Genomic DNA, 55,492 nt, shown 5'->3' with positions numbered 1-55,492 from the left:
TGTTCACCTGGTTCATCGAAGCCGCCGATCTGTCGGCACGACCTAACTTGTCCGTTCTCTAGTTTTTCGCATTTATCGTGAAACGCTTTCGCGTTTTTAGTACGCCGCTTCATCAGGTGATCGATAAATTCCTGATCATCGTTTTCGACATAAGCCTTTTTCTTGCCGCAAATGATCGGATAAGTGTTCGGAATAGGCCGGGTAATTTCGATCAGCTTCCTGACAATGTCCTGATCCATCGCCTGAACGTGAATTTCTTCATCCTGAAACACGACGTAACTGCCATTTTCCGCAGCGAAAATTACTTCGTCTTTAACCTTTTCAAGCGCTTTCGCGAGATTGAAATACTGGCGTCCGCTGGCTGCCACAAAAATGACGCCGTGATCTTTTAGTTTTCGGAAAACGGGATAGAAGGATTCATTAATCTCATGTTTGGAATTTAAAAGCGTCCCGTCCATGTCCGTCGCCACCAGCCTGATATCGGAAAAAGTCATAAATTTTTTAAAATGTTCTTGCCTTAATCAAGCGAAATATATCTGCTTAAGGTTCCGATAATTTGCATTATTAAAGCATAAAAAGCTGAAAATCCAACGAATTACAATGTCTTCGAACCTGACAAAAGATTTTGCTGTTCCTTAAAAACATCATATTCACGCCTGATAGAAATACTATACCAGCTCCATGAAATTTTCGAAATACTATTTAGCAGCGTTCATTTCTTTTGTAATCTGGGGTTTTTTTAGTCTGGCTTTGAAGCCTTTGAAAGACTATGCTTCACTGGACATTCTGTTTTACCGCGTCTTCCTGTGTGCCGTGATCATGGCCGTGATCAGTCTTTTTGTCCGCATTAACGTGTTAAAAGACAACATTCGCCGCTTCCGCCAATTGCCAGCAAAAGAGAAAAGACGGGTTGGTAACGCTCACCATTTCGGGTGGTTTTTTACTGACGGCTAACTGGTTTTTCTTCATTTACGTCATGAATCACATCAGTGTGAAAGCGGCATCATTCGCATATCTGGTTTGCCCGATCATGACCACGGTGATTGCTTATTTCGTACTCGATGAGAAGTTGAGCAAATGGCAATGGGCCGCAGTTCTTTTGAGTGTATTAAGTTGTATGTTGCTGTCGTTCAGTAACATTGCGGACATTGCTTACAGTTTGATCGTAGCAGCTTCCTATGCATTCTATTTGGTTAGCCAGCGAAAAAATACGGGTTTCGACAAATTCGTCGTGCTTACTGTTCAAATCCTCTTTTCTGCACTGCTGCTGGCTCCGTTCTATCCGGTTTACAGCGAAGCGATCCCTACCGAATTTTCCTTTTACGCATTGATTTTCCTGATTGCCGTGCTGTTCACCATTGTGCCGCTTTACATGAATTTGTATGCATTGCAAGGCGTCACGTCGTCGACGATGGGAATTCTGTTGTATATCAATCCGCTGATGAATTTCGCGATTGCACTGCTCTATTTTCACGAGCCCATTAATGCGATTCAGGCGATTGCTTATTCCCTGATTTTGCTCTCAATCGTGATTTTTAATGAGCGTTTCATTTTCAGGAAGCGCGCCGCAATGGTATGATTTTCCGATAACCAAAAGACTGGATAAACCCGTGAAAGTGGAGGCTCCGTTAATAATGGAGCGTATCCGGCATTTTGAAAAAGCGGCCCCATATCCGGCAGTTTTCTGGCTTCAACATTGCATAGTGTTGCGAAAAACCAATACATGCTTTTTAACAGCATTTTCTGCCAAACGCCTTTCAGTTTCTTTTCAATGTGAAAGTCTACGAAAAGCCAGTTTCCGCCGGGCATAAGCATTGTGTCAAGTTTTGAGAAAACCGCTTCCGCTCTTTCCTGATTAAAGTTGTCAAACAAAAACGGTGTCATTATCGCATCAAATTGCTCATCAGACACGAAGTCTTCAATCGCTGAATGAACAAAAGAAACGCGATTTTTGCCGGTGTCCCGGTTCCTGGCCAGTGCGATCATTTTCTCCGAAATCTCGACATAAGTAATGCGTAATCCCATCGGATGAGCCTGGGCAAGCTCTTCCAGTATCCAGCCCGTGCCGCCGCCCACAATAAGGAGTTTGCAAGGCACTCGAAGCAACGGAAGCAAAGCTTTTTGGGAACGGACAATGGACTTTTGAAACACCAGCCGGCTGAGCACATCATAATTTCCTGCAATCCGGTCGTAGTTGTTTTTCATAAGAAAAGTTAAGCATGATGCGACTGCTCAAAAAGGATGCCCGTGATCCCGCAAATCGCTTTGACCAACAATAATCCATCAATTACAATGAGATAATAAAGGATTTTGCGGGGCTTATGCAATGAAAAAGCCACGACAAGCAGACAAATAAACGGGATCAGATTCAGCAAAACGGTAACCGGACTGAAATTGCGGTAAACAGCAAAAGTCAAAAAGGATAAAAGGCCGATCAGCAGCAGCGGAACAAGCACGTAATAAATTGTGCGCTGCAATCCGAACCGCACTGCAAATGTTTTAAGCTCAATGTTGGCGTCATCCTCATAATCTTTCATGTCAAACATGATCGCGTTTACCGTGCAAAACATCCAGTTTTTGATAAAAAGCCAAAGCATTAAGATAGGCTCAGTAACGGTAATCCCATGCTCGATCCGCAGCATCGTGATAGGGAAAAGATTAACACAACCCGCCCATACAAAGCCGATTACGAACGCTTTAAACCAACCCGTGCGCCTTAAATTGAATGAAATGATGGACTTGGGCAGCAGGCCATAATATAAAACAGCAGCCAAAGGAACGCTGGAAAGTGCAAGCCAGTAATAAAGCGGCAATTGCAGGATTTTGGAAAAATCTTTTACCAAAAACCACGATTCCAATGCAACACAAATGGCAAGAAAAAACCACTGACTGCCTTGTTCAAAGCGATAATGCTGCCTATACCACTCTGTGCGCGGATTTGGCGACGCAACATTGCTTACCGGGACGGAATATGCCTTGGTGTAGTAAAAGACAGTTGCGCTGAAAAGCAAAATATAATATGCTGGCGAATTGAGTGGCAAGTTGAGTTGAAATGCAGTTTCCAACGACAACGCAACGGCCAGCAGGCCCACGAAGTAATTGGCAAAAAACACAAATGACACCACCTTATTTACCATAAAACGCTTCGAAATCAGCTATCCTGCCTCAGATTACGTGCAATGAGACAATTGAAATATCAATTTAGAATTTTTCAAGACCGTATTTAAAGCCTCGTGGCTATTTCCTACATTAGGAAACAGATCAATTTCTAAACCGAACACTTACATGAAAAGAATCTCCTCACTTTTACTATTGTTATTTGCTATACAAATTCAAATAGCATTTGGCCAAAGCAAAGATCCGGTTGTTGAAAACATTGTTAAAGAAGCAACGGAAAACTCACAACTGGAAAAACTGGCGCATGAATTAATGGATGTCATCGGTCCAAGACTGGTTGGCTCGCCACAAATGATGCAGGCGCATGAATGGGCCGTTACAAAATACAAAGGCTGGAATATCACGGCCAAAAATGAAAAATGGGGTGAGTGGCGCGGATGGGAACGCGGCGTTTCACACATTGATATGGTCGCGCCGAGGGTGAAATCTTTGGAAGGAATGCAGCTTGCGTGGAGCCCGGGAACTGGCGGAAAAACTGTTACAGCTGACGTAATTATCCTTCCTGATGTTGCAGATTCTGTCGCTTTTCAAAAGTGGCTTCCGAGTGCAAAAGGCAAATTTGTAATGATCAGCATGAACCAGCCAACGGGCCGCCCGGATTATAACTGGCAGGAGTTTGGTACGAAAAGAGTCTTTTGAGAAAATGAAAAAAGACCGCGATGCACAGACCGAAGCATGGACTAACCGCGTGAAAAAAACAGGTTATACAGCACGAACGTTGCCTGTTGCATTGGAAAAAGCGGGCGCGGCAGGTGTGGTAATGTCTTATTGGTCAAAAGGTTTTGGAGCAAATAAGATTTTTGGCGCTTACACGAAAACCGTTCCCACAGTCGATATTTCGTTGGAAGATTACGGCTTGCTATATCGCTTGTCAGAATCAGGGCACACGCCGAAAATCAGCGTGCGTGCGGATGCGAAGGAAACGGGCATTAGCCAGACATTCAACACAATAGGTGAGATCAAAGGCTCGGAAAAGCCTAATGAATATGTGATTCTTTCAGCGCATTTTGATTCCTGGGACGGCGGAACCGGTGCAACAGATAACGGAACGGGGACCATTGTGATGATGGAAGCCATGCGGATCCTCAAAAAAGTTTATCCAAATCCGAAAAGAACGATTCTTGTCGGACATTGGGGAAGCGAGGAGCAAGGACTGAACGGTTCACGCTCATTTGTAGAAGACCATCCTGAAATCGTGCAGAAACATTCAGGCCCTTTTTAATCAGGATAATGGAACGGGAAGGGTGATCAATCTCTCAGGACAAGGCTTTTTGAATTCTTACGAATATCTGAGCCGCTGGCTTTCCAAAGTGCCGGAAACAATCAAAGCGCCTATCGAATCCAAATTTCCGGGAACGCCGGGTGCAGGCGGTTCTGATTTCGCTTCGTTTGTGGCGGCAGGTGCGCCGGCCTTTTCACTAAGCTCGCTGAACTGGTCTTACGGAACATATACGTGGCACACCAATCGCGACACTTATGACAATAATTGTCTTCGACGATGTGCGCAGCAATGCCATTCTCGCAGCAATTATGGCTTATCAGGCCAGTGAAGACCCCGACAAAACTTCCCGCGAAAAAAGCATCTTGCCGCTTAATGCAAAAGGCGAACCGACAGCCTGGCCGGAACCCAGAAAGGCAACGCGACGCGGCGGGCTGGACTGATTTTTATCATCGCATTTTTATTCAAAGCAAAGACCTATATTGTCTTTGCTTTTTTATTTTACTCTAAAAAACAATGTTAGTAAAACAAATCTGGGAGCCACAGAAAGATGTTTTGACCATCCGTCCATTTGAGGATGGCGCACAACCCGATAGCGAAGGAATGTTCGATGCGGAAAAGGGCGAAATGTGGTGGCCAACAACGAAAGAGCTTTGGATCGGCTTGGGTAAATCACCTAAACTGCCGTCGATTATCAAGATTTTTCGCTCGGTTTTTTTTAAACGTAAACACCGTTGGCCTAATGACATTGTCCTGGACGCGAGAGGCCGGGGAAACGAATGGATTGAGAATGCTGTAAATGGTATCATTCTGGGTGGTTATAACATTCAGCTTTACAAAACCGAATCACAGCCTTTCAGCACATTCTTTGAGAACGGAACGCTGTCGGTTTTAACAGAAAAGCATTCACCGGAAACAGACCGGTCGCTGGAAGTTGCGCAGAAAACTGCATGGGTGCAGATCCGTGTCATGAACCTCATGAATGCGCCTGCCAACTTTAAAAATCCGGCAATGCTGGGCGAATGGGCAAAGGATTCGGGAGCAGAAAACGGCTATAAGGTCACAACATTTGATAAAAACGATCTGGAAACGATGGGCATGCATGCTTTGCTGGCTGTCAGCAAGGGAAGTGAAGCGCCTCCGGTTATGATCGTGACAGAATATGTGCCGGAGCATTATACCAAAACGGTTGCGCTGGTCGGCAAAGGTGTAACATTCGATACGGGCGGAATTTCGATCAAAACTTCCGCGAATATGCATTTGATGAAGAGTGATATGGGCGGCGCTGCTGCGGTTTTGGGTGCTGTGGAGCTTGCAGCGCAATTGAAACTGCCGGTCCGGGTCATCGGTGTAATTCCTTCAACTGAAAATAGCGTCGACGGACTTTCCATGAAGCCCGGCGATGTGATTGGTTCGTATTCCGGTAAGAACATTGAGGTGATCGATACGGATGCGGAAGGAAGGCTTATTCTCGCGGACGGGCTCAGTTATGCGGTTCGGGAATTTAAGCCCGATGTGGTCGTTGACCTCGCGACGCTCACCGGCAGCATTATCCAGACGCTCGGCTACGACGCCGCAGGCCTTTTTACACCCAATGACGAGCTGGCCGCTGCTTTGGCGCAAGCTGGCGAACAAACAGGTGAGAGGTTATGGCGCCTGCCGATCTGGGATTCATACAAAGAGGAGATCGCTTCCGACATTGCGGACCTGAAAAATTACCACGGAAAGCCCTTAGCCGGTGCCATTGTAGCAGCAAAATTCCTTGAAGTGTTTACGGACGAGCATCAGGCTTGGGCGCATCTGGACATTGCTGGAACGGCATTCGGGGACACGGAATTTGCGCCCGGAAGGGCCGGCACAGCTTATGGCGTCCGCCTTTTACGCAATTATTTGACAACGTTAATTTAAATAGTCCTTCCCTTGCCAAATTGGTTCTTTTTGCTAGATTTGGAAAAGCAAGTTTTGTGGTTATCGTTCAAAATTTGTGTCAGCTAGTTCCCACAAAAAGCAAAAATTATGGCCCAAACGCTTACATTTCTTTGCATCTCAACGTATTTCAAGGGTAACGATTTTCTTAGGGCCTGCAAAGACGCTGGTAACACGGTGTTTTTGATCACAGCCAAAAAATTGGAATACAAGCCGTGGGCCAGGGAAGCTGTGGATGAGTCTTTCTACATTCAGGAAGGAGAGGATGGGACATACAACATGAACGAAATCATCAACGGCCTCGCGTATGTGATGCGCAGCCGTCCAATCGACCGCGTGGTGGCACTGGATGATTTTGATGTGGAAAAGGCGGCTCATATCCGCGAATATTTCCGGATTCCGGGCATGGGACAAACGACGGGCAGATATTTCCGTGATAAACTCGCCATGCGAACGAAAGCCGCTGAATCGGGCATTTTGGTTCCAGGGTTTTCGTCCTTGTTCAATGATGAAGCAATAAATCAGTTTATAGACAAATATCCTGGTCCCTGGATGATCAAACCGAGGTCGGAGGCTTCAGCGACGGGCATTAAAGAAGATGCATGATGCTGCCGAGTTATGGGAAACCATTCACCAGCTCGGCGACAAGCGCCATGCTTATCTTGTGGAGCAGTACAAGCCCGGGAATGTCTATCACGTGGATTCGATTTCATACAATGGTCGTGTGATATTTTCCTGGAACAGCAAATATCTCGCGCCGCCATTTGATGTAGCGCACGGCGGAGGCATTTTCAGATCGGTTACTGTGCCATTTGACTCAGCCGAGGAACATGCTTTGGAAACATTGGCAATCGATCTTTTGAAAGCATTTGGCTTGAAACACAGTGCTTCACATACGGAAGTGATCCGTTGTCACGACGATGGGAAATATTATTTCCTTGAAACTTCTTCCCGGGTCGGGGGCGCAAACCTGTCCGAAATGGTGGAGGCGGCTTCGGGAATCAATCTTTGGAAGGAATGGGCGCGGATGGAGACTGCGGAGGCAAAAGGTGATAATTACAAGTTGCCGCCGGTGCGTCAGGATTATTCGGGCATTATTATTTCACTGGCGCGCTTCGAGTGGCCTGATTTATCTGTTTTCAATGATCCGGAAATCGTCTGGCGGATGGAGGAGCCTTATCACGTGGGGCTCGTGGTGCGTTCCAAATCCAGGGATCGCGTCATAGAATTACTGAATAAATATGCTGAAATTATTCAGTCAGAATATCACGCGTCGGCGCCTGCGCAGGACAAGCCTACGCATTGAAAAGTAATCTAACCAGCTCACATTATGCACAATTTTACAAAGTCACTATGCATCGTTCTTTTGCTTATCCTGGCATTTGCCGGTTGTAAAGATGACAAGGAAATTGAGCCCAAAAATGCATTAATGCATAATGGAAGAGAGTTTGAGCTTTCAAAAGGGCTGCTGATCGATTTTGGTAAATATCCGAGTGGCGAAAGCAGTCAGACATTGTTTTTATCATCGGAAGGCGTTATAGTCCGCGAAGCGGCCGGTCACATTGATTCAATCTATGGCGTTGGAACAGGCATTTATTTCAAGCTTGTAAGTGCAACGGAAAACGGAATGGACGTAGGCCAATACACATTCGATAATGACTTCACAATAGAAGCAACCACTTTTTTCGATTCCTACGTAGTCTTCAACGGCGACTTCGCCACGGAAGAAGGCGAATATTACGAGCTGAAAGAAGGCAAGCTCACAGCCAAAAAGGAGGGCTCCAACTACATTATCAACATCGACTGCATCGAGCGCAACGGCAAACACGTCACGTGTTACTACAAAGGTCCGCTGACTTTTTACAATGAAAAATAATTTGAAGTTTTTTTGAAAAACCTGTGACCTGATTCTGATCGGGACGTCTAAATGAGAAATGTCAGCTTTATAACCTCATTTTCATTTAGACCTATCATGACAAAACAATCAGAAAGTGCACAGTTATTCTCGTCCGTAAAGCAACTTATTGAACAAAGTAAGCAACAGATTGCTATTTCTGTCAACGCAACGATGAGCACGCTTTATTGGCAAATCGGTAAAAAGATTAATGAAGAGATCCTCCAAAACAGCCGCGCTGAATATGGCAAACAAATTGTCGCTACACTGTCGCGACAATTAACCATTGACTATGGCGATTCGTTTTCAGAAAAGAATTTGAGAAGAATGGTGCAGTTCGCAGAATCGTTTCCAGATCAGGCAAAGGTTGTTAATTTAACGAGGCAGCTGAGTTGGTCTCATATAAAAGAACTAATCCCGATATCAGATCACTTAAAGCGTGAGTTTTATATCCGACTTTGTATCCATGAGCATTGGACTGTCAGAACTTTCCGCGAACGCATCAAATCCATGCTCTACGAGCGGACTGCCATCAGCAAGAAACCTGAGCAAACGATCATTAACGATCTGAATCTGCTTAAAAATGAACAAAAGCTGAATCCCGACCTCGTTTTTCGCGATCCATATTTTCTTGATTTCCTGGGTTTGAAAGATGCTTATTCAGAGAAAGATCTGGAAACATCCATCATTGTTGAGCTGCAAAAATTCATTACAGAAATGGGCACCGACTTCGCTTTTCTAGCCCGGCAGAAAAGGATTACTGTTGATAACAGCGACTACTTCATAGACTTGTTATTCTATCACAGAAGGTTGAAATGTCTTGTCGCCATTGATTTGAAAATGGGCGCTTTTCAGGCGGCATATAAAGGTCAAATGGAGCTGTATTTGCGTTTCCTTCGAAAAATATGAACAAGTGGAAGGCGAGAATGCACCGATTGGCTTGATCCTTTGCACGGGTAAAAATGCCGAGCACGTTGAGCTGATGCAGCTGGATAAGAGCAACATTCGCGTTGCCGATTATCTTACGGAGTTGCCTTCGCAGGCTATTTTGCAAGATAAATTACACCGTGCTGTAGAGATCGCCAAGCAAAAACTTACATCAGCTTAAATGCCTGACGGCCCAGCAAAAGCCATTCTCCTTTAATTTTTTGCCAAACCATGAAGACACCGAGCCTGACAGGAGCGGGGTCTTTACCCTTGTTATGCGTATCGCCGATCAGCTTGTGCCGAACGACTGCCACGTCGCCGGAAATTGTAATGGTTTGTTCGGAAAGATCGATTTTAGTGAAATTCGACTCGTCACTTACCAGCGCGCGTATAAACTCTTTCCTATCTTCAAGCAGGCCGTTTGAATGTCCGTAAGTGAGTGACGGCGAAGTTAGTTTTGTAAGATTTTCTTCGGTAGGCTCCAAGATCGCGGAACGAAGCTTTTCAACGGCAGCCGCCACGGCTTTTTCATCGTTGCTTTGAGCAAATGCGAGCACATTACCAAGCAAAAGGAATGCAGCCAATAAAAGTGTCTTTTTCATTTGTAAAAATTACTGTGTTAAAAGAATGTTGTTACAGCTTTGGCTAAATATCCACCCGATTCATTTTTGGTGCAAACAAGTGCATTACACCCCAGGCAAGCAGATAAGCAAAGCCGCAAATTGTAAAAATGAGATTGTAACCACCGCCAATATTGCCTGCTGCTTTGTAATTATCAAGGATTATCCCAACCAAAAGCGGAAAAAGAATGCCGCCTACTGATCCCGCCATGCCGCCGATCCCCACAACCGAGCTCACCGCTTTCTTAGGAAACATATCGGAAGCAGTTGTGAAAATGTTGGCGCTCCAAGCCTGGTGCGCGGCTGCTGCAAGACTGATCAGGATAACCGCTTGCCAGATATTGGTCGTGTATTGCGCCAGCATAATGGGCGTGACAAGGAATGCGAAAATGAGCATTGATGTTTTACGCGCACGGAAAACGGGCCAGCCTTTTTTGATAAAATAACCTGAAAGATAACCGCCTCCAATGCTTCCAATAGTCGTTGCGGTGTAAACGATCACAAGCTCGGGACTTGGTTTGGAAAGATTCAGTTTGAATGCTTCGGCGAAGTAGGAGGGAAGCCAGTAGAGGAAAAACCACCAAATGGGATCGGTTAGCATTTTGCCAAAAACGAAGGCCCACGTTTGTCTTACCTTGAACAAATCGAGCCATTTAACAGGCGCTTCCTTGCTCGTATCCGGCTCATTATCACTATGAATGTAGTCAAATTCCGACTGGCTGATGCGTTGCTGCTTTGCTGGCACTTCATAATAGCGAAACCAGAAAAACAGCCAGATAAAACCAATTGCTCCGGTGATCAGAAACGCTTCCTGCCAGCCATATGCACCTAAAATCCACGGAACCATGATCGGAGCGACAACCGCGCCAATGTTAGCGCCGGAGTTGAAAATGCCAGTCGCCAATGCACGCTCTTTTTTGGGAAACCACTCAGCCGTTGCCTTGATAGCAACCGGAAAGTTACCCGCTTCGCCCAGGCCGAGCAATGCGCGCATAAGACCAAAACTGAATGTGCCCGTCGCGACGGCATGCAGCATGGCCGCAATGCTCCATACGACAACCGAAATGGTGTAACCCATTTTCGTTCCGATCTTGTCAATGATAGCCCCGAAACCGATCAGCGAAATTGCATAAGCCGTTTGAAAGGCCATTACAATGTGGCTGAAATCAGATTCCGACCATCCAAAATCGGCCTCCAATGTGGGCTTCAAGAGACCCAGGACCTGCCTGTCCAGATAGTTGATCGTTGTTGCGCAAAAAAGCAGGGCGACAACCCGCCACCTGTACTTGGTCATTTGGTTCTCCATGGGAGGATTTTAGATTTAATTTGGCTGCTTTAACGAGATTTTTTAACCATTTAAGCGTATTCCAATTTGCCCAAAAACGCTTTGAGTGTCTCAGACGCGCCGTTTTCTTTCAATGATTCAAGATAGCTGACGACGTTTTTATGGACTTCCTCTGATTTTGAAAGATCTTTTTGCCAGATCGACTGATCTTTGAGTATGGATTTCACCATTTCGGACAAAGAACCCATTTGCCATTTTTGATAGAAATAGGCTGCTTTCTGATCCTGAATGTGATAATGCTGCCCATTTGCGAAGCCATAATATTGATCGCCGTCTTTTCTAACTGCTTTCATGAAAAATACGTAAGCTGCAATGCCAAAAGTGATGCGATCGGGAAATGTCCCTTGCGTTTGCTGATATTTCATAAAAACCGGCATGACTCGGGAAAGCATTTTCGCAGAATAATTTTGACTGATATTGAGCCACTTGTGCTTAATATGCGGATTTTGGAACCGTTCAATAACGTTCTGGCTGAACTTCAAAGCTTTGTCGGACGACACGGGATAGGGAATGGCCGCTGCGATCTCCACTTCCATCAAATTGGTCAGATAAGCATTGAAAAGCTGATTTTGCATGGCTTCAAAAACGGTGCTGAAACCGCACAAATGTGCTAGCCCGCAACCTAATGTATGTGCGCCATTCAGCAGCCTTAGCTTCAATTCCCTGTAAATTTCAATGTCCGGCTCAATGATCAAACCTTTGTCAATTCCATAAAAAGTCAGCTTTTTACGAATGTTCGCGTCGCCTTCAATTGCCCAAAGATGATAATGTTCGGTGGTGATTAGCAGATCGTCCTGGTAACCGAGTTCGGCATTCAATAATTTTAAAGCTGACTCATCCGGTTTTCCGGGCACGATTCTGTCCACCAGTGAGTTACAAAACGAATTGTGGTTTTCCAGCCAATCTATAAATGCTGCTTCCAGGCCATTCCTGTGCGCGAGTTCGAGCACGATTGCTTCCAGTTTTTTCCCATTATCGGTGATCAGCTCGGTCGGGATGACGACCACGCCGTAGTCGGGATTTCCTGCAAATGCAACATAACGGGCATATAAGAACGCAAGTAATTTTCCGGGAAACGAGACGGGCGGCCATTGGTAAATATCATCGACAACCAACTGAATGCCAACCTCCGTTGTGTTTGAAATAACAATGCTGATCGCAGGATTTTTGGCGAGATCAGAGCACGAGCGACCATTGTGTTTTGGCAGACAAAACCCTGCTGATTCCAGAAGAAATGATGTTTTCTTCTGCCACTTTCCCATTCTTACTGCCACGGACGCAGATCGTGTAAAGGTTGTCCTGCCGCTCAAATGCTTTTAAATCGCCGTCTTCCGTAGATTTCACGACTACAATGCGACCGTTGAAAACGCCTTCCCGGTTGGCTTTATCAATAAAATAATCAGCAAGTCCTCTCAAAAAAGCCCCAGTGCCAAATTGCAGCACTTTTTCGGGTAATTGAAAAATGGTATCGTCGGGCACAACCAGCCCCGGCTGATTTCTTAGCTGACCAAGATTTTCACGAAAAAGACGCCCCATAGCATTCGGTTTTACTTTTTGACAACCTGTTTTAACAACCACTCGGCAAGATCTTTTCCGGCTTCAAAATTCTCAAAGCTCGTGTTAATCCTGCGTCCATCCACATATTCATTATAAAGCCACGGATCGCCGACGGCGAACACGGTCCCTTTTCCATATTTGGTTATTCCAAAAATAATGTCTCCCTGATCGGTGAGTGCAGATTTAGCCGAACCCGACAGTAGGAGCGGTGACAGTTCTTTGATATAAATCTTGTTAGCAGTCTTGAAAATGCTTTTGCTTTCTGCGGGAATCATCAATTTGCCTTGCTCGAATTGCGTTCCCTGCACCATATTGCGGTTTTTATTGCTAAACTCTATGCCGAATTTGGCAGCAAGCTCATTGAAATGCTTGATCTCACAGTTCGCAGTGTCATTGGCCATCATGACCAGCACGCCGCCCGCCTTCACCCAACGCTCGATCGCATTAATGTCATTTGGCTGAATAAAATCAGGAGTTGGCGTCTCTTTTTTCGTATCTGGATCAACGATAATGTAGACGTCGATTCCCTTGAGGCTTTCCGCGGTTGGCGCACCATTGATAGCAACCGTCTGAGCGCCCAGTTCGCGAAATGTATTGCCCCAAAGCCAGAATCCTGAATGCAGTTTGTCTTCCCAGGTGTAATGAAAGGGCTCATTGGTGCCGTCCGGCTGCTTTTTGAACTCGTGATTGAAATGATAATCGAGTCCGACTTTCTTATTTTTGCCAACCGCATTCTCCGCCGCAATCTCCATTTCAATGCTCGCAAAAATAAACGGCCCGACTCCTTTCAAGTCATTTTTCCGGATGGGTTCGCTCGAGATAATACGCATAACTTCCGTCCCGGTAAGGTGTTCCGCCCAGCCCGCCAACGCTGACAGTTTTGTTCAGGCTAAGCAGTCCATCGGATTCTTTTTCGACAAATTGCTTCAAGGCTCCTGCATAACCGCGTTTCGCATTGGATGCAAATGATTCGTTAATGTAACCCATTCTGGACGCTTTCGCGAGCGCATATATGAACATGCACGAGGCCGAAGATTCAAAATAATTTCCTTCCCTATTTCCCTGGTCGATCACCTGATACCAAAGCCCGGATTCCTTGTCCTGATATTTGGCCAGCACCGGCGCTAATCTTTGCAGATATTGGATTAGTTCAATTCGTTTAGGATGGTCTTTTGGGAAATACTCAAGCACATCGACCAAAGCAATGGCATACCAGCCAATCGCGCGTGCCCAAAAATTGGGTGAGCGACCTGTTTTCTTGTCCGCCCATTTTTGCTCACGGCTTTCATCATACGCATGATAAATAAGCCCCGTTTTTTCATCAACTGCATACTTTTCAATCAAAGCAAATTGATTAGCGATGTCGTCAAAATGTTCGGGGTGTTTAAAGAGTAAGCTGTATTCCGCAGCGAAAGGTTCGCCCATGAAAAGGCCATCCAGCCACATTTGATATGGATAGCGTTTTTTGTGCCAGTAACCACCTTCTTTGGTGCGTGGCTGCTCAGATAATTGCTTCCAGAGCAGATCTGCCGCCTTTTTGTATTTTTCCTTATCTGGTAATGTTTGTTGATGAAGTGTAAGAAGTGCTCTTCCGGGTGGAATGTTGTCAATGTTGAAATCTTCAAATTTGTAAGTTCTGATGTTGCCGTCTTTGTCAACATACTGATCAATGTCTTTTTTGATATAGTCAAAATACTTTCCTTCGCCCGTCCTTAGCCAGACTTTTTCAATGGCTTTCAGCATGAGTCCCTGCTCATAATCCCAGCGTGTAAATTTGTTTTTACCAACTAAAATAGAGTCCTTATGTCGTGCCATAAAGGAATCCGTCATCTGCCGGGAAAGGGGAATGTCTTGTGCCAGCGCGCGCACGCCAGCAAGCAGCGCGACGAAGAAAAATACAATGTGTTTAATACGCATCAGCGATCTTTGATCAGTAGAAATAAAGCATTGCAACGTCGGTCATTTCACGAAATCCGCCCGCATAGGATTGAAAATATCAACCAAAAGACCAGCTTCCAGGCATAATGCGCCATGCACTACATCCGGCGGAATGTAGTACGCGTCGCCGCCTTTCAAAATCCCCTTCTTTTCACCAATTGTAATTTCAAATTCCCCGCTTTCGACATAACTCATTTGGGTATGAAAATGGCTGTGCAATGCACCAATGCCGCCTTTTTCGAAAGCGACTTTCACCATCATCAGCTTATCATCATAAGCCATGATCTTGCGTTTCAGCCCGCCGCCAAGCTCCTCCCAAGGAATTTCCGCATCGTCGATAAACTGCTTTTCTTTTACGTCTGTCATGGTTGCTATTTTAAGTCGCTGATCGCAACGGGGTCCATATCTGTGTAATCGCTGTTTTCACCGGCCATGCCCCAGATGAATGAATAACTCGAAGTGCCGCAGCCGGAGTGGATCGACCAGGGCGGTGAAATGATCGCCTGTCGGTTCGAAAGCCAGAGGTGACGTGTTTCTGATGGCTCGCCCATTAAATGCAAAACACGCTGATTTTCAGGAACGTCGAAGTAGCAATAAGCCTCCATTCGTCTGTCGTGAACGTGTGCGGGCATCGTGTTCCACACGCTTCCTGTGTTCAAAACAGTGAGTCCCATGACGAGTTGCGCACTTTGGATTCCGCTTGCGTGAATGTATTTGTAAATCGTCCTGTGATTAGAAGTTTCCATGCTGCCCATGGTTGTTGGTGCAGCGTCTTCTTTTGTAAACAGCCTGGCAGGAAATGAGGCGTGTGCGGGAGAAGATAAAAGGTAAAGAACGGCCGGATCAGCGGCATTATTACTCGCGAAAGTGACTTCTTTCGTTCCTTTGCCAATGTAAACGCAGCCCAGCTTGCTGATTTCAAAGCTGTCATTTTCTGTTTTGACCACGCCTTTTCCACCAATATTAATGATGCCGATTTCCCTTCTTTCCAAAAAGTAGGACGCTTTCAGCGAATCATATGTTTCCAGTTTCAGCTCATTATTCACCGGAATTGCCCCGCCTATCATCACACGGTCGTAATGCGAGTAGACGAAGCTTACTTTATCGTTTTCAAAAATATTTTCAATCAAAAAATTAGCTCGCAAATCTGCTGTATTCATTTGCGACACTTCCTTGCGGCTACTTTCAAATCTTATTTCCATGAATTGATTATTAGCTTGTTAATGACGATTTTGGATGGCCTATCTGCCCATCCATCCGCCGTCGACTGTTAAAATTGTGCCATTTACATAGCTCGAAGCGTCCGAAGCGAGGAACACGGCCGGGCCTTTAAAATCTTCGGGCATGCCCCATCTTCCTGCCGGAATTCGGTCTAAAATGGACTTGCTTCTGACAGGGTCATTACGCAACGCCTCCGTGTTGTCCGTGTTGATGTAACCTGGCGCAGATTCCGTTTACATTGACGCCTTTTCCAGCCCATTCGTTTGCCAATGCTTTTACCAGACCGCCTATGGCACTTTTGGAAGCCGTGTAACCGGGCACATTGATGCCGCCTTGGAAAGTGAGGAGCGAAGCCGTGAAAATGATCTTGCCATATCCTCTTTCAATCATTTCTTTACCAAATTCCCTTGATAAAATATATGGGGCGTCAAGGTTAATATTGAGCACTTTATCCCAATATTCATCCGAATGCGTCGCTGCCGGCTCGCGCAAGATAACGCCCGCATTATTGATTAGAATGTCGACCTGCTGATACGCTGATTTTACTTCTGCAATAAAAGCATACAAACTTTCCCGGTCGCCGAGGTTCGCTTGAAAGGCACGGAATTTGCTTCCTGCCGCCTCAACTGATTTTTGAATGTCGCTGTTTTTCCGGAATCGGGGAGGAAGAAACGCCGATAATGTCCGCGCCGGCTTCGGCAAGCGCCTCGGCCATGGCCTTTCCGATGCCGCGATTGTAGCCGGTGATCAATGCGGTTTTACCGGTCAGGTCAAATAATTTAATTGTACTCATTAACAGATTGGCAAATTGTGTTATTCGGGGTATACCCTAAAAAAAGCGTCGATCTTTATGGACCTTGGCTGACGGCAGTTTAGGTTGAATAACTAGAACTATCAAATAATAGATTGTCTTTTTTTGTGCAATCGTTATCGGGAACGTTATCAGTTGAAGGGCGGCGGTAAACAAATGTTGATCTGTTTCAATATTCGTGTCTATTTTAGTACATTGACCTGATGTTGGATAAAGTATATTTAATCAAACATTAAGTTGGAATAAACCAATTTTTCTTTGGAGACTATCACAATCAAGGACATTGCAAAAGCGCTGGGTCTTTCCACTTCTACGGTTTCCCGGGCGTTGCGCAATAGCTATGAGATTAATCCGGAAACCAAGAAATTGGTGATGGAATATGCGGAGCGAATGAATTACCGGCCCAATCCCATTGCGCTGAGTTTGCGGGACAGTAAAAGCAAGTCCATTGGTGTCATTATTCCAGAAATTGCCAACCATTTTTTCTCCCAATTGATCAATGGCATTGAGTCAATTGCCTATAATCTGGGTTATCACGTGGTGGTTTTTCAAAGTCACGAATCGTACGAGCGCGAGGTTGCGAACACCAACTATTTGGTTTCCAGAAAAGTAGACGGTTTGATCATTTCTTTATCCAGCCTTACCACCAATCTTTTTCATTTCCAGGATTTGATGGAGCGGGGTCTGCCCATTGTCTTTCTGGATCGCGTGCCCAACGAAATTGAAACGCATAAAGTCGTTGTCGACAATTTTTCGGGCAGTTATCAGGCGACTGAGCATTTGATCAAATTGGGAAAAAAGCGCATTGCGCATCTTACAAGCCCTATTTATTTATCGATCACAACTGAGCGGCTTGCGGGTTATAAGCAGGCATTGGAAGACAACGGCATTGCTTTCGACGAATCGTACGTCAAATATTGTTATCATGGCGGTAAAGTTGTGAGTGAAAACGAGGCTGCGGTGCAGGAAATGCTTGAACTTCCGGAGCCGCCGGATGCCATTTTCACAGCGAGCGACCGCCTTACTACGGGTTGTATGGCCGTTTTACAAAAAAATAAAATCAAAATCCCTGAACAGATTGCGATCGTCGGATTCAGTAATATCAGCGTTGCAGAGCTGCTTAACCCACCGCTTACGGCTGTTGTTCAGCCCGCCATGGAAATGGGGCAGCAGGCTGTGGAACTGTTGATCCGGCTCATCGAACATCCTCAGAAAACGGATGTTTTCGAAACGCGGTCTTTGAAAACGACGCTGATCATCCGCGAATCATCTGTCGGCAAGCAAGAAAGTTAATGTTCGTTTAAATCTACATTGAGATGATCAGTCTCGCCATTGATGGTGCTTTGTTCAATTACCGGGTTGCCGGCGTTGCCGTGTTGGATGGGAAAGTGCTTTTGCACAAAACGCCAGCTGACAATTTTTGGAGCCTTCCCGGTGGTCGCGCGTCCCTTTTTGAGTTCTCAAAAGATACATTAGTAAGGGAAATGATGGAGGAAACGAGCATGCATGTGGAAGTGCAGGATTTGCTTTGGATCTCCGAAAATTTCTTCATTTACAATGGCATTAAGCATCATGAGCTTGGATTTTATTATCGAATGCACATTGCAGATCTGGAAAACCAGGAAGATTTTATTGGTGTAGAAGGCGATAGCGAGCTTCTTTTCAAATGGCACCCGATTTCCGGCCTTAATTCTCTCAAAATTTATCCTGAGTTTCTGACCACTGAACTCGCACAAAATCCGCTTCGCATCAGGCAGTTCACTTCCGATTTTAAAGATCTGGATCGGCTTTAATATTTGGAAAAGGTCGTCAGGGATGTAACAAAGTTTACTTCCTGGTGGTAAAATTCCCGTTCAAATGCATTGCTAACCCGTCTTGATGCGTGTAATCATTATATTTGAAGGTTACGGATCCATTATCCGGCACATTCATATATTTTCTGATCTCTCATGCTTGCAAAGGCTGCTGTTCGCTCCAAACTTCCCCGCGTCGGGACTACGATTTTTACAAAAATGTCAAAGCTGGCCGAAGAACATCAGGCCATCAATTTAGCGCAGGGATTTCCGGAATTCGATTGTGAGCCAGCATTGCAGAAACTGGTCAGTAAATATTTGTCACAAGGCAAAAACCAATATGCACCAATGGCGGGCGTAATGCGTTTGCGCGAGGCCATTTCGCAAAAAACTTTCAATTCAACATTAAAGGAATATCACCCTGAAACCGAAATAACCATCACCAGCGGCGCTACGGAGGCTTTGTACGTGGCAATTACGGCTTGCGTACATCCAGGCGATGAGGTGATTGTGTTTGAACCGGCATATGACAGTTATGTGCCCGCAATCGAGCTGAATGGCGGAACACCTGTTTTTGTGACATTGCATCCGCAATATGAATCCATCGATTGGGACATTGTTCGCTCTAAAATCAGTCCGCGAACAAAGGCCGTGATCATTAATACGCCGCATAACCCGACCGGCAATGTTTGGAAATTGCATGATTTGCAGCAGTTAGCCGCGATTGCAGAAGAATATGATCTGATGGTTATCAGTGATGAAGTTTATGAGCACATTATTTTCGATGGAAGAGAACACATTTCCGCGGCTTCTATTGCTTCACTTGCTGCGCGCACATTTTTGTGCGGCTCATTTGGCAAAACATTTCATACAACCGGCTGGAAAATCGGTTACTGCCTGGCTCCGAAAGAAATGACGGTTGAGTTCAGGAAAATTCATCAGTTTCTGGTTTTCAGTGTGGTTACGCCCATCCAATTTGCGCTGGCCGATTATCTGGAAGATCCGACACATTATCTCAGCCTTTCGGCTTTTTATCAGCAAAAAAGAGATCTTTTTATCAATGCAATTAAGGACGTTGGTTTCACACTGAGGCCTTCTGAGGGGAGTTTTTTCCAAAATGTGACTTATGAGAAATTGACTGAAGAGAATGATCGGCAACTGGCTGAACGACTGACCATTGAAGCTGGCGTGGCCTCTATTCCGGTGTCTGCATTTTATGATCAGATCACGAATTACAAGACATTGCGGTTTTGTTTTGCCAAAAACGATGACACACTTTTGAGAGCGGCCGAGTTGTTGCAAAAAGTGAAATGGTAAGCGGACTTTGCTTAACTATTTTTTGAACAAAAGCGCCCGGATCGGTTGAATTTTGGAAATGATAAGCGTTGGAATCAGCAAGATTAGCCCTGAGATAAGCACGGTGATCATGTTGACCATGATAAAAATCGGCCAATCGAACACAATGGGCACTGTATTCATGTAATAATTTGTAGGATCGAGCGAGATGATGCTGAACTGATGTTGCAGCCAGCAGACAAGCAATCCGACTATATTTCCGATGATCAGCCCGCGCCTGACCATGTAAAGCCCAACTCTCAGAAACACCCGCCTGATTTGTTTGTTCGGGCTGCCCAGCGTTTTCAAAAGTCCTATTAATGGTGTTCTTTCCATGATCATAACCAGCAAAATGGAGATCATATTAAAGCAAGCAACAAACAATATCAAGCTCAGAAAAGCTGCCGTGTTGCGATCCAGAAGCAATAACCAATCGAAAATCTGCGGAAAAATACTCGTTACGCGCTGCAAATAGAATGTAGGCGGAAGTAATCTTCGCAGTTGCGCCGCGACTTCATCTATTTTCTCAAAATCATTTAAATAAACCTCATAAGTGCCGATGGAGTCCTTTCCCCAGCCATTGAGTCGCTGAACGAGCGTGATATCGCCAATGATCAGATTATTGTCAAATTCCTCCATCTGCGTATCGTAAATGCCCGTTACAGTGAGCTTACGCGGCCTGGGCGGATTTTGGAGCGAATACATGATCACATCATCGCCCGCTTTCAGGCGTAATTGCGAAGCGATCTTCCGGCTAATGAGGATTTCGGAGGAGTAGCCGTATTTTATGGAGGTCGAATCTTTTCCGGTAATCAGTTTTCCTGCAACCAGGCTTTTACGAAACGTCGCCCAGTCATAGTCCTTGCCAACGCCTTTGAGCACAATCCCTTTGATTTCATCCGGCGTTTTCAGAATCCCGGATTTGTGCGCCACAGCCTGCCATCTTTTCACCTCAGGTAACGTTGGCAAAATGTCGGAAACAGGGTTTTTGAGACTCAGCGGGCCTTCTTCATAAGTGTTTCCCACCGAAAAAGAAGCGATATTAATGTGTGCGCCAAACAGGAATATCTTTTCACGAATCGTTTGCTTAAACCCAAGTAGGACCGAAAATGCAATGATCCCAACCGCAACCCCAATGGCAATACTGGCAACTCCAATGCGTGAAACTGTGGCAGAAAAAGAACCCGCTTCGTTGTGCCGGATGCGTTTTGCGATGAATGAGGGGAATTGCAAGAGGAATCTGTGGTTTAATTTTTATGTTTGGCAAAAATAGGGAAAAACTTTGCCGGTATGCACACGCATTTTTTTATTAAGTTGCCGGCATAACGTTTGTGTTCAACATTGCTTGCGTTCCATTAATCAGTATCGTTTTTATGCCATTGATCAAAGTAGCTTCCGGAGTTGTAAATCAGACGCCAATGGCGTGGGAAAGCAACACGCGGAACATTATAAATGCAATAAATGAGGCCAAAAAACAGCAGGTAAGCCTCCTTTGCCTGCCGGAGCTGTGTATTTCGGGATATGGCTGCGAGGACTATTTTTTCGCACCTGACCTTGTCGAGCAAGCGCAGCAGTGCCTGCTTGAAATCGTTCAGGAAACGGCTGGAATGATGGTGGCGGTGGGCTTGCCGGTCCGTCATAACGGGAGCATTTATAATGCAGCCTGCCTTATTTCAAACAAGCAGATCCTGGGTTTTTATTGCAAACAAAGTCTTGCAAACAATGGCATTCACTACGAGGCGCGCTGGTTCAGACCGTGGCAGCCGGGCATTGTAGAGAGCTTTGAAGTAAATCAAATGTTGTATCCGATCGGTGATGTTGTTTTTGACATTGCCAGCGGACCGGTTCAGGGTGGATCCAATAATGTTAAAATTGGTTTTGAAATCTGTGAAGACGGCTGGGTTTCCAATCGTCCGGCGCGCCGGCTTTACGATCGCGGCGTGGACATTATATTGAACCCGAGCGCCAGCCACTTCGCCTTTAACAAGTTTTTGACGCGTGAAAAGCTGGTTGTAGACGCTTCCCGTGCGTTTTCATGCAGTTATATTTATACTAATTTGCTTGGTAACGAGGCCGGCAGGGCTATTTATGACGGCGATGCGATGATTGCGTCCAATGGTGATCTCCTTGCTTCCAGTCCGCGGTTCAGCTATGAAGATTATCTGATAACGACAGCAGTCATTGACACGGAATACACGCGCCTGAGTCAGGTTCAAAGTAAAATAGCCCTTGCCACCAAAGACCGCACATGGCGCGTTGCCGGACGGTTTGATTTTCCCGACATTGAGCCTGTTTTAACACAAATTCCTGACATTGAGCCTTTTGAAAAGGGGGGCTCGTTAAAGGAAGAAGAATTTGCAAGAGCCGTTTGTCTTGCCCTATTTGATTATTTAAGGAAAAGCCGTTCAAATGGCTTCACGATCTCACTTTCAGGTGGCGCCGATTCGTGTGCTTGCACTGCATTATGCGGGCTGATGATCAGGCTTGCGGATGAAGAGCATTGGCATGGACCGGTTTAAGGAAAAGCTGTCGTATGTTAAGGATATTCAGTCTGCAAAAACGGAAGAAGATCTTGCATTGGTGCTGATCCATAACATTTATCAAGGCACCGAAAACAGCTCAACCGACACATTGGAATCGGCTCAATCGCTTGCTGAATCTATCGGTTCAACGTTTTATAATGTTAATATCAATGGTTTGGTAGAAACTTATAAAGGGCTTATCGAAGAGCAAATCGGTCGCCAACTTACCTGGGATCAAGACGATATAGCATTGCAAAATATTCAGGCTCGCGTGCGCGCTCCGGGTGTGTGGCTGCTTACAAATCTTGCAAATCACTTGTTACTGGCAACATCAAATCGCTCGGAAGCTGCGGTTGGTTATGCGACAATGGACGGCGACACGGCCGGAAGCATTAGTCCGTTGGCGGGCATTGACAAGCATTATCTGCGTCAATGGCTTCGCTGGCTGGAAACGGCGGGTTGCGAAGTGAAAGGAAAGCACATTAAGATTGAAGGACTCAAAAAAGTGAACAGTTTACAGCCGACTGCCGAACTTCGCCCGCTTGCACAAACGCAGACGGATGAGGCGGATCTGATGCCTTATGAGTTCTTGAATGTGTTGGAAAAACTGGCGATCCGGGATAAAAAATCGCCGCTGGAAGCTTACCGAAACCTCATTGTGCGATATAAAGGCCTTTATACAGCGGAGCAAATTTTAGGCTGGACTGAGCGGTTCTTTAAATTATGGAGCAGAAATCAGTGGAAAAGGGAGCGTTATGCGCCCGCTTTTCATCTTGACGACCTGAATTTGGATCCGAGAACTTGGTGCCGTTTTCCGATTTTGTCGGGTGGTTTTGAGAAAGAATTAAGCGAGTTACGCGAGCACGCGAATGGCGGCATGATGCAGAACGGACGGAAACGGATTGGTTTTTAGTAAGACAAATTGCAGAACCGGATCCCTGCCTGCACGCCGATCCATCCATATTCCCGGCGGGAATCGTCTGGTGTCTTGCCAATCCATATCGGCTTGAAACCGGCCGATTTTTCTGTGTTCATCAGGCCGGAATCGTTTCCGGCCAAGAGGTTTATTGATGGTCCGGCAAATAGTGCGAACTGCTTGCCAAGCTTTTTCTCAACAGCAATGGTCGCTCTAAATAATCCGATGCCAACATCTTCAATCTTTTGATCTTTGAGGATTACTAAATTGGCAGTTAAATCTGCATTCAATCCCCAGCCTTTTCCCAGATTTTGTGCGGTTCCAAAGCCATAACCGATCGTCACGAGCGGTTTGCTGTCCAGTAAACCATTAAAACCGAGGTTGAAGATGTTATAAAACCGGCTCACGCCAGTTTTGAAAGCAGCGCCAAAATAATTGAATTCGTCGGATGAAAATTCGAAGCGCCGGTAACCGTTTAATCGCACATAGCTGAGTAGTCCAAAAGGCGTGGTTGCAGAGGAATCTGCATAATTAACAAACCCGATCTGGTGACCGCTGCGGACGGTGTTTGCGTAATTATAGCCTAATGAAAGCTGATAACCTTCCAAATTTCCGACAATCACATTCCCTACACCTGCAACCTGAAAACCTCTCAGATTGCGGCCGACATAATTGATAACATTGGTGCCCTGAAAACCGTGAACGCTTCCCAAAGTAAGGTTCAGAAAATTGGCATACTGAAACCCGCTTACGTCTTTTCCCACAATATTGCTGACGCCTGCCAACTGAAACCCATTAACATTGCCGCGCACAACATTGATCAAACTCCCGACTTCCAATTTGTTCACACCTAAGGAATATCCGGCGATTAAATTGATCGAATAATCATTGACAATGTTTCCGCTCAGTTCGTGGTTTGTTCCTAAAAACGGCAAAATAGACGCCTGAAAGGGTTTATATAAAGTGTCTTCAATGTTCCGGGTGTGAATGGCCTGCTTTGCAGACGCAAATGCGCTGACAAAACGACTCTGGACTTTGCGGTAAGTGGTTTTGAATTTTTCGGATTCTCTGGCCACATTAAACTCAGGTCTCCTGCCGGTTTCTTTTGTAATGGTGTCTTCCTCAACATCCGCTTCTGCAACGACTTCAAATTGCGGAATAGCGACTTTTTTATGCAGTGAATCCTTCGAAAAAACAGCACGAGCCGCTTTTCCGGAAAGCGGCTTCAATGTGTCCGGACTAAGCTTGATTTGTAAATATTTATCCTCTCTCAACCGCAATTGAAATGGTTTTTCCAATGTAATCTTCTTTTCTGACTTCTAGCCGGACGTTAGGAAGCGAGGCGGGCAGGCGGATTTTGTAATAACCATATTGGTTGCTAACCGTAGAAGCGAGTGTGGCAGCTTCATAAATACTCGCATTAGCAAGTTTTTTCCCCGTTTTGGTGTCGATAATGTAGCCGTTGAGGTTGAAGTTTTCAGGTTTTTCTTCCGCGGGCGGATCAACTTTTTGTAAAATAATATATTTGCGCCGCTCCTTGAATGTGACCTTTTCTTTGAAAATCGAGCTCAAAATTTCCCTGACACTTTGATTATTCGCTTGGATTGAAACCTTGCCTTTAATGTCAATCATATCCGGGCTGTAAGAGAAACTGAACCCACCCAAGTCACCGATCTTTTGAAGCGTTTCGTCCAGCGGTCGATTGGTTACATTAATTGAAATGCGTCTTTCCAGCAAGTCCTGAGCATTTGCAAGGCCCGCAAAGGCAGTGAGCCAAAGCAGCAGAAGTTTGGTTTTGAGCGTGTTATTGACAACCATTTCCGTCCAGCCAATAAACTTTTCCTTCTTTTCTCAAATTAAGATCCAGCGTTTCGGCAATCACAGAAAGCGTGGCATCAACAGGTTCTTTTTCGAAGCGGATTGTCAGCCTGCATTGCGCAATCTGCTGATTGGACAAGCGCACATCCACGTGATAACCGTCCCGAATCGAGGAAATTACTTCGTTTAAATCAGCAGCATTGAAATCGTAAACCTGGGTGTGATAACTCAGCATGTTCATGTTCGCTGCCAGACTTCTGATTGTATCTGCAAGCACTTCGGCACCTTCTCCTTTTGTAAGCTGGATTTTCCTCGAAGCCTTGCTCACCTCAACTTTCCCAGTGGAAACATCCACGCGCACCGGCGATTTTTCATAAGCCTTAACATTGAATGATGTGCCCAAAACGCGGATTTCTGTTCCATTGGCATCAATAACAAAAGGATGGGCAGCATCAGGTTTCACATCAAAAAATGCCTCACCTTGCAAAGAAACGGTTCTCAGATCGCCGTCGAAATTGGCCGGATAATTCAACGAGGAATTGTAGTTCAGGAAAACTTTGGTGCCGTCAGGCAACACGGTTTCACTTGTATTGTTTGCCGTCGCGATCCGTTGCTGCGCATTTAATCCATTTGATTTCAAATAAAACCATCCGAAGGAAAGCATCAGCAATGCGATCACCGCAGCCGCCCAGAGCGTTACAGGCAGTTTTTTAGCTTTTTGTTCTGGAATAAATTCAATTTCCCTCGCCAATGGTGCTTTGTCCTTTTGCTCGGACGCTGGCTGGGCCATTTTTGACTTCATTTTGTTCCAAGCCGCGTCTGTATTGACAGGAAAGCTCGTTTTTGAAGCGCTTCCGGCGTGGTCCCAGATTAATCGATACGTGGCAAGCTCGCGCTGATTTGCAGGCGATTGTGCGAGCCATTGATTTACAAGCTCAACTTCTTTTTCGGACGCGGTTTCTGCCAGATAACGTGCTAACAGCTCCTCCGATATGTTTTCATGAGATGGGTTCATGGTTACGATCTGATTAGCTGTTCAACGATGAAATAAATCGGCCAAAGCATTCCCGGAAGGTAATCAGCCAATTCGATACGCAATATTTTGAGCGCCTTACCAATCTGATTCTCCACCGTTTTGATTGAGATTCCCAGCTGCTCGGCTATTTCGTGATATTTTAATTCTTCAAACCGGCTTAATCTGAAAGCTTTTTGACATTGTTCTGGTAAAGTGCTCACTGCTTTTTCTATTCTTTCCTCCAATTCGTTTGCATGGATCACTTCTGTAACTGATTCGTAAGATTGCGCGCCAAAGTTAAGCGTATGTTCGCGGTGCACCTGTCGCACAGATGCGTGTTTGAAGCGGTTGAGACAATGATTGTGAACCGCCCGGTAAAGATAGGATTTCAGTGAAAGTGTGATTTCAAGATCTTCCCTTTTCTCCCAAATCGTCAGAAAAACCGTCTGTACGACCTCTTCCGACTCTTCTTCGTCTTTCAGCAATGTGCAGGCATAATTGCAAAGGCGCTGATAATAATGTCGGAATGTCTGCTCAAAAGCGGGTTCATCACCGCGCCTTATTGCATTGACGATATCTGGGTCGGAAGCGTACACCGATGTATAATTTTGGTTTTCGGCCAAAAATATAAAATCTCTGTCGATTAACGGTTTCCGATAAAGAAGTGCGGTCGATCCCAAGTTTAGAGCGCTTTTTTATTAAGACAACTGGCCCCCTTGATCCCCCTATGCGTAAAAAAGTTTTTTATTGAATAGGGGGACTAAGGGGGCCAGTTGTCACTAAGCAAAACATTATCGTCTATTAGCCATGAAACAATTACTTTTTTCTTTTTGCCTTGCTGTTTTTGCTTTTGTCTTCCAAGCATGCGTTTATGTAGATTCTCAGGACGACATTCCGCCTCGCGGTCAAAGCACGAGAACTTTTGATTTGCGCAATTTTGATGAACTGGAAATGGGCAATGCCTTTTACGTGAATGTAAGGTCGGGAAGCTCTTTTTCCGTCTCTGCAACAGGTGAACTGAATGATCTTGATGATCTGAATTTATTTGTTCAGGATGGAGAGCTGGTTGCGCGTTACAACGATTCGTGGCGCAACCGTAAAAAAATGACGCTGGATATCACTATGCCCGACATTCAGGCAGTTGATTTCTCAGGCGCTGTAAAAGGCAACATTGAAGGTTTTGAAAATTTGCCTGGACTGGAATTTGAGTTATCTGGTGCATCCAAATGTGACTTTGAAGGCTCTGGGAGAGAATTTAAGTTTGATATTTCTGGTGCTTCCCAACTCGCTTTGTTTGGAGAAAGTAAATATCTGGATGGCGAAATTTCAGGCGCCTCGCAGTTAAATGCATTTGATATGATTGCTCAGAAATCAGACCTGGAAGTTTCAGGAGCGAGCACTGCAAAAGTTTGCGTCTCCGAATTATTGAAAGTTGACGCCAGCGGCGCGAGCAGTGTCCGCTACAAAGGAACTCCGAATGTTGACAAGAAAACGTCCGGTGGAAGCACCGTCAGACAGGATTAAGCATTATTTGATTATGCCATAACGCGCACGTGCCTGACTTTTGGACATGCCGTCAAAATGCCACCATTCGGTTGTATTGGTTGTAAAGCCAGCCTGATTCATGACTTTCCTGAGAATCTTGCGGTTACTGATTTGCTGAGACGTAAGCTTTCCTTTATTAAACATTTCCTGCTCAGAGCGTGGATAGGCGAGGGGGCCAAAGAAGTCATATTTGGTCCCCATATCTAAAGGTTTGCCGTTTCCATCCACAACGGTGAGGTCGACGGCGCAGCCAAAGTTATGATTGGACCCGATCTTCGGATCGGCGACGTACATTTTCTTGTTTTTAGCAGGAATTTTCAAGTTGTCCAATGCATTCCAAAGGTCATACTGAACGGAATTGGGACGAGCTGCATCGTAGACGAGCAATGTATAACCGGGATGTTCCTGTTTTAAAATTGCATTGGCTTTAACTAATCTTTTGGCCATTTCCGGCTGTAAATACGCGCGGTTTAAATCTCCGTAAACGTCTTTACCAATGAAATTATCCGTCGTGGAATATTTAAGCTCCACCTTAATCGTCGGATCCGATTTCTGAATGTCCACCAATCCTTGTGCAATCATTTTCTGCTCTACATCGACAATGGAAGCCTTTTTGTCAAATGTTTTAGCAGGCTGTGAAAAGGAGAAATTGAGAGACAAAAGCAGAAATAAACTCAGGTAAGGAAGCTTTTTGGGCATAAAAAAAATGAATATCCGTTGCGGTAAGCTGCAAAGATATTCATTTCTGTATTCGGGGTGCGTTAGTAACGTTTGATATTGACGCTGGTCAGTCCGCCTTCAAATTTGATGATGATCTTTTTGTCGGCGTTGTCAAAACCTGCTGAGCGATATAATCCATTGCTCACTTTTTCCAGATCGTCCATGTTTTTAGCATTCAAGGCACCGTCCATGCGCATTTCGCAGCCAACCGAACGGGGCAATTCGAGCGTTATAGAAGCAACGCCAGCTTCGATGTCAATGTTGGAAGTGGTCACTTTATCGCCCATTTTGATATCCATATCGGCAACGCCTGTGCTTACTTTCAATTTCTCAACCTTGTAATTACTAAAATCGAAATCACCTTTTCCTGCGCCAATGCCCAGATCAATGTTCCATATCGGCCTGTCGTTCAGTTGAATTTTGGCCTGATTTGAAATTTCACCTTCTTTGATTTTTACATTGCCATCTTCCATTTTAAGGTTGACAGTCGCAGAGTTATCCAATTTATTAATTGATGTATTGGACAGAAAGCCGACCATTGTGCTTTTTGTATTTGCTTCAAACAACTTAGGCGTGTTGCCGTTTAACGTGAATGAACCCGCGCCGCCTTCAAGATGAAAATTGGCTTTTTGAATAAAATCCTCCATTTCATACTTGTAATTGCCGTTGATGGGTCTGTTTTCACTCCGGCTGCCGCGTTCGTTTTCGTAGTCTTCGTCTTTATTCTCATCGCCATCATTCTTATTGTCTTCGTCGTGCTCGTCATCATTGTGATAGCCAAAGTGGCGTTCCCCATCGTCGTCGTCATCCCAGTTGAAGTCCCAGTTATCGGCATGTCGATCGAACGCTCGGTCTGTTTTATTCACAATCCCACCGAGAACGGCTAGTGTGATCAGCAACCCAACCAAGCCACCAAATCCTCTGTTTGTATTTCCGGTTGCGAGCAAAAGTCCGCCCGCAACGATCAGTAGGACAGGCCAGTAAGGCAATATTTCTTCCCAATTGACATTGAGGAGGTTCATATTGCGCAGGAGCCAAAGCATCCCGAATACGATTAGCAACCCGCCCCAAACTACACCGCGTGAATTTTTCATGGCTTAAATGTTTGATCGGTTTGAAATATCTGAATTAAGGTAATTGCGCAATAACAGCAGTCCGCCGGTTGTGATCAGGATGATGGGCCAGAAAAAGCGGCCGAAGTCAAATGCGGTAAGTTCTTCGATTAGAAATAAGGATCCGGCGATGATCAGGATCACTCCCCAGAAAATGTTACGAAAGTTCATGGCTATATTAGGTTAATTGTGAAAACTGACGGATTAAACCGCTTTTAGTTTACTTTAATTACTTGATCATCTTCATCGTCCGGCTTTTTTGCTTCCGGGTCTTCAGGAAAATGAGTGGTTGTTGTCGTCGTTCCAGACGGTGTAAATGGCGTATATGGTTGTGGATCCGGCGTGATCGGGTCAACAGGCGGAGGAGGCGTTGTTGGATAAACCGTCGTGTTGCTGCCATGCTGATCTTTATCTCGCTGACGAAGGATAAGGAATGCACCAATTGCGATCAGTACGATAGGCCAGAAGTATTTTTTAAATTGATACCAAACCGGGAAATCGTCAACCAACATGACTGCTCCGAAAAATATCAGAACGCCACCCAGGATCATTACCGTCTGATCCGACCGTTTTTTATCTGATGCCGGATCGAATGGTTTAGATGCATTTGAATCGAACGGTCTTGAAGGGTCGGAGCCAAATGCGGTGTTTGTGGTGTAAACTGTTCCTGCGGGTCCTGTCGGCAACACTGCCCATAAGATAATGTATATAAAAGCGGTCATTCCAAATGTCGGCGGAATCGGCAATAAGAGCATTACAACGAAAAGTACTCTAACGATAACAACGTCAATTTGAAAGTATTGAGCGATTCCGGAAGCAACTCCTCCAAAAACTGCCTGGTCAGGTATGCGATGCAATTTCTTTTCCATGATTAGCTTAGCGTTTATTTGTAATCAAAAAGGTAGTAGGTAATGCAAGATACTGCAATTCGGAAAATTATTATCGGTAGGAGGGCGTGTTGAGCGGAATTATTTGAGGAGAACTACGATGAATGCGTATTTAGAAGGCGATTTAAGAGGGATTATTGCTCTTCTAATGCTTCGAGAATGTCCATCATACTGCCAAAATCCTTAAATCCCGGCCTGATTTCTTCACTTCCCCGCAATGCTATGCCGATGTTCGGGAAGAGTTCGGTGAGTGCGCTTACTGTAAATTCATTGTCCAGGCCGAAACCGATGAGGATCGGATATTCTTCGCCCAAATTACCAAGAACCTGCATCCAGTTTTCTGTCAGCTGAGCATCATTATCGCTTTCAAGCAAGAAATGAGACACTTCCCCTTCATAGCGGCTCAGTATATAGCTGATTTCGTCTGCTTCGTAAAGATCAACGCTTACCCGCAGGATTAATGGAAGATTCAGCTCGCTTTTAAGATAATTTAAAAGTCCGGATGCCTCCACTTGCACTGAATGGACCGGATAGCTGGTCAATGTTTGAATAATTTTTTCCGGATCTGTCTCGGAAGTTTCAGCAACAAGATTTACACCAGCAAGCCAGGAACAAATGTCTTCAAACTTTTTGGGTGAAATATAATTCGGGGAATTCTCGTCAATCGAAAAACCAAGCATTTCAACCCCCATCCCCGCACAATAACGCGCATCGGACAAATTAGTAACATTGCTGATTTTTACTGTTCTGGTAAGCATTGGAAATGAAATTGATGAAGTCGTTATTAATTAAGCCGCTACAAGCTTGATGGTTTCTTCAACTAAAAAGCCTCTGAGACTGATATCGGCGTCCAGGTCTGGCCAATGGATGCCGTATTCGGAAATCTGATATTGGTATAAATGATAATCTTCGGCTTTTTCCAAGTCTGGAAACGAAGATAATGGCCTTTGAATAAGGCGCTTGTTATTTAAAATGAAAACGGCCAAATCCAGATCACGGAAGAAAATGAAATGTTGAAACCTCAAATTGCTGGTTTCAATGATTTTATCAAAATCATCGGAAGCTTTCACGACAAATTCATCCTCCGGACTAGCTAGAAGGTCCATTAACTCCTTACTCATTAAAGGTTGAGTTCCAGGCTGCAATAATGGTTTCATAGTTATCTATTATAATTTCAATGATGGCCCGCAATTCGTTCTTTTTAAAACCTCTGCAATAAGAAACATCTATCATTGGCACAAGAACGATCCTTGCCTCGCTATCGCCTCTTTGAACGTGAACATGAATCGGTTCGTGCTCGTTCAAATAAAAGAAAAAACGAAAACCATTGATAAATAATACGGTTGGCATGGGCAAAAATAGTAAAAATAAGAACTTATGAAAAAGCGAATCGCCTAAGGGTTTGATCTCCTTAGACGATTCGCTTTTCAAAAAGTATCCTAATTACTTAGCCGAAAACCGATATTTGGTTGTGGACTTGTAAGTGTCCCCGGGCTTCAACACGGTCGATGGGAATTGGGGTTGATTGGGGGAATCTGGGTAATGTTCTGTTTCGAGGCAAAATCCGAAGCGCTTCACGTAAGTTGCGTTTTTGCCTTTCAGTGATCCGTCCAGGAAGTTTCCGCTGTAAAACTGCACTGCGGGCTCAGTTGTGAACGCTTCCAGCACTCTTCCGCTTTCGGGGTCTTTCGCAGTTGCAAACAACATTAACCCCGGTTCTGTGCGCTTGATCACCCAGCAATGGTCGTAACCGCCGCCATTTTTGATTTGCTCATCTTCTGTTTTATTAATGCCGGCAGCTATTTTCGTCGATTTTCTGAAATCAAATGGTGTGCCTTCAACAGCGCGAAGTTTTCCGGTCGGAATCAATGTTGCGTCAACAGGAACAATGCTGTCCGACTCAATCGTGATTTCATGATCCAGAATATCTCTTTTCAAGCCGGTAAGGTTGAAATAAGAGTGATTAGTAAGGTTCAAAACCGTCGCTTTGTCTGTCGTAGCCGTGTAATCAATGCTCAATGCATTATCGTTATCCAATGTATAAACCACTTTTACGGTCAAATTCCCAGGATAACCTTCTTCCATATCTTTGCTGGTGTATTCCAGTTGAAGGCCGACAACGGAGTCTTTGTTGATTTCAGTCGCTTTCCAAAGGACTTTATCAAAACCTTTTTTGCCACCGTGGAGCGAATTAGGGCCGTTATTAATGGCCAAATTGTATTCTTTTCCATCCAGTGTGAATTTTCCCTTCGCAATGCGGTTTCCATAACGACCAACCAAAGCGCCAAAAAATGGATTTTCGGCCAGGTAAGGAGCGAGTGAGTCGAAACCCAGCACTACGTCCGCAAATTCACCTTTTTTGTCAGGAGCGGTCAGTTTAGTGATTATGCCGCCATAATTGGTGATGTTCACCGTCATGCCTTTTGCATTGGTCAATGTATAAAGGTCTGCTTCCTGGCCGTCAGGAAGTTTGCCGAAAGACTCCTTGGAAATCGTACTGATCATCTCTTCTTTGTTTGATTTGGAGCAGCTGAAAAGGTAAAAACTGGTCAGCGCGGTGAGTAAAAGAAATATTTTTTTCATATCAATGCTTAAAGGTTTGTCTAAGAATAGTTACAAGTCCAGTTATCAGATGATTTCCTCGGTTCCGGTTGTAATTTTTACTTTATAACAAGGAAGGTCAATCTGATATGCTTCGAGATAGGCTGCTTTCATTTTTTGTTCAAAACCATCAACAGCGTCTTTTTTTACAAGATTAATGGTGCAGCCACCAAATCCGCCACCCATCATCCTCGCGCCAAGCACAGCCGGGTCGTTATGCGTCTGATCAACCAGAAAATCAAGCTCCGGGCAGCTTACCTCATATTCATGCTGCAAGCCCTCGTGCGTCGCATACATTTTTTGGCCAAATGCAATCAGATCTCCGGCTACCAAAAGGTCGCAGGCATCCTGCACGCGCTGAATTTCTTCTGTGATAAACTTGCACCGGCGATTCACCGGATCACCCAGTTCATCTTTGTGCTTCGCCACCATTTCGGGCGAAACGTCACGAAGGCTTTCAATTTCAGGATAATATTTTTTCAGGATCGAAATCCCCTTTTCACATTCAAGCCTTCTTGTATCATATTCCGAGTCTTGCCAATGAATGTTTCACACTCGTATCGCAAAGCACCAGCAAGTAATCCTGCATCGGGAATGGAAAATATTCGTATTTCCAGTGATCGGCAATCGAGCCTGATAACCGACTCTTCTTTTCCAAATGCGGAAGCAAACTGATCCATAATGCCACATTGAACGCCTACATACTCGTTCTCGGCTTTTTGCGACATTTTTACAATGTTAAATCGGTCAAGATTGAGGTCAAAAACCTCATTAAGCGCAAATAAAAGGCAACATTCCAATGCAGCCGAGGAAGACAATCCTGCGCCAACAGGCACATCTCCACCAAATGTTGTTTGAAAACCGCCTATTTTGAGCCCCTTTTTGTAAATCTGCTCAATGATCCCAAGCTGATAATGTGTCCAAGATCGGTTCGGTTTGGTCAGATCATTGACATTGAAAGAATAAGTCTCATTCAGGTCCGCGGCGTGCAGAATAACCTGGTCATCGTCTCTTGGTTCAATCACAAAATAGACCGCCTTATCAACGCTTGCAGGCAACACGAAACCATTATTGTAGTCGGTGTGCTCGCCGATCAGATTGATCCTGCCTGGCGAACGAAAAGTCCTCACCTTATCCGGATTGGATGTTTCGCCGAATTTCTCAAAATATTTTCCCTTAATCGATTCTATTATATCCGCTTGCATTATGTCTAAATCTTATTTTAATATCCTTTGAGCAAATTCACTTCATTGACAATGTTCCCGCCATTTTCCATTGCAAAAATATTGTTCAGGAAAAGGTCCACTTTGCCTATATGTTCGTTGCTATGCCCGCCGCCGGTGTGTTGCGTCAGTATTACGTTTTCCATTTTCCATAATGGACTGTCAGCAGGCAACGGTTCTACTTCGGTCACATCCAAAACCGCACCTTCCAGCAAACCCGAATTCAGTGCTGCAATGAGCGCCTGTTCGTCCGTCGTGCTTCCTCTTCCAACGCTCGCATAAACGCTGCCCGCTTTCATTTTGGAGAAAAACGTTTCATCAACAAAATGATGCGCCGTGCCCGGAAGTGTGTTGATAACTAAGTCTGCGTGGGGCAATTCATTATAAAGATCTTCTTTGCTGAGCAAATCCGCCTCTGGTGAAGTCCTGGCCATTAAATGCGTAGAACAACCGAAACTTTTGAGAATAATATTTACAGAAAGCCCGATTGTGCCAGCGCCCAGAATGACCACATTTTGTCTGAAAAGGATTTTAAGTTCAGCCCGGAGTTTGGAGCCTACCCATTCTGATTTTTGTTTAAGCAATGTAAGCGTGTCCAACCCACGATAGAGCGCAAGCACGCCGCCTACGATCGATTCCGCGCAAGGCCTGGCAAACCAGTCACCCATGTTGGCAACTTTCACGCTCTCGTCGATTTTTACAACTGAATATTGATCAAAACCAGCAGAATCCAGCTGCCAGAATTTCAGGTTCGGTAATGCATCAGAAAACCATTCAACAGGCGGATTTCCCAAAATATAATCTGCATTTTGAAACGCCAGACCGGCTTTCTTCTTCGCTCGTTGTCTCAGTCCGGAAATGAACGGTATTTTGGGATTGTAATGCCTCGCTAAGTTTATTTCTGAGCGATTCATCCAGCATGGAATAGCAGTAGATGACCATTTGTTGTTTTTGGTTAAAGAAACAAAGTAAAGAGTTTTACCTGTGTCACGGGCGCTTTTGGTTTTTAATCTTAGCCAGAATTTTCTTTCCTCTTGCACGGAAAGCAGGTTTTTCAAAGTCCATCGACTCTTCAATAATTATACCTAACTCGTTTCTGATCTCAGGATAAAGTTTGGATAACTTGTCGAGAATAGTAGTGAGAATGTGCGGATAGCAACGGCAATGTTCCTGTTTTGGATCGATTCAAAACAAACATCCATCACTTTTCCATGCACGGCCGTCGGAATTTCAATTTCCTGTAAAATACGAGCGCTGTTCCGGATCACCGCATCGTGCACGTCTGTCCGGGAAAGCATATCCACGAGCGATCCAATGTGCGGGACAATCATTTCGGGGCAGTCCATTGAAGCAATGCGCACGCTCAGCGCTGCGCGCTGGGCCAGTCTGTAATCCTTTGCAAGGAAGCAGCCGATCAGTTCCTGAAAGTTTGCCGCGTCCTGGCAAGCATAGGCAGCAACTTCTGTCGCCCGCCTTTTTGGACTGCATCGGATCGGCCATCAATGTGCGCTCAATGTTCATAATGGTCACGATATGAAAATCAAATGCTCCGTCGTTTCTGGCGGAGCATTTGATTTAATTAAGCATTGGAAATTACTTGTTGTCGCCAACCATATCCTCCGGTTTCACCCACGCATCAAAATCTTCCGGCGTCACATAACCCAGCGCAACTGCCGTTTCTTTTAATGTTGACCCATTTTTATGCGCTGTCTGAGCGATCTCCGCAGCTTTATAATAACCGATTTTTGTATTCAAAGCCGTAACCAGCATTAATGAGTTGTTTACGTGCTTCTTGATATTTTCATGCAACGGCTCAATGCCCACAGCGCAATTGTCATTGAAGGAAACGCAAACGTCGCCGATCAGACGAGCCGAATGCAGGAAGTTGTAGGCCATTAACGGTTTGAAAACATTCAGTTCAAAATGACCATTGGAACCGCCGATTCCAATCGCGACATCATTGCCCATCACCTGCGCAGCCACCATTGTCATGGCTTCACATTGCGTTGGGTTCACTTTCCCAGGCATAATAGAGCTTCCCGGCTCATTATCCGGAATGTGGATTTCACCAATTCCTGAACGCGGACCAGACGAAAGCATGCGAATGTCATTTCCGATTTTCATCAGGCTCACAGCCACTGTTTTCAATGCACCATGTGCTTCAACAATCGCGTCGTGCGCTGCTAATGCTTCAAATTTGTTTTCGGCAGTGATAAAAGGAAGGCCGGTTAACGATGCAATGTGACGCGCTACATTTTCCGAATAACCGTCTGGCGTGTTAATGCCTGTTCCAACCGCAGTTCCGCCTAATGCAAGCTCAGAAAGGTGCGAAAGCGTGTTATATATGGCCCGCAAACCATGGTCAAGCTGAGAAGCATAACCCGAAAATTCCTGTCCCAATGTCAGTGGCGTGGCATCCATGAAATGCGTCCGTCCGATTTTCACCACATTGCGGAAAGCCTCAGATTTTGCCTTTAATGTGTCTCTCAGTTTGATGATTCCGGGAATCGTAACGTCAACCAATATCTTATAGGCCGCAATGTGCATGGCCGTTGGATAGGTGTCATTGGATGATTGCGATTTGTTAACATCATCATTCGGATGCAAAACTTTCGTTTTGTCACCCAGCTCGCCGCCTTGCAAAACATGGCCGCGGTAAGCAATTACTTCATTGCAGTTCATATTCGACTGCGTTCCCGAACCCGTTTGCCATACGACTAATGGAAATTGATCGTTTAGTTGGTCTGTCAGGATTTCGTCGCAAACCTGTCCGATCAGGTCACTTTTTTCTTTTGGAAGGATGCCGGCCTCATAATTGGTGATGGCTGCGGCTTTCTTCAAATATGCAAATGCCTTGATAATTTCCTTAGGCATTTTGTTGATATCCTGTGCAATGGGGAAATTTTGGATCGATCGTTGGGTCTGTGCGCCCCAGTAAACATGAGCCGGCACCTGCACCTCACCCATGGTATCTTTTTCTATGCGGTATTCCATTTTTTTATTTTTCAGAATGAACAATGCGGATTAAAGCGGTAAAGTTAGGATTGGACTTTCAGTTTTTGGTGTTTTTCGAGGATAAATGTTTCTTGCTCCAAAAGAATGTCAGGCTGACCAATTTTTTAATCACATTTTATTTAAATTATGAAACCAAAACTCAACGTTTATCAGGATTATAAAGCAATGAGCCTTGCCGCCGCCGAGCGTGTAATGGCTTTACTTTCCAAAAAACCCAATGCGGTTATTTGCCTGCCGTCCGGCAGCACTCCTCTGGGCATGTTTGAGATTTTGGTTTCTGCGAACCAGAAAGGCATGACAGATTTTTCCAAATGCATTTTCATTGGCCTCGACGAATGGATCGGTTTCGGTGCAGATGACGACGGGGGATGCAGGAATTTACTTAATAAAGATTTTCTTAGACCAATCGGTTTGCGGGAAGAACAGATCGTCTTTTTTGACGGCAAAGCGCACGACCCGGAGGAAGAATGCGCGCGCGTCAATAAAGTGGTTGCTAGCTTGGGCGGGCTGGACCTGATCCTGCTTGGCGTGGGCATGAACGGCCATTTGGCTCTGAATGAGCCGGGAACGCCGTGGGACAGTTACGCGCACATTTCGGAGCTTGAAAACATAACTAAAGAGGTCGGTCAGAAATATTTTAAGCAAACAACAGTTATTAATCAAGGCATTACGATCGGAATCAGGCATATTCTGGAAGCGAAAACGGCCATTCTGATGGCGTCGGGCAGCGCAAAAGCAGCGGTAATCAAGCGGGCGCTGGACTTTCCGGTGACGACAAGCTTTCCGGCCACGGTCCTGCAAAATCACCTTAATGCCGAATTTTTGCTGGATGAGGAAGCTGCAAATCTGATCAGTTAAAAACCTCAAACCATTCATAATCAGTCAATGCTTTTTACCCATTTTAAGCAGTATCCAATGCAGTGCGAGTTTATTTATTGCGGCTTAATTCCCATGAATAGATGCAAAAACAAGCCTATTTTTCTCAACTGGATGGCCTTCGGGCAATCGCGATCCTTCTCGTCATCCTTTATCATTGGTTTCCTGAAAACACAGGGATCAACAGAATCGCCAACGGACCGCTTGGCGTGACGCTTTTTTTTGTCCTGAGCGGCTTTCTTATCACCCGTATTTTATTGCTAAGTAAAAATGCCGTCGCTTACAACGGCATTGCACCTGTTTATAAAAACTTCATTATCAGGCGCGCTTTGCGGATTTTCCCTTTGTATTATTTGCTGTTGTTTTTCGTTTGGCAGGCCAGGTCAATTCATTTTATTCTCGCCCATCCAAACAGACTTTTACACAGATCCCGCACATTATCTTCTTTATATTTCGAATTTTTTGCTTGAAAAAACAGGCAACTGGTCCGACTTGCTCTCTACATTATGGTCGCTGGCCGTTGAAGAGCAGTTTTACATTTTTTGGCCACTTATAATATTAGCCGTTCCCGTGCGGTTTCTGGAAAAAGTCATTTTTGCAACCATTGCATTGGGCATTGTAAGTCGCTTGATCCTTTCATTTTTTGGTCATAACCTCGGCGTGCTGATGCCGACTTGCCTGGATGCATTCGGGTTAGGCGCGCTTTGGGCTTTCGTTTTGGTTTATGACAGGTCTCCCGAAGCCTTTTTGCGTAAGCTGAAAATCTTTTCGGCAGGCGGATTTAGCCTATTTCTTTTCTTCTGTTTCAGGCAAGTGGATTCCGTGCTGTTTACGCTGTTTTTCAGGACGTCTATGGCGTTGCTTTGTTTATTTTTTGTGGCGCACGCCAGTTATGGAAACGGTTTTAAGTCCGTCGGAGGCAAAATTTTGGACAACAGTTTGCTTCGTTACATTGGCAAGATCAGCTATGGCATTTACATTTATCACATGATCATTCCTGCAATATTGCTGCCGGTTTTTGTAAAACTGGTTCAAAGAATATTCAAGATCGAGCTCATTGTCACCGATGTAATGGGAAGGGCGCTAAGCCTCGTACTCGTTGTTGCTGTTGCATCTTTATCCTGGTTTTGCTTTGAGTCGCCGATTAATGGTTTGAAACGATATATCAATGTCAATTCGCTCCGGTTGCGCCTAAACCGGTGAAATGCATTCATTTTTGTTCAACAAAATTCACTTTTGGGCACTTGCAAAACCTTTGCAAAAAGATATTTTATCCCTTCGTATTTATCAATACGAACGCCTTTCACTTAAAACACGGCCTGTTTAGCGCTCCCAAAATTTTCATTTTAACTTTACCCCGTTCTTAATGAACGCCCGTCAATCGGGGTAGTGGTTTTCGCTGTTGGAGCCCTCAGCCAACTGAGCAGAAATTAAAAAGGAACCGTGTGAAATTCACGGGCAGTCGTGCTACTGTAAGTATTGGTTCTGTGTAATGCAGAACAGATTTTTACCCTCGTGTCCCATTGCCTCGCGGCGAGAAGGGCGGTAAAAGTGATACAAGCCAGGAGACTTGCCGCTACGCTCAATGACTATTTCCTCACGATTGGGAAATGGTTACGCATTGATTTACAAAACATTATGCTGGATAATTTCAGGAACAACATTCCTGGACGAGATTCCTGTGCTCTATTGTTAACTCTTAAACACGAATGCTATGTTATCACACAACCTTGGTTATCCACGCGTTGGAAGTCAGCGCGAGCTCAAAAAAGCCAGCGAACAGTTTTGGGCCGGTAAAATTGATCGGGACGAACTGCAAAAAGTCGCCCGCAAAATCCGCCATCAAAATTGGGAAATGCAGAAAGCAGCTGGTTTAGACTTTATTCCTTCCAATGATTTCTCATTGTATGACCACGTTTTGGACACTTGCCTCATGGCCGGCGCAGTGCCGGAGCGTTACCATCAATTGATAGACGGGAAATCGAATCGCGAGCTGGATTTGTATTACGCTATGGCGCGTGGCGTTCAACGTGATGGGCTGGATATCAAGGCGATGGAAATGACCAAATGGTTTGACACCAATTATCATTATCTGGTGCCGGAGTTTATCAAAGACCAAAAATTCAATCGCTATTCCGACAAGGTCATTATAGAATTTGAAGATGCGCTGCATAAAGGCATTTTGACCAAGCCAGTGCTTGTGGGCCCTGTAACTTATCTTTTGTTGGGAAAAGAAAAGGAAGCGGGTTTTGATAAAATTGATCTGCTGGATAATCTTTTGCCGGTTTACATTTCCGTATTAAAGGAATTGGCCTCACGCGGCGCGGAATGGATTCAACTGGACGAACCAGCGCTTGTGCTTGATTTGAGAGACGAAGACAAACTTGCGCTGCAAAGTGCTTATGCGCAAATCCGGGAAGCCGTTCCGAAGTTGAAGATTCTGGTTGCAGCTTATTTTGGTGCGTTGGAAGAGAACCTTTCCACGGCAACGAGTTTGCACATTGATGCATTGCACATTGACCTCACGTGTGGCGCAGAAACTTTGCCCGAAATCCTGGCCGATGCAACATTTGTAAATTCTGCCAAAAAGCTTTCACTAGGCATTGTGGACGGCAGAAATATCTGGAAAAATGATTTCAAGAAGTCGCTTGATTACATAAAGCAGGCAATTGATGTTTTGGGAGAAGCCCGTGTGATGATCGCTCCCTCTTCTTCCTTATTGCATAGTCCGCATGATTTGGACCTTGAAAAAAATGAAGCCGTCTTAACGCGGGAAATCAAGAACTGGATGGCTTTTGCTAAACAGAAATTGAGTGAAGTTGCAGCATTAACGCATCTGGCTCAGACGGATTGGACCGCTAATGCGCTATTTATTGAAAATCAAAAAGCGCTAGAAAGCCGAAAGACTTCCGCATTGATTCACAAACCGGAAGTGAAAAAACGCGTTGAGGGCGTTACACAGCAGGATTTTGACAGGCAAAATGCATTCAATGTCCGCCAATCCATTCAGTTGGAAAAACTGAAACTGCCGCTGTTCCCGTCGACAACAATTGGCTCATTCCCGCAAACCGATGAAGTGCGTCAGTTGAGGGCAAATCTGAAAAGCGGAAAGCTGACATTGGAAGCCTACGAGGAACGCATTAAGGAAGAAATTGTGGCCTCATTGCGCTGGCAGGAAGCATTGGGCATTGATGTGTTGGTTCACGGCGAATTTGAGCGTAATGATATGGTCGAGTATTTTGGAGAGCGCTTGTCTGGATTTGTATTCACGCAAAATGGCTGGGTGCAGAGTTACGGCAGCCGCTGCGTGAAACCGCCGGTTATTTTTGGGGACGTCGAACGGCCCGCGGCTATGACGGTGAAATGGTCTGCTTTTGCACAAGCGAATTCAGAAAAGCTCGTGAAAGGCATGCTAACCGGGCCGGTAACGATTCTGCAATGGTCATTTGTGCGTGACGATCAGCCAAGGAAAGACACCGCATTCCAAATCGGACTTGCAATCCGGGATGAGGTTGTGGATCTTGAAAAGGCCGGCATTAAGGTGATCCAGATCGATGAACCGGCGATTCGCGAGGGCTTGCCTTTGCGGAAATATGCATGGCGCAACTATCTGAAATGGGCCGTGGACGCATTCCGGCTGAGCGCTGCGGGTGTTGCCGACCAGACCCAGATCCATACGCATATGTGCTATTCCGAATTCAATGACATCATTGATTCGATCGCAGCAATGGATGCGGATGTGATCACGATTGAGACTTCGCGGTCACAAATGGAGCTGCTGGATGCATTTGCCAACTTTAATTATCCCAACGAAATAGGACCGGGCGTTTATGACATTCATTCGCCGCGCGTTCCTACGGTTGATGAAATGATTGTTTTGCTGGAAAAAGCATTGAAGGTAATCCCTGCAAGAAATCTTTGGGTTAACCCCGACTGTGGCCTGAAAACAAGGAAATGGCCGGAAACCGAAGCAGCATTGAAAAACATGATCACGGCCGCTAATCTGCTGCGCGAATCAGTTGCAGTTGAACAATAATCCGATTTTTACAAAGAGTCAGGAAACGCAATTCCTGACTCTTTTTTACATTTGCGTGACCAAAAGCTACAATTTTGACATTAGAAGAAAAGATTCTTGCCTCAGAAACCCGCGTATTTAAGACGGTTTTTCCTAATAACACAAACCATTACGACACACTTTTCGGCGGCACCGCCCTGTCGATGATGGACGAAATCGCATTTATTGCAGCCACCCGGTTTTCAAGATTGCGCTGCGTAACCGTTTCCTCCGACCGCATTGATTTCACCCATCCCATCGCCGCAGGGACCATTATTGAATTAGTAGGAAGGGTAGAAACGGTCGGTAACACCAGTATGAAAGTGCGCGTCGATATTTTCGTTGAAAAAATGTACGAAGAAGGCCGCGAAAAGGCAGTTACGGGCATTTTTACTTTCGTTGCGCTTGACGAAGATTTGAAGCCTACAAAAATTACATTTTAGCGATTTAAACCGATTGCTCATCGTAAGTCACCGGAGGATAAACGGATTGTGTGCAGAGAATTAGGTTGGTCCATTTTGCGATCAACTAATTGCACAATATGCGTATTCCTATTGCTTTCTTCGGAAGTGTTATCTTTCCCGATCGGCAGAAAACTTATCTAATAGCCGTTATTGCCGCTGAGGAGGGCTCTATTCCATGATTAGGAAGATAGCCCTGGCGTCAACATTTATTGTGATCTTGTTTGTCTTCTCAGAGCTTATCTTTCGTTTAGCGCTGACTTGCTTCGGATATCCGTTCCTGCTTCCGGCTCGTTATCTCCAACAAAATTATTATCCATTTATGGAGTCGGTCGAACAGGCGAAGCTGGATCACGGGCCAAAAACGAGGAATATTTTAATTCTTGGCGGATCTGTGGTCAATACACATTGGTCAAGACTGGAAATGCGTCTGGATTTACATTTTCAACAGGCTTATCCTGAAATCAAAAAGTTTAAGTTCTTTAATGTTGCAATGCCAGGGCACAACTCGCTTGACAATGCTATTAAATACAGGATGCTCCGGCACCAGAAATTTGATCTCGTAATATACTATGAAGCAATTAATGAAAACCGCGCAAATAACATCACGACGGAATTGTTTCGTGCAGATTATGGTCACATTAAATGGTATGATGAAATCAATTTGTTGCTGAGCCATCCGGAGATGAAGTTCACCGTCATTCCTTACGCTTTGCATTTGACTTGTAGTGCGCTGCGCAACAAATTATCTAAGAGGCTCTACATTAGTAATGATCAGGTGGATTCTGATTTCGCTGAATTTGGAAAAGACATTAAAACGGCCTTGCCTTATTATCAGAATTTGAAAAGCATTGCCAGCATTGCCGATCAAAAACACGAGCCGCTGTTGCTCGTCAAATACGCGTCTTACTTCCCTCCCGGAGTTAGTCTCAATGGCGGGCCGGACGATAAAAAGTATTTTACTCCATGTTACATTGTTTCACCCGTGACAACCTGGGGGAAACCTGAACATATAATTAAAGGAATAGCGACGCATAATGCAATGCTCATGAAAGTGCAGCGTGAACATAAAACTCATTTCTTGGATATGTCAGTGGCTTTACCCAAGGATTCAACCATGTTTTGCGACGTTTGCCACCTGAGTGAGCAAGGCGCAAAGCAGTTCGCAAAGGAGCTTTCCAAGTACATAATATTGAAAGAAATCCTCCGTTAAATTCCCCCGCCGTTTAATTGATCTCTTTTTATCTCTTGAACGTAGATATGCATAAAACCTAAACTTGTGCTAGCTTTGTACTCGATTTGAGCGAGAAAATTCATCCGGTTTTCTGTAAGTAGCTGATAGCCAATGTTGTCGAAAAGTTTTTTTAAGGAACACGCTATCGTGCGATCTTGTTGTAAAGGCCTCTGTCAGATTTTTCGTAATGGTAATTTTAATTTGTTAAATGAAAATTTTAGGCATTTCAGCTTTTTATCATGATTCGGCAGCAGCTCTTATTGACAACGGAGAAATTGTTGCAGCAGCGCAGGAAGAGCGTTTCACACGAAAAAAACATGATCCTGGTTTTCCGTCCAATGCAGTTGCATTTTGCCTCGAATACGGTGGACTTACCATTAATGAATTAGATGCGATCGTCTTCTACGACAAGCCGCTACTGAAATTCGAAAGACTTCTCGAAACTTATTATGCTTTTGCTCCAAAGGGTGTCAGGTCATTTTTAACTGCAATGCCCGTTTGGATTAAGGAGAAGATGTTTTTAAAGCGTCTGATCAATGAAGAGCTGGTTAAGTTGGGTTATGACAAAAAGAAGAAAGTAAAGCTTCTGTTTCCTGAGCACCATCTTTCTCACGCCGCAAGTGCATATTATCCATCACCATTTGAAAAATCTGCCATTCTTACAATTGATGGCGTAGGCGAGTGGGCAACTGCTTCCATTTGCCTGGGTGAAGGAAAGGACATCAGCATTCTTAAAGAGCTGAGATTTCCGCATTCATTAGGTCTTCTTTATTCTGCATTTACTTATTTCCTGGGCTTCCGGGTTAACTCGGGCGAATACAAATTGATGGGTCTTGCGCCTTACGGCAACCCGACTTCTCCTGATATCAAAAAATACGAGGATATCATTCTCAAAGACCTCATTGAACTCAAAGAAGACGGCTCTGTTTGGCTAAATCAAGATTACTTTGATTATGCGACAGGCCTGAAAATGGTTAATGAGGATAAATGGGAGGCGCTTTTTGGTTTCAAAACAAGAAGACCGGAAGATGCCCTCGAACCGGTTCATTGCAACTTAGGTCTGGCGATTCAGAACATTACAGAGGAAGCAGTGATTCGCATGGCGAAGGAAGCCAAGCGTCTTACAGGCGCAGATTATCTGTGTATGGCTGGTGGTGTTGCGTTGAATTGCGTTTCCAACGGCAAGTTGCAGAAAGCCAATATCTTCAAAGACATTTTCATTCAACCAGCTGCTGGTGATGCCGGTGGTGCATTAGGAGCCGCGCAGGCAGCGTATCACATTTTCTTTGGTCAGGAAAGGAAAATAACCTGGACGGCTGATGCGATGAGAGGTTCTTATTTAGGGCCAACATTCTCTGATCTGGACGTGGCTTTGACGGCAAAAAAATATAAAGCCGTTTACACACATTACGAAAACTTCAAAGACCTTTCTGCTGATGCCGCTAAGCTGCTTTCCGAAGGAAATGTAGTAGGCTGGATCCAGGGTCGTATGGAGTTTGGACCGCGTGCGTTGGGTGGCCGTAGTATTTTAGGCGATCCAAGAAATGCAGAAATGCAGAAAAAGCTTAACCTGAAAATTAAATATCGGGAGTCCTTCCGTCCATTTGCTCCTTCTGTATTAGCAGAGGATTGCGCAGATTACTTCGATTATGAAGGGATTTCACCTTATATGCTTCTTGTTCACCCGGTTGCGGAAGGACGACGTAAGCCGGTTCCATCCAACTACGGATCGTTAGACTTGCGTGAGAAGCTTTATTTCGAACGCTCAGATCTTCCTTCAATTACACATATTGATTATTCAGCTCGCATTCAGACTGTCCATAAGGAAACCAATCCGCGTTACTACGAACTGATTGATTCCTTTAAAGCGCTGACTGGTTACGCTGTTATCGTTAATACAAGTTTCAATGTCCGCGGGGAACCGATTGTTTGCACGCCGAATGATGCTTACAGATGCTTCATGCGTACAGAAATGGACTATCTGGTTGTTGGGAATTTTATTTTTGATAAAAAACAACAGCCTGAATGGTTGGAAAAAGACAATTGGAAAGAAGAATTTGTACTCGATTAATAGTGAATTTCAGTAACACACAATGACCTCTAAAATAGTTTCAAGCGTAGTTCGCTTATTTTTTCTTGCTTTACTCTTCGTTTTCCTATTCTACCCAGACAGATTTCAAATCAAGTTTGAATATCCAGGATTTCCGCAAGCAGACAGCTGGTATGTTCGTCTTGCTAAGCTTGCGTTTTGGTTTCTGTTCATCATTGAAATTCTCAGGATCTTCTATTATGGTGTAGTAAAAAGCAAAGCAAAAGGCATTCTTGCCAACATTGTTACGATTGCTGTTCCATTGATCGTGACACTGGTTTTCCTGGAAATGATTTTCATGTACATTCCGCAAAGCCACGAGGGCGTGCTTTCCAAGGCTTCGCAAATCTGGTGGGAAAAATACTGGAAGCCTGTTAATTCGCTTGGATATCACGATAAGGAGGTTACCAACGAGCCTGGCAAAAAACACATTCTGATTATCGGCGATTCATTTGCAGCCGGTCACGGATTGAAAGATGTTAACGAGCGCTTTTCCAATCAGCTGGAAGCTTCGCTTGGTGCCGACAAAGTTTCTGTTTACAATCTTGGAATGTCCGGCGCAGATACGCGGGATGAAGCAAAGCGATTGGAATCATTTCCAGTCAAACCGGATGTCATTGTATTAGAGTATTTTCCAAATGACATTGAAAAAGTAGGCCGCGAAAAAGGTTTGTCACTGTCCGGAGCGGAGCCATATGCAGATTTGAAAGGGCCAATGACTACGCTGGTTAAGCGTTTTTATCTGCCAAACTTCATTTACTGGCAACTTCCCCACACTGGCTTCAGCACATTCGAAAAGTTTGTGCAAACTGCTTACACCGATACAACCGTACTCAACGCACACCTTCATGATCTCTCAAAAATGGTCGATTACAGGGACAGCACAGGTGCGAAAATGTATGCCGTATTCATTCCTTTCCTTTTTCAAGTTGATAAAAGCGCAGGTTATACGAAGCCGGTTGAAGACTATTTGCGTTCAAAAGGCGTAACGGTTGTAGGCATTAATGATGGCGTTTTGAAGATTCCGGAAAAGGAACGTGTGGTTGGAAAGAACGACGGACACGGCAGCGCAACATTGAACAAACTCATTGCGGATCGCCTCACAGAGGCGATGAAGAAGCCTTAACAATAATATAATTAGAATATAGTATTAAAAAATATTGAAATATTTATCTTTGAAATAAAAACAGCTAAAGAAATGGATTTTTTGACAGACTTGTTTGCTTTTATGAAGGAGCGTAAGAAATGGTGGTTAGCTCCCGTAATTGTCGTTTTACTACTTATCGGTGTGCTGATTGTTATTGGTGGAGGTTCGGCAGTTGCTCCGTTCATTTACACCCTGTTCTAATTCAATCTGATCGATCCGACTTTTTTCCCAATATGCAGTGGTTTCAAAAGCCACTGCATTTTACAATCTTCCAACTATACAAATGAGTGAATCTGATAAGGCCAAAGCACAATTGGTCATCGTTACGGGACTGGTCGTTCTATACTTTATTTTCAAATCTCAATATTTCCTGATTGCAGGAGCCGTTGTTGGCGTTTTGAGCATTGCCATTCCAGCCGCAGGCGATCTGATCGTCAAGGGTTGGTATAAAATCGCTGAGATTTTAGGTGCCATTAACGGCAGGATCTTGCTATCGCTTGTGTTTTTCGTCGTGTTGTTTCCAGTTGCTGCAATTGCAAAATTGGGCAAAAAGAATCCGTTAGCGCTGAAACGCGAGGCAAAGGATTCTGTTTTTGTTGAAAGAAATCACAAATATTCAGCGAAAGACCTTGAACAGGTTTGGTAAGCTGAATTTTGTTAAGAACGCATAGGCCCGGGTTTATTCTCGGGCTTTTTTTTGCGGCATGCCCGATCGTAAAGTAATTGCAGCATGCCATCTTTTAAGCCTACATCCGGCACGTGAATAACATTTGCACCCGCCCATTTCATTGCGGAAGTGTAAATGTCGCCCGCAGGGACGATCACATCAGCGCGGTCTGGATTGAGTTGCAGTTTGTTAATGCGCTCTTCCAGTGTGAATGAAGCAATGTAGTCGCGCATTCTTTCGATCTCATCCAGGCTGGTCGAGCTTTCGGATAATTTCGAAGATAAATCGAAAAGTTTATTAATGTTGCCACCCGTTCCGACAGCTTCAATGGGAAGGTTATAATCAACATTCTGGTTAATCCATTCCTTGATCTTTAACCAGGAACTCTTGGATTCCTTTCCTTCCAGAAGCCTAACCGAGCCTAATTTGAAGGATTTTGCTGCGATTTTTTGTCTGTCTTTATAAACATTCAATTCCGTGCTTCCGCCGCCGACATCAATGTGAATGAATTGCCCGTCTGCAAGGGATTTGACAACCACATTATTGACAAGCTCCGCCTCTTTTTGGCCATCAATGATCTGGATATGAATGCCGGTGCGCTGTTCAATGTGTTCGCGAACTTCAAAACCATTGTCTGCTTCACGCATGGCTGATGTTGAGCAAGCCATGTAATCGTCCACTTCATGCAGTTCCATCAGGAGCTGATAAGCCAGCATTAACTTCATCATCCGGTCCTCACTCATCGGGCTTATCCGGCCTTCTGTGAACACATCATGACCCAGGCGGAGTGGAAAGCGGACATATTCGACCTTCTTAAAACGGGAAATTCCCTCGTCATGCAGGACCGAAGAGATTTGCATGCGGGCACCATTGGATCCTATATCTATTGCAGCGAATTTCAAAAGCTAGGTTATTAATAGGGGAGTAAATAAAGCCAAAAATAGAACTTTCAGAAACAACATTCTACTTATTATTCCTGAAAGTTGAAGCTGGCGATTTACATTTTTCCTCCTATCTGATACATTAGCTTCACTTTTACACCCGGACCGGCCGACTGGCTCAATGGTGTGAGCTGGTTAAAGTAATTGTATAAATATCCCTCCGCCTGAACCACAATCGGATACCAGGTTTTCTAAAGGCCGACGGAAAAGTTCACAGAATTGATAACGGGCACATCCGTTTTGGCTTCAAAAGACTGTGTAAAATATTCGTAATTAGGCGCTTTGCAATCAAACGAAATTTTCTCTTTGGCAGAAACCGTAATGTTCGTGCCTGCGCTTGCATAATAGGCCCAGTTATCCTTGATACTATTTCTGAATGCGACCGTCAGCGGAATTTGAACGACCGTTGGATCCACCTTAATGTTGTAAACCTGGAAAGCCAGCGGCACTTCTCCGGGATGGGCTCCTTTGAAGTCGCGGCGGTTTTTCTCTCTGAATAATTTCTCATTAAAAAACTCCATAGGCTTCACTTTAAGCCAGCTTATGCCCGCAGAAAGAGAAAACTTTTTGGCAACAAGCACTTCGCCACTCACCGTTTTTGTTTTACCCACTGCATCCGATGACATGCCAACACCAAAGCGGTAAGGCACTTTCAGGTTTAGTTTTGGAATGACATTCTCTGCTTGTGCAATCTGTTCTGTCTTCTTTTCTGAAACATTAGCAGCTGATTTTTGAACATTTGAAGCGAGCAGCGCCTGTTGATAATGACGTTTTGAAATGCGGCTTGCGAGACTGTATTTCATCTTGTTCACGCCGAAGTTGCTGTTATTCATGTCCACAGGCTGTTTCAAATCCAATTGAATGTTTGAAGGCATCGCAAATCTTTCCGCGCCAGCATTGTTTTGGAAAACCCCGCATTGTTAACAGCGACGCCTGAACCACCGCCGCCATTAATCATTGACACATTTGAAGATGAGTTGATGTTAATCGAATTTGAAGAGAACCTGTTATCAGCAATCCGCTCGTTTGTTTTGAATGAAGCCAGATCTGATTTATTGATCTGATTGTCAGTATCTTTTAGGTTAAATCGTTTTGCTTCTTGCTCCTTAATAAATACCTTTCGGCTTGCCAATGTTCCTGTTGACATAGGGTTAATGTCAGCATCTGCGTCTGAAAGCGCTACCAATTCACCCGAACCGTCACCTTTTTTGATCAGATAAACCGTATCTTTTTTCTCAGCAATTGCAGGCGCATTTTGGATGGCATCAATCTGATTTTGGAGCTTTTTGACATCGGCAGTCAGGTGATTATTTTGCGTGCGCTGGCTCACATACATGAACGCCATCACCGTCGAAACCGAAGCTGCGGCGGCGTACCCGATCCATGAACTGTGTTGCTGCCAGAAACTGGAGGACTTTGGGCGCGCATATAACTTTGCATATTAGCCCAGTCTTTCTCTTGAAAGTCAGGTTCAATACTTTCTAATTTCCGGCGTATAGTATCCTCAAATTTATTAGTTTTCATTTCCTCTGAGATTACTTTACGGCCCAATCACTTGGGAAGAAATTTGGGTAATATTGTTTGATCAAATGTTGCAAACGCGCCCTTGCACGCACATAATGTGAGCGGACAGTGGCCTCATTAATTTGCAGCAAATCTGCTATTTCGCGATGGTTATAGCCATCGACCACATATAGTAAAAACACGTTTTTATAAACCGGCTTGATCTTTTGGATCAATTCCAGGATCTCATCAGCCGTGATCTGGCCGATGATCTCTTCTTCAAACTTAGGATAAGGAGCGTCTTCCAGGGCAATCACATCCTCGCTGTGCTTCTTGTGCTTGCGATAATAACTGATCGCCGTGTTCACCATGATCGTCCGCAGCCACGCCTTGAACGGATGATTGGAATCGTATTTACCTAAATTATTAAAAACCTTCAAAAAACCCTCGTTCAAAACTTCTTCCGCCTCTTCGGTTGTGGATGTGTAACGCAGACAAATACTTTTCGAATAGCCGAAAAACTGCTTGTACAGATGCCTCTGCGCCTGATTATTGCCAGCAATGCACGCAGCAACGACCGAATCAAAGTCGTTCTCGTTAAAAGATATTTTTCGTCCGAAGAGCAAGGTCAGAGGATCGGTTTGTCAGGGAATGATTGCTTAATTAGGATTACGGATTACGCCGTAATTCTGTTGCAAAAGTCGAGCATTATATTTTCAAGTCGCTCAAAGACAGTCTTAAAAAACGTTAAAGGCGTTTTTTTGCCAAAAAAATGGTAATTTTTGCAACAGCAGCTTTGTGAAGGGCGTATTTAAAAAGTAGGAATGTCCTTTACATTCAAAGACATTAAAGAGTTTTGTTAGGGGTGAGTTGGAATACGGCCTGGAATTTCCGGCGCCGTATTTATTTTTTTTGGATATGCATTTCCAGCGCAGACGAGTTCTTGATTTCCCCCATTACAAACAAACTGTGCGTGCTGCCGATGTTTTCGAGCGAACCGAGCTTTTGCATCAGAAACTGCTGATATTGAGACATATCGTCGACCACAACTTTCAGTAAAAAGTCATAATCTCCCGAAATGTTGAAGCATTCCATCACTTCCGGCATGGCAACCACCGCTTTGACAAACTTTTCGCCCATGGATTTTGAATGCTCTTTGAGGGCAATGTTGCAAAAGGCCATGAGCTTTTTGCCAACCTTTTCGCGGTCAACCAGCGCCACATATTTCTTAATGATCCCTTCTTCTTTCCAATCGCCTAACGCGTTCATAGACAGGCGTGTAAGATAAGTTCAACTTTTCAGATAATTCCCTTGTTTTCAAAGTGGCGTCCTGTTGCAGGAAATGAAGGATTTTGGCGTCAGTTTCGTCGGGATTATACATAGATAGAATATCTTTATTCACTTTTTCAATGGGTCGAATATAGATAAATAATTTAGGCGTTTGAATTTTAGCAGACTATTAGTCTAAATTTTTTGAGTTTATTGAATAAAACATCTATTAAGCTAAATTTGCTTTCCAGTTGACATTGGAATAGTTAGGCATAAATTATCAGTTAATACAAATACAACACAATGGTAGCAACGCAAAGAGCAGACATCCGTGAAATCCTGAAAAGTCGTATTCTGGTGCTGGACGGCGCCATGGGCACGATGATCCAGCGATATAAATTGGAGGATCACGATTACAGAGGCGAGCGTTTTGCAGACTGGCCGCGCGATGTGAAGGGAAACAATGACTTGCTTTCGCTGACGCGTCCAGACATTATCAAGGCAATTCACGCTGCTTATTTTGATGCGGGAGCTGACATTGCAGAAACCAACACATTCTCGGGAACCACCATCGCCATGGCCGATTACGGCATGGAAGAGCTGGTTTACGAGCTCAATTTTGAATCCGCACGCCTTGCTAGGGAAGTTGCAGATGAATTTACAGAAAGAGATCCGGACAAGCCACGTTTTGTAGCAGGCTCAATCGGACCGACGAACCGGACTGCCTCGCTTTCGCCGGATGTAAACAATCCGGGTTACCGCGCCATTAGTTTCGACCAGCTGGTTGAGGCTTATTATGAGCAGATCAAGGGCTTAACCGACGGCGGTTGCGACGTTCTTTTGGTTGAAACGATTTTTGATACATTGAATGCAAAAGCAGCGCTTTTTGCTATAGATAAATTCTTTACTGACGCCAAAAATGGCTTGGTAGAGCGGTTGGAATCATGGAGAAATGTGCCGGGTGAGTCATTGCCAATCATGATTTCGGGAACAATTACGGATGCATCCGGAAGAACATTATCCGGGCAAACGACCGAAGCATTTTTGACTTCTGTTTCACACCTGCCATTGCTTTCGGTTGGTTTGAACTGTGCATTAGGCGCTGATTTAATGCGTCCTTATGTGCAGATTTTAGCAAAAGAAGCGCCATTTTTCACTTCTGCGCACCCGAATGCCGGGTTACCGAATGAAATGGGCGAATATGACGAGTCCCCCGAGCAAATGGGCGAAGTTATTGACGGATTTTTGAGGGATAATCTGATCAATATCATCGGTGGCTGCTGCGGAACGACTCCCGATCACATTCGCGTGATTGCGGACCTTACTACAAAATATCCGCCAAGAACATTGCCTTCAACCGAAACGGTGATGAAATTGTCTGGTTTAGAGCCGGTTAAGATCAATCAGCTCAGCAACTTTGTGAACATTGGAGAGCGTTGTAATGTAACGGGTTCGAAGAAATTTGCCCGCCTCATTCGCGAAAGCAAATATGACGAAGCGCTTGCGGTTGCACGCGAGCAAGTTGAAAGCGGAGCGCAAGTCATTGACATTAACCTGGATGAAGGGATGATCGATGGCGTAGAAGCAATGAAGACATTCGTTAACCTCATTGTTTCTGAACCAGATATTTCCAAGGTGCCGTTAATGATCGATTCTTCTAAATGGGAAGTAATCGAATCGGGGCTGAAATGTGTGCAGGGTAAGTCGATTGTGAACTCCATTTCTTTGAAAGAGGGCGAAGAAAAGTTCAAGGAATCGGCCAGAACTGTGTTGCGTTACGGCGCTGCGGCGGTGGTAATGGCATTTGACGAGCAAGGGCAGGCGGACAACCTGGAACGACGCATTGAAATCTGTTCCAGAGCCTATCGCATTTTGACCGAAGAAGTTGGTTTCCCGGCAGAGGACATCATTTTCGACCCAAACATCCTGACGGTTGCAACCGGAATGGAAGAGCATAATAACTATGCGGTCGACTTTATTAATGCTGTTCGTTGGATTAAGGAAAACCTGCCACATGCGAAAGTTTCAGGCGGTGTTTCCAATGTTTCGTTCAGTTTCAGGGGAAATGAGCCTGTGCGTGAGGCGATTCACACCGCGTTTTTATATCATGCGATTCGTGCTGGGATGGATATGGGCATTGTGAATGCTGCGCAAATCGGCATTTATGATGAAATTCCAAAAGATGTGCTCGAACTAGTTGAAGACGTGTTGCTTAACCGCCGCGCGGATTCAACAGAACGTCTCGTTGCTTATGCAGAAACTGTAAAAGACAAGGGTAAAACGCAAAGCGGCCCGGATCTTTCTTGGCGGGAATTGCCTGTAAAAGAGCGCATTTCGCATTCTTTGGTAAAAGGAATTTCAGATTATATTGATGAAGATACGGAAGAATGCAGGCATTTGTTTGACAGACCATTGGAGGTGATTGAGGGCCCTTTGATGGATGGAATGAGCATTGTCGGTGATCTTTTCGGTGAGGGAAAAATGTTCCTTCCGCAGGTTGTGAAATCTGCCCGTGTGATGAAAAAGGCGGTTGCTTATTTGCAGCCTTACATTGAGGCTGAGAAAAGTGAAGGCAACAATTCAGCCGGGAAAATCTTGCTTGCAACGGTAAAAGGCGATGTGCACGACATTGGTAAAAACATCGTTGGCGTGGTGCTAGGCTGTAATAATTACGAAATTATCGACCTCGGCGTAATGGTGCCGACTGATAAAATCCTGGCCGCAGCCATCGAGCATAATGTTGACATTATCGGTCTTTCGGGATTGATTACGCCGTCGCTTGATGAAATGGTGGGCGTTGCAAAAGAAATGGAGCGCAGGAATTTCAAAATGCCGCTGCTGATCGGAGGCGCGACGACTTCGCGTATACACACGGCAGTTAAAATTGACCCGAATTATTCAGGCGCCGTAATCCACGTTTTGGATGCTTCCAGATCGGTTCCGGTTGCTGGTAAGCTTATTCAAAATGATGAAAGTCAGGCAGCTGTGCTTTTGGACATTAAGGCTGAATATGCGAAGCTGCGCGAAGATCATGCAAAACGCGGTGGAGAAAAAGCGCATGTACCAATTGCAAAGGCGCGCGAAAACAAGGCGAAAATTGACTGGACGAAGTTTCAGGCAACCAAGCCGCAGTTCCTCGGAACACGCGTTTATGACGATTATGATTTGAATGACATTGCCAAATACATTGACTGGACACCATTTTTTCAGACGTGGCAGTTGCATGGCAAGTTTCCGAAAAATATTTGAAGACAAAGTTGTTGGTGCGGAAGCAGTGAAACTATACGAAGATGCAGCTGTTCTTTTAGGTGAGATCATTCGTGATAAAACATTGAAAGCAAAAGCCGTGATCGGTTTTTGGCCAGCCAATGCGATTCAGGACGACATTGTTTTGCATCACTTTGAGGAAGAAACGCGCGAAGTGCCTTGCGAAAGACACGGTTCACACCAGCATGTTGAATATCGTATCAGCCAGCACGCGACAGAAAACCTGAATGCAGGCGAGCTTGTAGCGGATACGGCGGCGGTTTTGCATCATCTGCGTCAGCAAAGTCAGAAGGCGTCCAATTTGCCTAATTATTGCCTTTCAGATTTTGTGGCTCCATTGGAAACCGGCCAAACGGATTACATTGGTGGATTTGCCGTGACTGCGGGAATCGGAATTGAGGCGCTTTTGGATAAATTCGAAAAAGACCACGATGACTACAACAGCATTATGGTGAAAGCGCTGGCCGACCGGTTAGTGGAAGCATTGGCAGAGTTAATGCATGAGCGGGTCCGGAAGGAAATTTGGGGTTATGCCAAAAACGAGACATTCAGCAACGAAGATCTGATCAAGGAAAACTATGTCGGCATACGTCCTGCCCCAGGATATCCCGCTTGCCCTGACCACACTGAGAAGCGGATGTTGTTTGATCTGCTCGATGCCGAACAGCTAGGAATTACATTGACGGAAAGTTTCGCGATGTATCCCGCAAGCAGCGTAAGCGGTTGGTATTTCTCACATCCTGAAAGTCGTTATTTCCCTGTGGGTAAGATATTTAAGGATCAGGTTGAAGATTACGCGAGAAGAAAAGATATGCCTTTGGAAGAGATTGAAAAATGGCTTTCTCCG

At 44.8% G+C, this 55,492-nt stretch carries 57 protein-coding genes, 5 pseudogenes and 1 riboswitch (1 of these 63 only partly in view); of the genes and pseudogenes, 27 read left to right on the top strand and 35 right to left on the bottom strand.

Annotated features, from left to right (window positions below):
• Positions 1 to 494: HAD family hydrolase (locus tag AC0IYG_RS13475; protein ID WP_471711566.1), on the bottom strand; the 494-nt coding region annotated here is incomplete at its 3' end.
• 187 nt (positions 495 to 681) lie between these two features.
• On the opposite strand from AC0IYG_RS13475, the gene AC0IYG_RS13470 reads away from it, so the two are divergent.
• Together AC0IYG_RS13470 and AC0IYG_RS13465 are read left to right on the top strand one after the other, a co-directional pair.
• Positions 682 to 954: a hypothetical protein gene (locus tag AC0IYG_RS13470; RefSeq protein WP_471711565.1), complete on the top strand. Its 273-nt coding sequence runs from the start codon at positions 682 to 684 to the stop codon at positions 952 to 954.
• Entirely contained in the window at positions 911 to 1,579 is a 669-nt protein-coding gene (locus tag AC0IYG_RS13465; RefSeq protein WP_471711564.1) for an EamA family transporter, read from the top strand. The genes AC0IYG_RS13470 and AC0IYG_RS13465 overlap by 44 nt, the downstream gene beginning before the upstream one ends.
• On the opposite strand, the gene AC0IYG_RS13460 is transcribed toward AC0IYG_RS13465, so the two are convergent.
• Together AC0IYG_RS13460 and AC0IYG_RS13455 are read right to left on the bottom strand one after the other, a co-directional pair.
• Positions 1,504 to 2,205 (bottom strand): class I SAM-dependent methyltransferase, encoded by a 702-nt coding sequence (locus AC0IYG_RS13460; RefSeq protein WP_471711563.1) that lies wholly within the window; start codon positions 2,203 to 2,205, stop codon positions 1,504 to 1,506. The genes AC0IYG_RS13465 and AC0IYG_RS13460 overlap by 76 nt on opposite strands.
• 8 nt (positions 2,206 to 2,213) lie before the next feature.
• A complete protein-coding gene (locus AC0IYG_RS13455; protein WP_471711562.1) occupies positions 2,214 to 3,137 on the bottom strand; it encodes a UbiA family prenyltransferase in 924 nt (307 codons plus the stop codon).
• Positions 3,138 to 3,285: 148 nt separating this feature from the next.
• Between AC0IYG_RS13455 and AC0IYG_RS13450 the strand changes: the two genes are divergently transcribed.
• From AC0IYG_RS13450 to AC0IYG_RS13410, 9 genes and pseudogenes are all read left to right on the top strand, one after another.
• Complete coding sequence (locus tag AC0IYG_RS13450; RefSeq protein WP_471711561.1) at positions 3,286 to 3,816, top strand: hypothetical protein; 531 nt, start codon at positions 3,286 to 3,288, stop codon at positions 3,814 to 3,816.
• Positions 3,817 to 3,820: 4 nt separating this feature from the next.
• The gene (locus tag AC0IYG_RS13445) at positions 3,821 to 4,399 is read left to right on the top strand and encodes a M20/M25/M40 family metallo-hydrolase (protein WP_471711560.1); all 579 of its coding nucleotides are present in this window, start codon (positions 3,821 to 3,823) and stop codon (positions 4,397 to 4,399) included.
• A 22-nt stretch (positions 4,400 to 4,421) separates the two neighbouring features.
• Positions 4,422 to 4,727 carry a M28 family peptidase gene (locus tag AC0IYG_RS13440; protein ID WP_471711559.1) on the top strand — a complete coding sequence of 102 codons (306 nt, stop codon included), beginning with the start codon at positions 4,422 to 4,424 and terminating at the stop codon, positions 4,725 to 4,727.
• Positions 4,708 to 4,839 carry a hypothetical protein gene (locus AC0IYG_RS13435; RefSeq protein WP_471711558.1) on the top strand — a complete coding sequence of 44 codons (132 nt, stop codon included), beginning with the start codon at positions 4,708 to 4,710 and terminating at the stop codon, positions 4,837 to 4,839. Before AC0IYG_RS13440 ends, AC0IYG_RS13435 begins: the two co-directional genes overlap by 20 nt.
• Before the next feature lie 73 nt (positions 4,840 to 4,912).
• Positions 4,913 to 6,304 (top strand): leucyl aminopeptidase family protein, encoded by a 1,392-nt coding sequence (locus tag AC0IYG_RS13430; protein ID WP_471711557.1) that lies wholly within the window; start codon positions 4,913 to 4,915, stop codon positions 6,302 to 6,304.
• 108 nt (positions 6,305 to 6,412) lie between these two features.
• Positions 6,413 to 7,628, top strand: a pseudogene (locus tag AC0IYG_RS13425) (ATP-grasp domain-containing protein).
• A 24-nt stretch (positions 7,629 to 7,652) separates the two neighbouring features.
• The gene (locus AC0IYG_RS13420) at positions 7,653 to 8,198 is read left to right on the top strand and encodes a hypothetical protein (protein WP_471711556.1); all 546 of its coding nucleotides are present in this window, start codon (positions 7,653 to 7,655) and stop codon (positions 8,196 to 8,198) included.
• Positions 8,199 to 8,294: 96 nt separating this feature from the next.
• Positions 8,295 to 9,125, top strand: a complete 831-nt coding sequence (locus tag AC0IYG_RS13415) for a PDDEXK nuclease domain-containing protein (protein ID WP_471711555.1) — start codon at positions 8,295 to 8,297, stop codon at positions 9,123 to 9,125.
• A gap of 4 nt (positions 9,126 to 9,129) precedes the next feature.
• Entirely contained in the window at positions 9,130 to 9,324 is a 195-nt protein-coding gene (locus AC0IYG_RS13410) for a hypothetical protein (protein ID WP_471711554.1), read from the top strand.
• Here AC0IYG_RS13410 and AC0IYG_RS13405 read toward each other — a convergent pair.
• The 8 genes and pseudogenes from AC0IYG_RS13405 to AC0IYG_RS13370 all read right to left on the bottom strand — a co-directional run bounded on the left by AC0IYG_RS13405 (position 9,311) and on the right by AC0IYG_RS13370 (position 16,617).
• A complete protein-coding gene (locus tag AC0IYG_RS13405) occupies positions 9,311 to 9,745 on the bottom strand; it encodes a nuclear transport factor 2 family protein (protein WP_471711553.1) in 435 nt (144 codons plus the stop codon). The genes AC0IYG_RS13410 and AC0IYG_RS13405 overlap by 14 nt on opposite strands.
• Before the next feature lie 43 nt (positions 9,746 to 9,788).
• Positions 9,789 to 11,069 carry an MFS transporter gene (locus AC0IYG_RS13400; RefSeq protein WP_471711552.1) on the bottom strand — a complete coding sequence of 427 codons (1,281 nt, stop codon included), beginning with the start codon at positions 11,067 to 11,069 and terminating at the stop codon, positions 9,789 to 9,791.
• A gap of 50 nt (positions 11,070 to 11,119) precedes the next feature.
• Complete coding sequence (locus AC0IYG_RS13395; RefSeq protein WP_471711551.1) at positions 11,120 to 12,370, bottom strand: tagaturonate reductase; 1,251 nt, start codon at positions 12,368 to 12,370, stop codon at positions 11,120 to 11,122.
• A complete protein-coding gene (locus AC0IYG_RS13390) occupies positions 12,285 to 12,644 on the bottom strand; it encodes a hypothetical protein (protein WP_471711550.1) in 360 nt (119 codons plus the stop codon). Before AC0IYG_RS13390 ends, AC0IYG_RS13395 begins: the two co-directional genes overlap by 86 nt.
• Before the next feature lie 11 nt (positions 12,645 to 12,655).
• Positions 12,656 to 14,495, bottom strand: a pseudogene (locus AC0IYG_RS13385) (glycoside hydrolase family 88 protein).
• A 129-nt stretch (positions 14,496 to 14,624) separates the two neighbouring features.
• Entirely contained in the window at positions 14,625 to 14,969 is a 345-nt protein-coding gene (locus tag AC0IYG_RS13380; protein ID WP_471711549.1) for a cupin domain-containing protein, read from the bottom strand.
• A 5-nt stretch (positions 14,970 to 14,974) separates the two neighbouring features.
• Positions 14,975 to 15,805, bottom strand: a complete 831-nt coding sequence (gene kduI / locus AC0IYG_RS13375) for a 5-dehydro-4-deoxy-D-glucuronate isomerase (RefSeq protein ID WP_471711548.1) — start codon at positions 15,803 to 15,805, stop codon at positions 14,975 to 14,977.
• A gap of 39 nt (positions 15,806 to 15,844) precedes the next feature.
• A pseudogene (locus AC0IYG_RS13370) lies at positions 15,845 to 16,617 on the bottom strand (SDR family oxidoreductase).
• A gap of 276 nt (positions 16,618 to 16,893) precedes the next feature.
• On the opposite strand from AC0IYG_RS13370, the gene AC0IYG_RS13365 reads away from it, so the two are divergent.
• The 3 genes from AC0IYG_RS13365 to AC0IYG_RS13355 all read left to right on the top strand — a co-directional run bounded on the left by AC0IYG_RS13365 (position 16,894) and on the right by AC0IYG_RS13355 (position 19,745).
• The gene (locus AC0IYG_RS13365) at positions 16,894 to 17,928 is read left to right on the top strand and encodes a LacI family DNA-binding transcriptional regulator (protein ID WP_471711547.1); all 1,035 of its coding nucleotides are present in this window, start codon (positions 16,894 to 16,896) and stop codon (positions 17,926 to 17,928) included.
• A 23-nt stretch (positions 17,929 to 17,951) separates the two neighbouring features.
• Complete coding sequence (locus AC0IYG_RS13360; RefSeq protein WP_471711546.1) at positions 17,952 to 18,428, top strand: NUDIX hydrolase; 477 nt, start codon at positions 17,952 to 17,954, stop codon at positions 18,426 to 18,428.
• 156 nt (positions 18,429 to 18,584) lie between these two features.
• Positions 18,585 to 19,745, top strand: coding sequence for a methionine aminotransferase (locus tag AC0IYG_RS13355; protein WP_471711545.1), 1,161 nt, complete (start codon positions 18,585 to 18,587; stop codon positions 19,743 to 19,745).
• Between the two features lie 15 nt (positions 19,746 to 19,760).
• Here the strand turns inward: AC0IYG_RS13355 and AC0IYG_RS13350 are convergent, their stop codons facing one another.
• Entirely contained in the window at positions 19,761 to 20,996 is a 1,236-nt protein-coding gene (locus tag AC0IYG_RS13350) for an ABC transporter permease (RefSeq protein WP_471711544.1), read from the bottom strand.
• A 140-nt stretch (positions 20,997 to 21,136) separates the two neighbouring features.
• On the opposite strand from AC0IYG_RS13350, the pseudogene nadE reads away from it, so the two are divergent.
• Positions 21,137 to 23,198: pseudogene (nadE, locus tag AC0IYG_RS13345) on the top strand (NAD(+) synthase).
• On the opposite strand, the gene AC0IYG_RS13340 reads toward nadE, so the two are convergent.
• The 4 genes from AC0IYG_RS13340 to AC0IYG_RS13325 are packed head-to-tail and all read right to left on the bottom strand — an operon-like array spanning position 23,195 to position 26,630.
• Positions 23,195 to 24,499, bottom strand: coding sequence for a hypothetical protein (locus AC0IYG_RS13340; RefSeq protein WP_471711543.1), 1,305 nt, complete (start codon positions 24,497 to 24,499; stop codon positions 23,195 to 23,197). The pseudogene nadE and the gene AC0IYG_RS13340 overlap by 4 nt on opposite strands.
• Positions 24,462 to 25,019 carry an STN and carboxypeptidase regulatory-like domain-containing protein gene (locus tag AC0IYG_RS13335; protein ID WP_471711542.1) on the bottom strand — a complete coding sequence of 186 codons (558 nt, stop codon included), beginning with the start codon at positions 25,017 to 25,019 and terminating at the stop codon, positions 24,462 to 24,464. Before AC0IYG_RS13335 ends, AC0IYG_RS13340 begins: the two co-directional genes overlap by 38 nt.
• Positions 25,006 to 26,034, bottom strand: a complete 1,029-nt coding sequence (locus AC0IYG_RS13330; protein ID WP_471711541.1) for a FecR family protein — start codon at positions 26,032 to 26,034, stop codon at positions 25,006 to 25,008. Before AC0IYG_RS13330 ends, AC0IYG_RS13335 begins: the two co-directional genes overlap by 14 nt.
• A 2-nt stretch (positions 26,035 to 26,036) precedes the next feature.
• Positions 26,037 to 26,630 carry an RNA polymerase sigma-70 factor gene (locus AC0IYG_RS13325; protein WP_471711540.1) on the bottom strand — a complete coding sequence of 198 codons (594 nt, stop codon included), beginning with the start codon at positions 26,628 to 26,630 and terminating at the stop codon, positions 26,037 to 26,039.
• Between the two features lie 211 nt (positions 26,631 to 26,841).
• Between AC0IYG_RS13325 and AC0IYG_RS13320 the strand changes: the two genes are divergently transcribed.
• Positions 26,842 to 27,558 carry a head GIN domain-containing protein gene (locus tag AC0IYG_RS13320; protein WP_471711539.1) on the top strand — a complete coding sequence of 239 codons (717 nt, stop codon included), beginning with the start codon at positions 26,842 to 26,844 and terminating at the stop codon, positions 27,556 to 27,558.
• A 3-nt stretch (positions 27,559 to 27,561) separates the two neighbouring features.
• On the opposite strand, the gene AC0IYG_RS13315 is transcribed toward AC0IYG_RS13320, so the two are convergent.
• The 13 genes from AC0IYG_RS13315 to fumC all read right to left on the bottom strand — a co-directional run bounded on the left by AC0IYG_RS13315 (position 27,562) and on the right by fumC (position 37,116).
• Entirely contained in the window at positions 27,562 to 28,278 is a 717-nt protein-coding gene (locus AC0IYG_RS13315) for a M15 family metallopeptidase (RefSeq protein WP_471711538.1), read from the bottom strand.
• Between the two features lie 62 nt (positions 28,279 to 28,340).
• On the bottom strand, positions 28,341 to 29,393 hold the full coding sequence (locus AC0IYG_RS13310) for a LiaF transmembrane domain-containing protein (protein WP_471711537.1): 1,053 nt from the start codon (positions 29,391 to 29,393) through the stop codon (positions 28,341 to 28,343).
• A 3-nt stretch (positions 29,394 to 29,396) separates the two neighbouring features.
• Entirely contained in the window at positions 29,397 to 29,582 is a 186-nt protein-coding gene (locus AC0IYG_RS13305; RefSeq protein WP_471711536.1) for a LiaI-LiaF-like domain-containing protein, read from the bottom strand.
• Positions 29,583 to 29,626: 44 nt separating this feature from the next.
• A complete protein-coding gene (locus AC0IYG_RS13300) occupies positions 29,627 to 30,280 on the bottom strand; it encodes a PspC domain-containing protein (RefSeq protein ID WP_471711535.1) in 654 nt (217 codons plus the stop codon).
• 152 nt (positions 30,281 to 30,432) lie between these two features.
• Positions 30,433 to 31,056 carry a hypothetical protein gene (locus AC0IYG_RS13295; RefSeq protein WP_471711534.1) on the bottom strand — a complete coding sequence of 208 codons (624 nt, stop codon included), beginning with the start codon at positions 31,054 to 31,056 and terminating at the stop codon, positions 30,433 to 30,435.
• Between the two features lie 30 nt (positions 31,057 to 31,086).
• Complete coding sequence (locus AC0IYG_RS13290) at positions 31,087 to 31,419, bottom strand: DUF2442 domain-containing protein (RefSeq protein ID WP_471711533.1); 333 nt, start codon at positions 31,417 to 31,419, stop codon at positions 31,087 to 31,089.
• Positions 31,412 to 31,648 (bottom strand): DUF4160 domain-containing protein, encoded by a 237-nt coding sequence (locus tag AC0IYG_RS13285; protein ID WP_471711532.1) that lies wholly within the window; start codon positions 31,646 to 31,648, stop codon positions 31,412 to 31,414. Before AC0IYG_RS13285 ends, AC0IYG_RS13290 begins: the two co-directional genes overlap by 8 nt.
• A 93-nt stretch (positions 31,649 to 31,741) precedes the next feature.
• The gene (locus AC0IYG_RS13280; RefSeq protein ID WP_471711531.1) at positions 31,742 to 32,881 is read right to left on the bottom strand and encodes an aldose epimerase family protein; all 1,140 of its coding nucleotides are present in this window, start codon (positions 32,879 to 32,881) and stop codon (positions 31,742 to 31,744) included.
• A gap of 45 nt (positions 32,882 to 32,926) precedes the next feature.
• Positions 32,927 to 33,331 carry a hypothetical protein gene (locus AC0IYG_RS13275; protein ID WP_471711530.1) on the bottom strand — a complete coding sequence of 135 codons (405 nt, stop codon included), beginning with the start codon at positions 33,329 to 33,331 and terminating at the stop codon, positions 32,927 to 32,929.
• A 47-nt stretch (positions 33,332 to 33,378) separates the two neighbouring features.
• Positions 33,379 to 34,104, bottom strand: a complete 726-nt coding sequence (locus AC0IYG_RS13270) for a galactokinase (protein ID WP_471711529.1) — start codon at positions 34,102 to 34,104, stop codon at positions 33,379 to 33,381.
• Positions 34,105 to 34,121: 17 nt separating this feature from the next.
• The gene (locus tag AC0IYG_RS13265) at positions 34,122 to 35,036 is read right to left on the bottom strand and encodes a D-2-hydroxyacid dehydrogenase (RefSeq protein WP_471711528.1); all 915 of its coding nucleotides are present in this window, start codon (positions 35,034 to 35,036) and stop codon (positions 34,122 to 34,124) included.
• A gap of 171 nt (positions 35,037 to 35,207) precedes the next feature.
• On the bottom strand, positions 35,208 to 35,483 hold the full coding sequence (locus AC0IYG_RS13260; protein WP_471711527.1) for a hypothetical protein: 276 nt from the start codon (positions 35,481 to 35,483) through the stop codon (positions 35,208 to 35,210).
• 232 nt (positions 35,484 to 35,715) lie between these two features.
• Positions 35,716 to 37,116, bottom strand: coding sequence for a class II fumarate hydratase (gene fumC / locus AC0IYG_RS13255; protein WP_471711526.1), 1,401 nt, complete (start codon positions 37,114 to 37,116; stop codon positions 35,716 to 35,718).
• A gap of 147 nt (positions 37,117 to 37,263) precedes the next feature.
• Between fumC and AC0IYG_RS13250 the strand changes: the two genes are divergently transcribed.
• The 10 genes from AC0IYG_RS13250 (at position 37,264) to AC0IYG_RS13205 (ending at position 47,644) form a co-directional block, all read left to right on the top strand.
• Entirely contained in the window at positions 37,264 to 37,995 is a 732-nt protein-coding gene (locus tag AC0IYG_RS13250) for a glucosamine-6-phosphate deaminase (RefSeq protein WP_471711525.1), read from the top strand.
• 101 nt (positions 37,996 to 38,096) lie between these two features.
• Positions 38,097 to 38,483, top strand: a complete 387-nt coding sequence (locus AC0IYG_RS13245; protein WP_471711524.1) for an acyltransferase family protein — start codon at positions 38,097 to 38,099, stop codon at positions 38,481 to 38,483.
• Positions 38,476 to 39,216 (top strand): acyltransferase family protein, encoded by a 741-nt coding sequence (locus AC0IYG_RS13240; RefSeq protein ID WP_471711523.1) that lies wholly within the window; start codon positions 38,476 to 38,478, stop codon positions 39,214 to 39,216. Before AC0IYG_RS13245 ends, AC0IYG_RS13240 begins: the two co-directional genes overlap by 8 nt.
• Positions 39,217 to 39,386: 170 nt before the next feature.
• Positions 39,387 to 39,605, top strand: a riboswitch (cobalamin riboswitch).
• 122 nt (positions 39,606 to 39,727) lie between these two features.
• Positions 39,728 to 42,049, top strand: coding sequence for a 5-methyltetrahydropteroyltriglutamate--homocysteine S-methyltransferase (gene metE / locus AC0IYG_RS13235; RefSeq protein WP_471711522.1), 2,322 nt, complete (start codon positions 39,728 to 39,730; stop codon positions 42,047 to 42,049).
• Positions 42,050 to 42,123: 74 nt separating this feature from the next.
• Entirely contained in the window at positions 42,124 to 42,510 is a 387-nt protein-coding gene (locus tag AC0IYG_RS13230) for an acyl-CoA thioesterase (protein WP_471711521.1), read from the top strand.
• A gap of 340 nt (positions 42,511 to 42,850) precedes the next feature.
• The gene (locus AC0IYG_RS13225; protein ID WP_471711520.1) at positions 42,851 to 43,741 is read left to right on the top strand and encodes a hypothetical protein; all 891 of its coding nucleotides are present in this window, start codon (positions 42,851 to 42,853) and stop codon (positions 43,739 to 43,741) included.
• 229 nt (positions 43,742 to 43,970) lie between these two features.
• Entirely contained in the window at positions 43,971 to 45,833 is a 1,863-nt protein-coding gene (locus tag AC0IYG_RS13220) for a carbamoyltransferase family protein (RefSeq protein ID WP_471711519.1), read from the top strand.
• 22 nt (positions 45,834 to 45,855) lie between these two features.
• Entirely contained in the window at positions 45,856 to 46,977 is a 1,122-nt protein-coding gene (locus tag AC0IYG_RS13215; protein WP_471711518.1) for an SGNH/GDSL hydrolase family protein, read from the top strand.
• Between the two features lie 72 nt (positions 46,978 to 47,049).
• On the top strand, positions 47,050 to 47,199 hold the full coding sequence (locus AC0IYG_RS13210; RefSeq protein WP_169719989.1) for a DUF5989 family protein: 150 nt from the start codon (positions 47,050 to 47,052) through the stop codon (positions 47,197 to 47,199).
• Positions 47,200 to 47,281: 82 nt separating this feature from the next.
• The gene (locus AC0IYG_RS13205) at positions 47,282 to 47,644 is read left to right on the top strand and encodes an SxtJ family membrane protein (protein ID WP_471711517.1); all 363 of its coding nucleotides are present in this window, start codon (positions 47,282 to 47,284) and stop codon (positions 47,642 to 47,644) included.
• Positions 47,645 to 47,655: 11 nt separating this feature from the next.
• Here the strand turns inward: AC0IYG_RS13205 and AC0IYG_RS13200 are convergent, their stop codons facing one another.
• The 6 genes from AC0IYG_RS13200 to AC0IYG_RS13175 all read right to left on the bottom strand — a co-directional run bounded on the left by AC0IYG_RS13200 (position 47,656) and on the right by AC0IYG_RS13175 (position 51,490).
• Positions 47,656 to 48,567 carry a Ppx/GppA phosphatase family protein gene (locus AC0IYG_RS13200; RefSeq protein WP_471711516.1) on the bottom strand — a complete coding sequence of 304 codons (912 nt, stop codon included), beginning with the start codon at positions 48,565 to 48,567 and terminating at the stop codon, positions 47,656 to 47,658.
• 230 nt (positions 48,568 to 48,797) lie between these two features.
• Positions 48,798 to 49,481 (bottom strand): hypothetical protein, encoded by a 684-nt coding sequence (locus AC0IYG_RS13195; RefSeq protein ID WP_471711515.1) that lies wholly within the window; start codon positions 49,479 to 49,481, stop codon positions 48,798 to 48,800.
• Positions 49,454 to 49,951 carry a hypothetical protein gene (locus AC0IYG_RS13190; RefSeq protein WP_471711514.1) on the bottom strand — a complete coding sequence of 166 codons (498 nt, stop codon included), beginning with the start codon at positions 49,949 to 49,951 and terminating at the stop codon, positions 49,454 to 49,456. Before AC0IYG_RS13190 ends, AC0IYG_RS13195 begins: the two co-directional genes overlap by 28 nt.
• Positions 49,952 to 50,141: 190 nt before the next feature.
• The gene (locus AC0IYG_RS13185; protein ID WP_471711513.1) at positions 50,142 to 50,735 is read right to left on the bottom strand and encodes an RNA polymerase sigma factor; all 594 of its coding nucleotides are present in this window, start codon (positions 50,733 to 50,735) and stop codon (positions 50,142 to 50,144) included.
• Positions 50,736 to 51,012: 277 nt separating this feature from the next.
• Positions 51,013 to 51,378, bottom strand: coding sequence for an Lrp/AsnC family transcriptional regulator (locus AC0IYG_RS13180; RefSeq protein ID WP_471711512.1), 366 nt, complete (start codon positions 51,376 to 51,378; stop codon positions 51,013 to 51,015).
• Positions 51,338 to 51,490 (bottom strand): AsnC family protein, encoded by a 153-nt coding sequence (locus AC0IYG_RS13175; protein WP_471711511.1) that lies wholly within the window; start codon positions 51,488 to 51,490, stop codon positions 51,338 to 51,340. The genes AC0IYG_RS13180 and AC0IYG_RS13175 overlap by 41 nt, the downstream gene beginning before the upstream one ends.
• Before the next feature lie 191 nt (positions 51,491 to 51,681).
• Between AC0IYG_RS13175 and metH the strand changes: the two are divergent.
• A pseudogene (metH, locus tag AC0IYG_RS13170) lies at positions 51,682 to 55,492 on the top strand (methionine synthase); it runs 15 nt beyond the window's last position.

This window comes from Dyadobacter sp. AC419, assembly GCF_979253085.1.
The sequence above is the reverse complement of the archived record's forward strand: the minus strand, read 5'-3'. Positions and strand labels throughout refer to the sequence as shown.

What these genes read in the sequence shown, in the direction of transcription:
- AC0IYG_RS13455 (WP_471711562.1), bottom strand. Translation starts at nt 3,137, where the DNA reads ATGGTAAATAAGGTGGTGTCATTTGTGTTTTTTGCCAATTACTTCGTG.
- AC0IYG_RS13360 (WP_471711546.1), top strand. Translation starts at nt 17,952, where the DNA reads ATGATCAGTCTCGCCATTGATGGTGCTTTGTTCAATTACCGGGTTGCC.
- AC0IYG_RS13265 (WP_471711528.1), bottom strand. Translation starts at nt 35,036, where the DNA reads ATGAATCGCTCAGAAATAAACTTAGCGAGGCATTACAATCCCAAAATA.
- AC0IYG_RS13195 (WP_471711515.1), bottom strand. Translation starts at nt 49,481, where the DNA reads ATGCCTTCAAACATTCAATTGGATTTGAAACAGCCTGTGGACATGAAT.
- AC0IYG_RS13305 (WP_471711536.1), bottom strand. Translation starts at nt 29,582, where the DNA reads ATGAACTTTCGTAACATTTTCTGGGGAGTGATCCTGATCATCGCCGGA.
- AC0IYG_RS13430 (WP_471711557.1), top strand. Translation starts at nt 4,913, where the DNA reads ATGTTAGTAAAACAAATCTGGGAGCCACAGAAAGATGTTTTGACCATC.
- AC0IYG_RS13285 (WP_471711532.1), bottom strand. Translation starts at nt 31,648, where the DNA reads ATGCCAACCGTATTATTTATCAATGGTTTTCGTTTTTTCTTTTATTTG.
- AC0IYG_RS13335 (WP_471711542.1), bottom strand. Translation starts at nt 25,019, where the DNA reads ATGGTTGTCAATAACACGCTCAAAACCAAACTTCTGCTGCTTTGGCTC.
- AC0IYG_RS13315 (WP_471711538.1), bottom strand. Translation starts at nt 28,278, where the DNA reads ATGCCCAAAAAGCTTCCTTACCTGAGTTTATTTCTGCTTTTGTCTCTC.
- AC0IYG_RS13310 (WP_471711537.1), bottom strand. Translation starts at nt 29,393, where the DNA reads ATGAAAAATTCACGCGGTGTAGTTTGGGGCGGGTTGCTAATCGTATTC.
- AC0IYG_RS13290 (WP_471711533.1), bottom strand. Translation starts at nt 31,419, where the DNA reads ATGAGTAAGGAGTTAATGGACCTTCTAGCTAGTCCGGAGGATGAATTT.
- AC0IYG_RS13300 (WP_471711535.1), bottom strand. Translation starts at nt 30,280, where the DNA reads ATGGAAAAGAAATTGCATCGCATACCTGACCAGGCAGTTTTTGGAGGA.
- AC0IYG_RS13250 (WP_471711525.1), top strand. Translation starts at nt 37,264, where the DNA reads ATGAAACCAAAACTCAACGTTTATCAGGATTATAAAGCAATGAGCCTT.
- AC0IYG_RS13205 (WP_471711517.1), top strand. Translation starts at nt 47,282, where the DNA reads ATGAGTGAATCTGATAAGGCCAAAGCACAATTGGTCATCGTTACGGGA.
- AC0IYG_RS13225 (WP_471711520.1), top strand. Translation starts at nt 42,851, where the DNA reads ATGGAGTCGGTCGAACAGGCGAAGCTGGATCACGGGCCAAAAACGAGG.
- AC0IYG_RS13275 (WP_471711530.1), bottom strand. Translation starts at nt 33,331, where the DNA reads ATGGTGGCGAAGCACAAAGATGAACTGGGTGATCCGGTGAATCGCCGG.
- AC0IYG_RS13445 (WP_471711560.1), top strand. Translation starts at nt 3,821, where the DNA reads ATGAAAAAAGACCGCGATGCACAGACCGAAGCATGGACTAACCGCGTG.
- AC0IYG_RS13180 (WP_471711512.1), bottom strand. Translation starts at nt 51,378, where the DNA reads ATGAACGCGTTAGGCGATTGGAAAGAAGAAGGGATCATTAAGAAATAT.
- metE (WP_471711522.1), top strand. Translation starts at nt 39,728, where the DNA reads ATGTTATCACACAACCTTGGTTATCCACGCGTTGGAAGTCAGCGCGAG.
- AC0IYG_RS13190 (WP_471711514.1), bottom strand. Translation starts at nt 49,951, where the DNA reads ATGGCGTTCATGTATGTGAGCCAGCGCACGCAAAATAATCACCTGACT.
- AC0IYG_RS13395 (WP_471711551.1), bottom strand. Translation starts at nt 12,370, where the DNA reads ATGGGAAAGTGGCAGAAGAAAACATCATTTCTTCTGGAATCAGCAGGG.
- AC0IYG_RS13390 (WP_471711550.1), bottom strand. Translation starts at nt 12,644, where the DNA reads ATGGGGCGTCTTTTTCGTGAAAATCTTGGTCAGCTAAGAAATCAGCCG.
- AC0IYG_RS13420 (WP_471711556.1), top strand. Translation starts at nt 7,653, where the DNA reads ATGCACAATTTTACAAAGTCACTATGCATCGTTCTTTTGCTTATCCTG.
- AC0IYG_RS13210 (WP_169719989.1), top strand. Translation starts at nt 47,050, where the DNA reads ATGGATTTTTTGACAGACTTGTTTGCTTTTATGAAGGAGCGTAAGAAA.
- AC0IYG_RS13215 (WP_471711518.1), top strand. Translation starts at nt 45,856, where the DNA reads ATGACCTCTAAAATAGTTTCAAGCGTAGTTCGCTTATTTTTTCTTGCT.
- AC0IYG_RS13450 (WP_471711561.1), top strand. Translation starts at nt 3,286, where the DNA reads ATGAAAAGAATCTCCTCACTTTTACTATTGTTATTTGCTATACAAATT.
- AC0IYG_RS13330 (WP_471711541.1), bottom strand. Translation starts at nt 26,034, where the DNA reads ATGAACCCATCTCATGAAAACATATCGGAGGAGCTGTTAGCACGTTAT.
- AC0IYG_RS13220 (WP_471711519.1), top strand. Translation starts at nt 43,971, where the DNA reads ATGAAAATTTTAGGCATTTCAGCTTTTTATCATGATTCGGCAGCAGCT.
- AC0IYG_RS13470 (WP_471711565.1), top strand. Translation starts at nt 682, where the DNA reads ATGAAATTTTCGAAATACTATTTAGCAGCGTTCATTTCTTTTGTAATC.
- AC0IYG_RS13175 (WP_471711511.1), bottom strand. Translation starts at nt 51,490, where the DNA reads ATGTATAATCCCGACGAAACTGACGCCAAAATCCTTCATTTCCTGCAA.
- AC0IYG_RS13295 (WP_471711534.1), bottom strand. Translation starts at nt 31,056, where the DNA reads ATGCTTACCAGAACAGTAAAAATCAGCAATGTTACTAATTTGTCCGAT.
- AC0IYG_RS13380 (WP_471711549.1), bottom strand. Translation starts at nt 14,969, where the DNA reads ATGACAGACGTAAAAGAAAAGCAGTTTATCGACGATGCGGAAATTCCT.
- AC0IYG_RS13355 (WP_471711545.1), top strand. Translation starts at nt 18,585, where the DNA reads ATGCTTGCAAAGGCTGCTGTTCGCTCCAAACTTCCCCGCGTCGGGACT.
- AC0IYG_RS13460 (WP_471711563.1), bottom strand. Translation starts at nt 2,205, where the DNA reads ATGAAAAACAACTACGACCGGATTGCAGGAAATTATGATGTGCTCAGC.
- kduI (WP_471711548.1), bottom strand. Translation starts at nt 15,805, where the DNA reads ATGGAAATAAGATTTGAAAGTAGCCGCAAGGAAGTGTCGCAAATGAAT.
- AC0IYG_RS13270 (WP_471711529.1), bottom strand. Translation starts at nt 34,104, where the DNA reads ATGCAAGCGGATATAATAGAATCGATTAAGGGAAAATATTTTGAGAAA.
- AC0IYG_RS13245 (WP_471711524.1), top strand. Translation starts at nt 38,097, where the DNA reads ATGCAAAAACAAGCCTATTTTTCTCAACTGGATGGCCTTCGGGCAATC.
- AC0IYG_RS13400 (WP_471711552.1), bottom strand. Translation starts at nt 11,069, where the DNA reads ATGGAGAACCAAATGACCAAGTACAGGTGGCGGGTTGTCGCCCTGCTT.
- fumC (WP_471711526.1), bottom strand. Translation starts at nt 37,116, where the DNA reads ATGGAATACCGCATAGAAAAAGATACCATGGGTGAGGTGCAGGTGCCG.
- AC0IYG_RS13280 (WP_471711531.1), bottom strand. Translation starts at nt 32,881, where the DNA reads ATGAAAAAAATATTTCTTTTACTCACCGCGCTGACCAGTTTTTACCTT.
- AC0IYG_RS13405 (WP_471711553.1), bottom strand. Translation starts at nt 9,745, where the DNA reads ATGAAAAAGACACTTTTATTGGCTGCATTCCTTTTGCTTGGTAATGTG.
- AC0IYG_RS13435 (WP_471711558.1), top strand. Translation starts at nt 4,708, where the DNA reads ATGGCTTATCAGGCCAGTGAAGACCCCGACAAAACTTCCCGCGAAAAA.
- AC0IYG_RS13415 (WP_471711555.1), top strand. Translation starts at nt 8,295, where the DNA reads ATGACAAAACAATCAGAAAGTGCACAGTTATTCTCGTCCGTAAAGCAA.
- AC0IYG_RS13320 (WP_471711539.1), top strand. Translation starts at nt 26,842, where the DNA reads ATGAAACAATTACTTTTTTCTTTTTGCCTTGCTGTTTTTGCTTTTGTC.